This window comes from Salipiger bermudensis HTCC2601 (genome assembly GCF_000153725.1).
In the GTDB taxonomy this organism is placed as follows: domain Bacteria; phylum Pseudomonadota; class Alphaproteobacteria; order Rhodobacterales; family Rhodobacteraceae; genus Salipiger; species Salipiger bermudensis.
Window position 1 is genome coordinate 7,501 of the sequence record NZ_DS022279.1, and the last position, 56,847, is coordinate 64,347.

General features: G+C 68.3%; 46 protein-coding genes and 2 pseudogenes (2 of these 48 cut by a window edge). 17 read left to right on the top strand and 31 right to left on the bottom strand.

What is annotated here, in order from left to right:
- The 3 genes and pseudogenes from R2601_RS24005 to R2601_RS24010 all read left to right on the top strand — a co-directional run.
- Positions 1 to 983, top strand: partial view of a tyrosine-type recombinase/integrase gene (locus R2601_RS24005; RefSeq protein WP_007803294.1) — the 3' portion only. Its footprint begins 373 nt before the window's first position; 983 of the gene's 1,356 nt are visible here — the last part of the coding sequence; its start codon lies off the left edge, out of view; its stop codon occupies positions 981 to 983.
- Positions 980 to 1,213, top strand: a pseudogene (locus R2601_RS27515) (site-specific integrase); the annotation flags it as partial. The gene R2601_RS24005 and the pseudogene R2601_RS27515, both read left to right, overlap by 4 nt.
- Positions 1,214 to 1,416: 203 nt before the next feature.
- On the top strand, positions 1,417 to 1,983 hold the full coding sequence (locus R2601_RS24010) for a tyrosine-type recombinase/integrase (RefSeq protein ID WP_375360184.1): 567 nt from the start codon (positions 1,417 to 1,419) through the stop codon (positions 1,981 to 1,983).
- A 593-nt stretch (positions 1,984 to 2,576) separates the two neighbouring features.
- Here the strand turns inward: R2601_RS24010 and R2601_RS24015 are convergent.
- From R2601_RS24015 to R2601_RS24070, 12 genes and pseudogenes are all read right to left on the bottom strand, one after another.
- A complete protein-coding gene (locus R2601_RS24015; RefSeq protein WP_007803602.1) occupies positions 2,577 to 3,590 on the bottom strand; it encodes a phosphatase PAP2 family protein in 1,014 nt (337 codons plus the stop codon).
- 666 nt (positions 3,591 to 4,256) lie between these two features.
- Positions 4,257 to 5,858: a GMC family oxidoreductase gene (locus R2601_RS24020; RefSeq protein WP_007803604.1), complete on the bottom strand. Its 1,602-nt coding sequence runs from the start codon at positions 5,856 to 5,858 to the stop codon at positions 4,257 to 4,259.
- Positions 5,855 to 6,700: a shikimate dehydrogenase family protein gene (locus R2601_RS24025; protein ID WP_007803606.1), complete on the bottom strand. Its 846-nt coding sequence runs from the start codon at positions 6,698 to 6,700 to the stop codon at positions 5,855 to 5,857. The genes R2601_RS24020 and R2601_RS24025 overlap by 4 nt, the downstream gene beginning before the upstream one ends.
- Positions 6,697 to 7,086 (bottom strand): annotated as a pseudogene (locus R2601_RS24030) (aldehyde dehydrogenase family protein); the annotation flags it as partial. The pseudogene R2601_RS24030 and the gene R2601_RS24025, both read right to left, overlap by 4 nt.
- Before the next feature lie 115 nt (positions 7,087 to 7,201).
- The gene (gene fabG / locus R2601_RS24035; protein WP_040546053.1) at positions 7,202 to 7,999 is read right to left on the bottom strand and encodes a 3-oxoacyl-ACP reductase FabG; all 798 of its coding nucleotides are present in this window, start codon (positions 7,997 to 7,999) and stop codon (positions 7,202 to 7,204) included.
- Between the two features lie 2 nt (positions 8,000 to 8,001).
- Positions 8,002 to 8,706, bottom strand: coding sequence for an ABC transporter ATP-binding protein (locus tag R2601_RS24040; RefSeq protein ID WP_007803609.1), 705 nt, complete (start codon positions 8,704 to 8,706; stop codon positions 8,002 to 8,004).
- Positions 8,699 to 10,498, bottom strand: a complete 1,800-nt coding sequence (locus tag R2601_RS24045; RefSeq protein WP_007803610.1) for a branched-chain amino acid ABC transporter ATP-binding protein/permease — start codon at positions 10,496 to 10,498, stop codon at positions 8,699 to 8,701. The genes R2601_RS24040 and R2601_RS24045 overlap by 8 nt, the downstream gene beginning before the upstream one ends.
- Complete coding sequence (locus R2601_RS24050; RefSeq protein WP_007803611.1) at positions 10,495 to 11,382, bottom strand: branched-chain amino acid ABC transporter permease; 888 nt, start codon at positions 11,380 to 11,382, stop codon at positions 10,495 to 10,497. The genes R2601_RS24045 and R2601_RS24050 overlap by 4 nt, the downstream gene beginning before the upstream one ends.
- A gap of 68 nt (positions 11,383 to 11,450) precedes the next feature.
- The gene (locus R2601_RS24055; protein ID WP_007803613.1) at positions 11,451 to 12,647 is read right to left on the bottom strand and encodes an ABC transporter substrate-binding protein; all 1,197 of its coding nucleotides are present in this window, start codon (positions 12,645 to 12,647) and stop codon (positions 11,451 to 11,453) included.
- Between the two features lie 45 nt (positions 12,648 to 12,692).
- Positions 12,693 to 14,423, bottom strand: coding sequence for an acetolactate synthase catalytic subunit (locus R2601_RS24060; RefSeq protein WP_007803614.1), 1,731 nt, complete (start codon positions 14,421 to 14,423; stop codon positions 12,693 to 12,695).
- Between the two features lie 3 nt (positions 14,424 to 14,426).
- Positions 14,427 to 15,428, bottom strand: a complete 1,002-nt coding sequence (locus tag R2601_RS24065; protein ID WP_007803615.1) for an NAD(P)H-quinone oxidoreductase — start codon at positions 15,426 to 15,428, stop codon at positions 14,427 to 14,429.
- Positions 15,425 to 16,480: a zinc-dependent alcohol dehydrogenase gene (locus R2601_RS24070; RefSeq protein ID WP_007803616.1), complete on the bottom strand. Its 1,056-nt coding sequence runs from the start codon at positions 16,478 to 16,480 to the stop codon at positions 15,425 to 15,427. The genes R2601_RS24065 and R2601_RS24070 overlap by 4 nt, the downstream gene beginning before the upstream one ends.
- A 151-nt stretch (positions 16,481 to 16,631) precedes the next feature.
- On the opposite strand from R2601_RS24070, the gene R2601_RS24075 reads away from it, so the two are divergent.
- The 5 genes from R2601_RS24075 (at position 16,632) to R2601_RS24095 (ending at position 21,843) form a co-directional block, all read left to right on the top strand.
- Positions 16,632 to 17,312: a GntR family transcriptional regulator gene (locus tag R2601_RS24075; RefSeq protein ID WP_007803617.1), complete on the top strand. Its 681-nt coding sequence runs from the start codon at positions 16,632 to 16,634 to the stop codon at positions 17,310 to 17,312.
- A gap of 267 nt (positions 17,313 to 17,579) precedes the next feature.
- Positions 17,580 to 18,893 (top strand): sn-glycerol-3-phosphate ABC transporter substrate-binding protein UgpB, encoded by a 1,314-nt coding sequence (gene ugpB, locus R2601_RS24080; RefSeq protein ID WP_007803618.1) that lies wholly within the window; start codon positions 17,580 to 17,582, stop codon positions 18,891 to 18,893.
- A gap of 156 nt (positions 18,894 to 19,049) precedes the next feature.
- Positions 19,050 to 19,931: a sn-glycerol-3-phosphate ABC transporter permease UgpA gene (gene ugpA / locus R2601_RS24085; RefSeq protein WP_007803619.1), complete on the top strand. Its 882-nt coding sequence runs from the start codon at positions 19,050 to 19,052 to the stop codon at positions 19,929 to 19,931.
- 20 nt (positions 19,932 to 19,951) lie between these two features.
- The gene (ugpE, locus tag R2601_RS24090; RefSeq protein ID WP_007803622.1) at positions 19,952 to 20,788 is read left to right on the top strand and encodes a sn-glycerol-3-phosphate ABC transporter permease UgpE; all 837 of its coding nucleotides are present in this window, start codon (positions 19,952 to 19,954) and stop codon (positions 20,786 to 20,788) included.
- A gap of 2 nt (positions 20,789 to 20,790) precedes the next feature.
- Positions 20,791 to 21,843, top strand: a complete 1,053-nt coding sequence (locus R2601_RS24095) for an ABC transporter ATP-binding protein (RefSeq protein ID WP_007803625.1) — start codon at positions 20,791 to 20,793, stop codon at positions 21,841 to 21,843.
- A 42-nt stretch (positions 21,844 to 21,885) separates the two neighbouring features.
- Here R2601_RS24095 and R2601_RS24100 read toward each other — a convergent pair whose 3' ends face one another.
- Positions 21,886 to 22,830: a GlxA family transcriptional regulator gene (locus R2601_RS24100; protein ID WP_007803627.1), complete on the bottom strand. Its 945-nt coding sequence runs from the start codon at positions 22,828 to 22,830 to the stop codon at positions 21,886 to 21,888.
- A 120-nt stretch (positions 22,831 to 22,950) separates the two neighbouring features.
- Here R2601_RS24100 and R2601_RS24105 point away from each other — a divergent pair, with 120 nt between their 5' ends.
- Genes R2601_RS24105 through R2601_RS24120 form a run of 4 tightly spaced genes read left to right on the top strand, consistent with a single transcriptional unit; the run spans position 22,951 to position 27,990 of the window.
- A complete protein-coding gene (locus R2601_RS24105) occupies positions 22,951 to 24,201 on the top strand; it encodes a sarcosine oxidase subunit beta family protein (RefSeq protein ID WP_007803628.1) in 1,251 nt (416 codons plus the stop codon).
- A gap of 15 nt (positions 24,202 to 24,216) precedes the next feature.
- On the top strand, positions 24,217 to 24,498 hold the full coding sequence (locus R2601_RS24110) for a sarcosine oxidase subunit delta (RefSeq protein WP_007803629.1): 282 nt from the start codon (positions 24,217 to 24,219) through the stop codon (positions 24,496 to 24,498).
- Positions 24,495 to 27,437, top strand: a complete 2,943-nt coding sequence (locus R2601_RS24115; RefSeq protein WP_007803630.1) for a sarcosine oxidase subunit alpha family protein — start codon at positions 24,495 to 24,497, stop codon at positions 27,435 to 27,437. Before R2601_RS24110 ends, R2601_RS24115 begins: the two co-directional genes overlap by 4 nt.
- Positions 27,430 to 27,990, top strand: coding sequence for a sarcosine oxidase subunit gamma (locus R2601_RS24120; RefSeq protein ID WP_007803632.1), 561 nt, complete (start codon positions 27,430 to 27,432; stop codon positions 27,988 to 27,990). Before R2601_RS24115 ends, R2601_RS24120 begins: the two co-directional genes overlap by 8 nt.
- Positions 27,991 to 28,185: 195 nt before the next feature.
- Here R2601_RS24120 and R2601_RS24125 read toward each other — a convergent pair whose 3' ends face one another.
- The 11 genes from R2601_RS24125 to R2601_RS24175 all read right to left on the bottom strand — a co-directional run bounded on the left by R2601_RS24125 (position 28,186) and on the right by R2601_RS24175 (position 40,728).
- Positions 28,186 to 30,192, bottom strand: coding sequence for a HEAT repeat domain-containing protein (locus tag R2601_RS24125; protein ID WP_007803633.1), 2,007 nt, complete (start codon positions 30,190 to 30,192; stop codon positions 28,186 to 28,188).
- Between the two features lie 99 nt (positions 30,193 to 30,291).
- Positions 30,292 to 31,560 (bottom strand): BatD family protein, encoded by a 1,269-nt coding sequence (locus R2601_RS24130; protein WP_007803634.1) that lies wholly within the window; start codon positions 31,558 to 31,560, stop codon positions 30,292 to 30,294.
- Positions 31,557 to 33,134, bottom strand: coding sequence for a VWA domain-containing protein (locus R2601_RS24135; RefSeq protein ID WP_007803636.1), 1,578 nt, complete (start codon positions 33,132 to 33,134; stop codon positions 31,557 to 31,559). The genes R2601_RS24130 and R2601_RS24135 overlap by 4 nt, the downstream gene beginning before the upstream one ends.
- Positions 33,131 to 34,138, bottom strand: a complete 1,008-nt coding sequence (locus R2601_RS24140; protein WP_007803638.1) for a VWA domain-containing protein — start codon at positions 34,136 to 34,138, stop codon at positions 33,131 to 33,133. Before R2601_RS24140 ends, R2601_RS24135 begins: the two co-directional genes overlap by 4 nt.
- Positions 34,135 to 34,635, bottom strand: coding sequence for a DUF4381 domain-containing protein (locus R2601_RS24145; protein ID WP_007803640.1), 501 nt, complete (start codon positions 34,633 to 34,635; stop codon positions 34,135 to 34,137). The genes R2601_RS24140 and R2601_RS24145 overlap by 4 nt, the downstream gene beginning before the upstream one ends.
- Positions 34,632 to 35,609 carry a DUF58 domain-containing protein gene (locus tag R2601_RS24150; RefSeq protein ID WP_007803641.1) on the bottom strand — a complete coding sequence of 326 codons (978 nt, stop codon included), beginning with the start codon at positions 35,607 to 35,609 and terminating at the stop codon, positions 34,632 to 34,634. Before R2601_RS24150 ends, R2601_RS24145 begins: the two co-directional genes overlap by 4 nt.
- A gap of 10 nt (positions 35,610 to 35,619) precedes the next feature.
- On the bottom strand, positions 35,620 to 36,624 hold the full coding sequence (locus tag R2601_RS24155) for an AAA family ATPase (RefSeq protein ID WP_007803642.1): 1,005 nt from the start codon (positions 36,622 to 36,624) through the stop codon (positions 35,620 to 35,622).
- Between the two features lie 22 nt (positions 36,625 to 36,646).
- Positions 36,647 to 37,618 (bottom strand): HAD family hydrolase, encoded by a 972-nt coding sequence (locus tag R2601_RS24160; protein WP_007803643.1) that lies wholly within the window; start codon positions 37,616 to 37,618, stop codon positions 36,647 to 36,649.
- Positions 37,619 to 37,716: 98 nt separating this feature from the next.
- On the bottom strand, positions 37,717 to 39,339 hold the full coding sequence (locus R2601_RS24165) for an arylsulfatase (protein WP_040546055.1): 1,623 nt from the start codon (positions 39,337 to 39,339) through the stop codon (positions 37,717 to 37,719).
- A 141-nt stretch (positions 39,340 to 39,480) separates the two neighbouring features.
- Entirely contained in the window at positions 39,481 to 39,891 is a 411-nt protein-coding gene (locus R2601_RS24170) for a response regulator (RefSeq protein ID WP_007803645.1), read from the bottom strand.
- Positions 39,892 to 40,044: 153 nt separating this feature from the next.
- Positions 40,045 to 40,728 (bottom strand): helix-turn-helix domain-containing protein, encoded by a 684-nt coding sequence (locus R2601_RS24175; protein WP_007803647.1) that lies wholly within the window; start codon positions 40,726 to 40,728, stop codon positions 40,045 to 40,047.
- 576 nt (positions 40,729 to 41,304) lie between these two features.
- Between R2601_RS24175 and R2601_RS24180 the strand changes: the two genes are divergently transcribed.
- Positions 41,305 to 42,609 carry an AAA family ATPase gene (locus R2601_RS24180; protein ID WP_007803648.1) on the top strand — a complete coding sequence of 435 codons (1,305 nt, stop codon included), beginning with the start codon at positions 41,305 to 41,307 and terminating at the stop codon, positions 42,607 to 42,609.
- Positions 42,606 to 43,703, top strand: a complete 1,098-nt coding sequence (locus tag R2601_RS24185) for a ParB/RepB/Spo0J family partition protein (RefSeq protein ID WP_007803651.1) — start codon at positions 42,606 to 42,608, stop codon at positions 43,701 to 43,703. Before R2601_RS24180 ends, R2601_RS24185 begins: the two co-directional genes overlap by 4 nt.
- 517 nt (positions 43,704 to 44,220) lie before the next feature.
- Here R2601_RS24185 and R2601_RS24190 read toward each other — a convergent pair.
- The 5 genes from R2601_RS24190 to R2601_RS24210 are packed head-to-tail and all read right to left on the bottom strand — an operon-like array spanning position 44,221 to position 50,784.
- Complete coding sequence (locus R2601_RS24190) at positions 44,221 to 45,525, bottom strand: sigma-54-dependent transcriptional regulator (RefSeq protein WP_007803653.1); 1,305 nt, start codon at positions 45,523 to 45,525, stop codon at positions 44,221 to 44,223.
- Entirely contained in the window at positions 45,522 to 47,315 is a 1,794-nt protein-coding gene (locus tag R2601_RS24195; protein ID WP_007803654.1) for a sensor histidine kinase, read from the bottom strand. The genes R2601_RS24190 and R2601_RS24195 overlap by 4 nt, the downstream gene beginning before the upstream one ends.
- The gene (locus tag R2601_RS24200) at positions 47,315 to 47,686 is read right to left on the bottom strand and encodes a DUF1850 domain-containing protein (RefSeq protein WP_040546080.1); all 372 of its coding nucleotides are present in this window, start codon (positions 47,684 to 47,686) and stop codon (positions 47,315 to 47,317) included. Before R2601_RS24200 ends, R2601_RS24195 begins: the two co-directional genes overlap by 1 nt.
- On the bottom strand, positions 47,683 to 49,779 hold the full coding sequence (locus R2601_RS24205) for a TRAP transporter permease (RefSeq protein ID WP_007803658.1): 2,097 nt from the start codon (positions 49,777 to 49,779) through the stop codon (positions 47,683 to 47,685). The genes R2601_RS24200 and R2601_RS24205 overlap by 4 nt, the downstream gene beginning before the upstream one ends.
- A gap of 57 nt (positions 49,780 to 49,836) precedes the next feature.
- Complete coding sequence (locus R2601_RS24210) at positions 49,837 to 50,784, bottom strand: TAXI family TRAP transporter solute-binding subunit (RefSeq protein ID WP_007803660.1); 948 nt, start codon at positions 50,782 to 50,784, stop codon at positions 49,837 to 49,839.
- A gap of 283 nt (positions 50,785 to 51,067) precedes the next feature.
- On the opposite strand from R2601_RS24210, the gene R2601_RS24215 reads away from it, so the two are divergent.
- The 3 genes from R2601_RS24215 to R2601_RS24225 are packed head-to-tail and all read left to right on the top strand — an operon-like array spanning position 51,068 to position 54,230.
- Positions 51,068 to 52,207: a phosphotransferase gene (locus tag R2601_RS24215; protein WP_083794028.1), complete on the top strand. Its 1,140-nt coding sequence runs from the start codon at positions 51,068 to 51,070 to the stop codon at positions 52,205 to 52,207.
- Entirely contained in the window at positions 52,200 to 53,483 is a 1,284-nt protein-coding gene (locus tag R2601_RS24220) for an aspartate aminotransferase family protein (RefSeq protein ID WP_007803664.1), read from the top strand. Before R2601_RS24215 ends, R2601_RS24220 begins: the two co-directional genes overlap by 8 nt.
- Positions 53,484 to 53,522: 39 nt before the next feature.
- The gene (locus tag R2601_RS24225) at positions 53,523 to 54,230 is read left to right on the top strand and encodes a GntR family transcriptional regulator (RefSeq protein WP_007803666.1); all 708 of its coding nucleotides are present in this window, start codon (positions 53,523 to 53,525) and stop codon (positions 54,228 to 54,230) included.
- Positions 54,231 to 54,233: 3 nt separating this feature from the next.
- Here the strand turns inward: R2601_RS24225 and R2601_RS24230 are convergent, their stop codons facing one another.
- Positions 54,234 to 56,015 carry an SLC13 family permease gene (locus R2601_RS24230; protein ID WP_007803668.1) on the bottom strand — a complete coding sequence of 594 codons (1,782 nt, stop codon included), beginning with the start codon at positions 56,013 to 56,015 and terminating at the stop codon, positions 54,234 to 54,236.
- Positions 56,016 to 56,197: 182 nt separating this feature from the next.
- A protein-coding gene (locus R2601_RS24235; protein WP_007803670.1) for a transketolase family protein crosses the window boundary here: on the bottom strand, positions 56,198 to 56,847 show its 3' portion. It continues 385 nt past the right edge of the window; 650 of the gene's 1,035 nt are visible here — the last part of the coding sequence; its start codon lies off the right edge, out of view; the stop codon is at positions 56,198 to 56,200.

A 56,847-nucleotide genomic window follows, 5' to 3' on the forward strand; every position in this document is an offset into this window, starting at 1 on the left:
AGCCTGCGCCCTACGGCAGCGTTCTGGGCGACTTCATGCGTGACCATGTCGCGCTGATGCGAAACCGGGGATACCAGTATGAGACGCAGGCTCACTGGTTGCTGCGGTTTGACCGGTTCCTGCAGGCTCATCCGGAACTGGCGGACGAGCCGCTCGAGACGATGCTGTCCCATTGGGCAGCGGCCAAGTCCACCCGCAATCACGCGGCGGAATGCCAGAAGCTGGGGCGCATCCTGACCAAGGCGCGGCACCGGCTCGATCCGAACATTCCGCCGAAACGCTTCAACCCGCGACCGGAACGAGAGGTGGCTCGGGAGCACCGGCAACCGCATATCTTCAGCCCGGCTGACATCCGGCACATGCTCGAAGTTGCCCGTTCCTATCCGTCGCCGCATGCCCCGCTGCGGCCGTGGACCCTCTACACCATGATCCTGCTTGCCTATTGCGCCGGGCTTCGACGTAGTGAGATTGCGCGGCTCGATCTGGGCGACGTCGACCTTCAATCCGGCACGATCACGGTCCGGGAAACGAAGTTCTACAAGACCAGGATCCTGCCTCAGTCGGACAGCGTCATGACCGAACTACGTGCCTATCTCGATGCGAGGCGGCGCGCAGGTGCTCCACAAGACAAGCAATCGGGGTTGTTTTGGCAGGGCCACTTCAAGGGCCACCATACTCCGGAGACGGTCACCACGATGATCACCAACGTCATGCGCCGCGCCGGATTCAAGCCACCCTCCGGACGGACGGGGCCACGTGTGCATGACCTGCGGCATTCGATGGTCGTGAACCGGATCCTTCAATGGTACCGGATCGGCATCAACCCGCAGGACCGCCTGCACTTCCTCTCGACCTATCTGGGTCACCGGGACATCAACTCGACGCTGGTCTACATCACCGTCACGCAGGATCTTCTGCAGGAAGCCAGCGAGCGGTTCCGCGCCGTCGGCGCCCCCTGTCTCAACGGGGAGGCGCTGTCATGAAAGCCACAAATCCCTTCCCCGAACTGTTGCGGGCCTTCTTCCAGGAATGGCTGGCGGAACAGCGTAGCGCCTCGATCCATACCATCAAGTCCTATCGGGACACCTGGCGGATGTTGCTCCGGTTCGTCGCGGAGCGAAACGGCGGCGGTGTCGCACGGATCACGCTGGCCGACGTCTCCGCCAGCGAGGTGCGCGCGTTCCTTACCCATGCCGAGCATGGTCGCAAGGGCACGATCGGCACGCGCAATTGTCGGCTTGCCGCGATCCGCAGCTTCTTCAGCTTCGTGGCGGACAAGGACCCTGAATATATCGCCCAATGCGCCGAGGTCCTCACGATCCCGCTCAAGCGAAACCTACCGCCGCGCCCTGCTACCTTGAGCCAGGGGAGGTCGAGGCCATTCTCGCGCAGCCCGACCGGTCGACCATTGAAGGGATGCGAGACCATGTGCTGCTGTCGCTGCTCTATAATAGCGGTGCGCGCATCCAGGAGGCGCTCGATCTGTGTCCCGGCGCGATCCGTTTTGAAGCACCGTATTATGTGCGTCTTTACGGCAAGGGGCGAAAGGAACGCATCTGCCCGCTCTGGCCGGAAACCGTGGCTTTGATGAAGAAGCTGCTGGAGCGGCAGCCACGCGCGCCGGATGAGCGCATCTTCGTCAATCGCTACGGCGAGCCACTGGGAGCTTCGGGCGTGCGGTTCAAGCTGGCGGCCTACGTCGCGGCCGCGGCGAAAACGACGCCCTCGCTGCGTTTGAAACATGTGACGCCGCACAGCTTCCGGCACGCGACGGCCGTCCACCTCGTCGCGGCGGGCGTCGACATCACCGTCATCCGCAGCTGGCTGGGGCATGTCAGCCTCGACACGACCAACCACTACGCTCAGGCCAATCTCGAAACCAAGCGAAAGGCGCTCGAACAGGTCGGCGTTCCGGCAGAAGGAAATCGACCCGCGCGATGGAAACGTGACGCGGACCTGCTCGCCTGGCTCGATACCCTCTGACCCCAACCGAAGGAGAAATAATGTGAAGGACGCAGCCCCGATATCCCCGAAAAATAGCGATGGTGCCGCGTTCCTTCGCATTATCGCGTCCTCGCGATTAGCGATCTTATGCGCAGCTGCGCATAATGTCCGGAAGCCGTACAAACAGTGAAGCTGACACTCTATCATCGAGCCGAAACCCTAAGAGCGCGATATACAGACGTTTGATCCATCGAATGAACCAAGGTCGCCCACATATCTCTTCAGATATTAGCGATGTCAAACAGCGTGAGAGACAAAACCAGACCAGTGCGCCCTAACTTCCGGCGCGCCGCCCGTCATACCTCTCGAAGTTCTCGTTCCCGGCGTCACATGAGCGCCGCCGAGGTGGGCTATTTAGATCCGGGTCGTCGGAGGCGCAAGAGGTTTTTTGCGAGTTTGCCGATTTTTTTCATCTTGGCCCGCCGTGAGGTCCTGCCGACGGGCCAGCCCGCTGCTGGCGTGGCGGGCATCGGCCGCGGGAGGCGCGTCTGATGGGCGTCAAGGTTCCGGGTCCTGATCTTGGGCAAGACCGTTTGCAGAGCCGTGCCGGGCTGGATGCCCGGTCACGTGTCTCACCTGTTCGCCCTGTAGAGATCGCCCGAAACCCGTCCGCGAAACGCGGGAAGAAGACCGGCCGGCTCGAACCGTCTGCGCAGGAAGGCCCACAGCAGCGCCATGACGCCGACGGACACATACCCATCCGCTGCGTAGTGATAGCCGCTCCAGATCGACAGAAGAAGGATCGCACCGCAGAGGAGCGCCGCAGGGACCGCGAGCAGGGCCGAACGCTCGCCACAATAGAGCGCCACGACCGTCGCGACCGAGACATGCACCGAGGCAAACGCGGAGATCCCGGTCCCAAAGCTCTCGCGGCCTGCCGAGGACATCTGCCAGAGATACTCCTGCAGCGCGCCCAGCGTCGTGCTTTCCACGCCGGCAAATCGATGTGTCAACGTCATCAGCCCGAAGCGGCTGCTGTCATAGAAACGATCGAAGAAGACCGGCCCGACCGACATGCCACCCAGGGCGAGCACATTGCCGATGACGACCCAGCTCGCGCAGTAGAGCAGGAAATAGCGCTTTATCCGCGCCTCGTCGTCGTCGCAGGCGACGAGGATCACCGGAAACAGGAAGGCGGCGATCAGCCAGGGTCCGTGGTAAAGTGGCGCAAGGCCCAGCATGGTTTCCGGACCTACGACCCTGTTGATCACGGCCCAGGGGTCTGAATTGGCGTGCAGCCAGGCATCGAACGCCGCCAGGTACGGATCGGCGTAGTAAGGGACGATCGCGGGCATGGTGGTCTTGAACAACGTGAATCCCAGATGCAGGGCGAGGATGGCCGCGACCACCAGCGCGACATTTCCGATCGCGCGGCGAACATCCTTGCCCCGCCGCAACTCCGCCCAGACGGCCCAGACCGGCACCAGCACCACGCTGACCGCGACATACCACAGCGTGGCAACCGGCCCCGATGTCGTTGTGCTCAACATGTCAGCCAGGACCTCGTCGCGAAACACCACCGCGATGACGAAGGAGAACAGCGCATAGCCGAGCCCGAAAGCAAAAAACGCCAGTGAAGCAACCATGTTTTCGATCCTTGGGCGAAGCCCGGAAAAGGGTCAGCAGGCAACCGGGTGACCTCTGAACGTCGTAAGGCGCTTGGGCGGCAGCCCTGCGGGCGGACACGGACGGCACGGCCACGGGCGCTGCACCGGCTCAGGCCTTGAGGCAAACGTCACGCTTGCCCTTTCGGTTGCCCTCCCCGCGACAAGGACAAGGTCGCGACGAGGTCGCTGGCCGAGGAGAGCACGCTGGCCCGCGCGTAGAATCATAACGTCACCCTGCCCCGATCCGGAAACACTTTTGGCCAAGCCGACCCTTCGCCAGTCGCAGAACGCCCCCCGATGCCATTCGAGATAGAGCTGCGTGTCACCGGGTCACGGGACGCCCCCGTGGTCGGCGACACCGCGCCGACAGGTCCGAGGGCCGCGGTGAGGCAGACCCTGCCCGCGCGCGCGTGAGTTTCCCGGCCCGGATTACCCCTTCTCCCGGCGCCACTGTTTTCCACGCACTGTCGGAAAGGGGCGACCGGCGTGCGGGCGGCCGCCGCGCCCGTCAGCTCACGCAGCCCCCCTGCGCGCGCCATCATCGCGGGCGGTTCCGATCTAGAAACAAATGGTTAGGTGATGGTGCGAGCCTGCCATGGGCGCGGCACGGACGATCTGCCAGTGCTGACAGTGCCCAGCGTCACGTCACTGTCCTGACCCGAGGATGAAATCCGCACCGCGCTCCGCCAGCATGAAGACCGCGGCCTGGGAATTGCCCGAGACCTGTGTCGGCATCACCGAGGCGTCGATCACGCGCAGCCCTTCGACGCCGCGCAGACGCAACTGCGGATCGACCACCGCCCCGGCATCGCGTCCCATCCGGCAGGTGCCCGCAGCGTGGTAGATCGTCTGGCCGTTCTGCCGTGCAAAGGCCAGCCAGTCCTCGCGCGAGGTGCAGCCCGGGCCCGGCGACATCTCGTGATCGCGCCAGTCTCCCATCGGCGCAGCCTCGATGATCCGGCGCCCCTCGATCATGCCGTCGATCATCACCCGCCGATCCTCGTCGGTGGCAAGGAAGTTCGGCCGGATCTCGGGCTGGTCCTCGATGCTGGGAGAGCCGGCATGGATCGAGCCCCGGCTTTCCGGGCGCAGCTGCGTCACCCCGAGCGTCATTCCCGGCGCGCGCTCGAGCTTGCGCTCGGCGGCATTGGCGTAGCTGGCGTGCATGAAGAAGAACTGCACATCCGGCCCTGCCAGCCCCTCGCGGGTGCGGATGAACCCGTGCGCAAGGCCGGTCCCGTAAGTCAGGATGCCGCGCCGGAACAGCAGGTAGCGCAGAACTTCGCGGACAAGCTTCGGGCCGCGACTGAGCTGGTTGAGGGTTTCGGGGTGGCGCACCCGCCAGTTCATCCTCGTGCAGAAATGGTCCGAGTAATTCTCGCCGACCTGTGGCGCCGCCACCCGTGTCTCGATCCCCAGCCGCGAGAGCCGCTCAGGGTCGCCGATGCCCGAAAGCTCGAGCAGATGCGGGCTCTGTACCGCGCCGGCGCTAAGGATCACTTCGCGACGCGCCTTGAGGGCGCTCTCGCCACCGGCGCCCTGCACCCGGACACCGTTGGCACGGCCATCCTCGATCTCGATCTTCGTCACCCGCTGCCCGGTGCGGATTTCGAGGTTCGGGCGGTTGCGCGCCGGGGCGAGATAGGCGGCATAGGCGCTGACCCTCCGGCCGTCCCTCTGGTTCACCTGATACCAGCCCACCCCGTCCTGCCGGCGGCCGTTGTAATCCGGGTTGCGGACATGCCCCGCAGTCTCTGCGGCGGCAAGAAACGCTTCACCGATGGCCGGCCGCTCCTGCACCTCGCAGAGGTCGAGCGGCCCGTCGCGTCCACGGGCGCCGTCTGGATCGGGACCGGCATAGCGCTCGAGACGCCGAAACACCGGCTCGACCGCATCCCAGCCCCAGCCGGTGCAGCCGGACTGCGCCCAGCCGTCGTAATCCTGCGGCTGGCCGCGGACGTAGATCATGCCATTGATCAGGGTGGAGCCGCCAAGCCCCTTGCCGCGCGGTATGGCGATCTCGCGATTCCCGGTGGCGGGTTCCGGGGTCGACTGGAACCGCCAGTTGAACCTGGGGTTGGTGAGCAGCTTGTAGAAGCCTGCCGGGATCGGGATCCACGGGCTGAGCGGGCGCGGCCCGGCCTCGATCAGCAGCACGCGGTTGCGCGGATCCTCCGACAGCCGGTTCGCCAGCACGCAGCCGGCGGTGCCGCCGCCGATGATGATGAAGTCGAACGCCTCGCTCATTGGGCCGACCCGGCCGCGGCGGTGCCGGTCAGCGCCTCGCCCGGAATCGCACCCATGTGCCGGGCCATCAGCTCGATCTGGCAGTGCAGCATCGGCAGGCCGGGATGGCAGCGCGCCCCGCGCGCGGCGGCCTCGGCCAAGAGAGGTGTCACCTCGGGCTCCATGATCGCCTCGGCGACGATCTGGCCCGCGTGCAGCCCCTCGGGCGAGAGCGGCAGCGGATCGCCCGCGCGCAGCCCGAGCGAGGTGGCGTTGGCGACGATGTCGTAGCTGGCAAGATCGGCGACCACGCTGCACCCCTCGGCGCGGCAGGCCGGGTAGGCCTCCGAGACCCGCTCCGCGAGGTCCTCGGCCTTCGAGGCCGTGCGATTGAGGATCGTCAGCTCCGCGACGCCCGCCTCTGCCAGTGCAAAGGCGATGGCCGAGGCCGCGCCCCCTGCCCCGGCGAGCAGGACCCGAGTGCCGCCCGGATCGATCCCGGCCTGACGCACCCCCTCGACAAACCCGATCCCGTCGAGCATCGCGCCGATCAGGCGCCCGTCATCCTCCCGGCGCACGCAGTTCACCGCGCCGATGCGGGCGGCGTCGCCCTCGATGGCGTCGCACAGCCCCAGCATCGCGGCCTTGTGCGGCATCGTCGCAATGAAGCCGCCGAAGTTGCGCATCGCTCTCAGCCCGTCGAGCGCCTGCGGCAGCTGATCGGGCGTCACATGCATCGGCACAAGCACGCCGTCGACACCGTGGCGGGCAAAGACCTCGGCCATGACCTGCGGGGTTTTCACATGGGCGATCGGGTCGGCGAGGATGCCGAAAACGCGGGTATGTCCGGTGATCTGGGTCATGGCAGCATGTAGGATGTCTTGACGGTGGTATAGAACTCGCGGGCATAGGCGCCCTGCTCGCGCGCGCCGTAGCTCGAGCCTTTGCGCCCTCCGAACGGCACGTGGTAATCGACCCCGGCTGTCGGCCGGTTGACCATTACCATGCCTGCCTCGGCGTTGGCGCGGAAATGCGACGCGTGCTTCAGCGAAGTGGTGCAGATGCCCGCAGACAGGCCGAACTCGGTGTCGTTGGCGGCGCTCAAAGCCTCCTCGTCGTCGCGCACGCGGATGACGCAGGCCACGGGGCCGAAGATCTCTTCGCGCGCGATTGTCATGTCGTTTCCGGCCTCGGCGAACAGCGCCGGCTCGAGGTAGAACCCCGGCTGCGCCAGTTCGAGCCGCCGTCCGCAGGCAAAGGCCCCGACGATGTCACCGGTGTCGGACGGGTTGATGTTCTCGCGGCTCTCGGACGCGCCGGCCGGCGCGCCGCAGATAACGTTCATGAAGGTCATGCCGGTCCTTTCAGGTCATGGAAAGGCCACCGGCGACGTCGATCGTCTGGCCGGTGACAAAGCTCGATTCCGAGGAAGTCAGCCAGAGCGCCGTGTCGGCCACCTCAGCGGGCTCGCCAAGTCGGCCGAGCGGCGTGCGGCGCACCTCGGCCTCGTTCAGTTCGGCCGCCACCCCCGCCACCATCGGCGTCGCGATCCGCCCCGGTGCCAGCGCGTTCACGCGGATGCCGTGCGGGCCAAGCTCGCCCGCGAGGTGCTTGGTGAAGCCGATGATCGCCGATTTCGTCGCGGCGTAGTGGCAGGCGACGATGGGAAAGTAGGTCTTGCCCGCCACCGAGGAGGTGTTGACGATCCACCCCCGCCCGGCCTCGACCATGGCGGGCGTCAGCGCCCGGATGCAGTTGAACGAGCCGGTCAGGTTCACGTCCACCACGCGGGCCCATTCGTCGGGGTCCATCTCCCAGACCTTGTGGGCCACGCCCGCGTGCTTGGGCGAGATCCCGGCATTGTTGATCAGCGTGTCGAAGGCGCCGCCCATCTCTGCCTCGGCCTGCGCGATGGCCCGCGTTAGGCTGACGTAATCGCTCACGTCGCCGGTCATCGCGACGCTGGCCCCGGGCAGGCCGGAAACGGCCGCCGCGACCTCGCCCGCGTCGATGTCGAGCACGCCCACGGTGGCGCCGCGCCGGGCGAAGGCCTCGGCCATGGCGAGCCCGATGCCCTTGGCCGCCCCGGTGACCAGCACCCGCCGCCCGGCATGGCTGTCCCGCGTCTCGTGTTGCGCGAGGGTCGTCTCTCGTACAGTCATCGTCATATTCCCAGATAGGCTTGCCGGACGTGGTCGTTCTGCAGCAGCGCATCGGCGTCGTCGCTCAGCACCATGCGCCCGTTCTCGAGCACATAGCCCCGGTCCGCGGCCTTGAGCGTGTGGAACACGTTCTGCTCGACGATCAGCACCGTGGTGCCGGTCGCCGCCACCTGCGCGATGACCTCGAAGACCTGAGACACGATGATCGGCGCCAGCCCCAGCGAGGGCTCGTCGAACATCAGGATCTTGGGACGCGCCATCATGCCCCGCGCGATCGCCACCATCTGCTGCTCGCCGCCCGACAGCGAAGAGGCGTGCTGGTCGAGCCGCTCACGCAGACGCGGGAACAGCTCGAGCACCTCGTGCAGCGTGTCGTCCTGGTAGTCGCGCGCGTGGCGGCAATAGGCCCCCATCAACAGGTTGTCGCGCACCGTCATGTCCGGGAAGAGCTGCCGGCCCTCGGGGATCAGGGTGATGCCCCGATCCACCGTGTCATGCGCCTCGAGCTTGGTGATGTCCTTGCCCTCGAAGGTAATCGCGCCGGTGCGCGGCTTCACCAGCCCCGAGATGGTGCGCAGAAGCGTGGTCTTGCCGGCACCGTTGGCGCCCACGATGGTGACCACCTCGCCCGGCTCCACGTGCAGCGAGATATCCTGCAGGATCACCGTCGAGCCGTAGCCCGCATCGACGTTCTTGACCTCAAGCATGGGTGAACTCCTTCCCGAGATAGGCCTCGATCACGTGCTCGTCGCGCACCACCTCCTGGGGGTCGCCCTGGGCGATGATCTGGCCCGAGTTGATGACGATGACCCGGTCCGACAGCGACATCACCGCCTGCATCACGTGCTCGATGGCGATGATGCTGACGCCGGTGTCGCGGATCGAGAGCATCAGGTCGACGGCGCGGCGCACGTCGGTCTGGTTGATGCCCGCCATGACCTCGTCGAGCAGCAGGATGCGCGGCTCCATCGCCATGACGCGCGCCACCTCGAGCCGTTTCAGCCCGCCGATGGTCAGGCTCGCGGCTTCGGCGTTGAGATACGGACCAAGGCCCATCCGGTGCGCCGTCTCGCGCGCCGCCTCGCGGGCGTCGCCCACGTGCGGGTGGCGGTGGAAGGCGCCGACCATGATGTTCTCTTCCACGGTCATCGCCGCGAAGGGCTGCACGATCTGGAAGGTCCGCCCGACCCCGAGCGTGGCGAAATCCGCCGGCGTCGCAGGCTCCTGCCACTCGCCCGAGGGCGACAGCACCGACACCCGGCCCTCATCGGGCTTGAGGAAGCCCGAGAGCATGTTGAACACCGTGGTCTTGCCGGCCCCGTTCGGCCCGATCACCCCGAGGATCTCGCCCTCGCGCAGGGTGAAGCCCACGTCATTGGTCACGTGCAGGCCGCCGAAGTGCTTTTGCAGCCCCTCGACGCGCATCACCTCGCGGCCCGCCTCGTGCGGCACCGCCGAGCGCGGCGCGGCGGCGACCGGCGCGGCCTGCTCGCCCTCGGTCTTCTCCGAGCCGGAGGTGAAGCGATGCACCACGCCCATGATGCCGTTGGGCAGAAACAGCACCACCAGCATCAGCACCACGCCGTAGACGAAGCCGTGCAGGCCGATGGCCTCGGAGCCAAGCGCGCCACGCGCGAACTCGGTGATCGGCACCAGCAGGACCGCGCCCAACAGCGGCCCCCAGACGGTGCCGATGCCGCCGATCAGCGCGAACATGGCGATCTGGATCGAGAACTGCAGCGAGAACATCGACTCCGGCTCGATGAAGGTCAGGTACATGGCGTGGAACGTGCCCACCATGGCCGACAGCGCCGCCGAGATGCTCACCGCCATCAGCCGCACCTTGACGGTGCCGACCCCCGCCGCCTTGGCCGCGCTCTCGCGCTCGCGGGTGGCCACGAGATAGAAGCCAAGCCGGTGCGAGCGGATCGCCCAGGCCACGGCGAGGCAGACCAGCAGCATGCCGAAGGCGATCAGCAGCGCCGGCAGGCGCTCGCGGAAGACCATCCACTCCCAGCCGATATTGAGCTGGATCATCAGGCCCGTGGCGCCGCCGGTCAGCTCGCGGAAATGCAGCGCGAGCACGCGGAACACCTCGAGAAAGGCGATGGTGGCAAGGGCAAAGAACGGCCCGTGCAGGCGGAAGCAGGGCCATGACACCACGATGGCGGCGACCACAGCAACGGCGGCGCCTGCGAACATGCCGAACCACGGCGAGATGCCGAGATTGACGAGGATCACCCCGGCGTAGCCGCCGATGCCGTAGAAGATCGCGTGACCGAGCGACAACTGCCCGGCATAGCCGCCGACGATGTTCCACGCGGTCGACAGCGCCGCGAAGAGGCAGATGGTGATGAAGATGTGGTAGACGAACTCGTCGCCCACCGCGACGGGCACCGCGATCAGTCCGGCAAGCAGCACGGCCACCGCGATCAGGCCCAGTTTCTGGGCGGAGAGGCCTCCGCCGGAGGCTTGGGTCATGGAGGTCGTGTCGGTCATGGCGATACGTGGCTCAGGTTCATGCGGGTCCCGAACAGGCCCGACGGTTTCAGGATGAGGATCAGCAGGAAGATCGTGAACACCACCGCCTCGCGCAGGTCGGAGCCGATGTAGAAGCCCGACAGCGCATCCACGAGGCCGATCACCAGCGCGCCGAAGAAGGCGCCCGGGATCGAGCCCAGCCCGCCCAGCACCACGCAGACGAAGGCGATCAGCACGAAATAGGTGCCGATGGTCGGCGAGGTCGGGTAGAGCGGGGCGATCAGCGACGATCCGAGACCCACGCAGGCGGCGCCCAGACCAAAGGTCAGGATGTAGATGAACTTGTCGTTGATCCCCATGAGACGGGCGGCGGCGCGGTTCTGCGCCGTGGCGCGGATGGCGCGACCGGTGCGGGTCTTCTTCATGAAGAGCTGCAGTCCGATGACCAGCAGGATCGCCGCGCCGAACACCCAGAGCTGCCCGGTCAGGATGCGCACCTCGCCCAGCATCACCTGAGAGCGCACCCCATGCGCCGGGGTATTGGCGATGTCGGCGCCAAAGACCAGCAACGCGAGGTTCATCAGCGCCGTCGACAGACCCACCGTGGCAAAGATCTGCACGTGCTCGTCGCGCGCCGACATCAGCGGCTGGATCAGCAGGCGCTGGGTCAGCGCCCCCAGCACGAAGAGCGCCGGGGCCACCGCCGCGGCGGTCAGGTAGGGATGCACGTCCATGCCCGTGCTCAGCAGGAAGGTCAGGTACATCCCGACCATGAGGAACTCGCCGTGGGCGAAGTTGATCACCTTGACGATGCCGAAGATCAGGGTGAGCCCAACCGCCACGATGGCGAAGAGCCCGCCGAGCATCAGCCCGTTGGCGACAATCTGAAGAAAGGTGTCCATGTCTCGCGCGTCTCCGGAGGAAGGTCACGCCGGGCCACGACGCTCATGCGCGGCCCGGCCCGGTGGCGTCAGTCGCCGATCTGGAACTCGGCCACCGCGGCATCACGCGGATAGACGGTGACGAGCTTGCCGCCCTGCCACTGCATACCCATCATCATCGCGCGGTCGTTCTGGTTCTGGTCGCCGAAGTGCACGCCGTAGCCTGCCGCGGTCTCGCCCGCCGGGATGTCGATGGCCTTCACCGCCGCGACGATCTGGTCGGGCTCGAAGCCCTCGCCGGCGCCAATGCCCTCGAGCACCGCCATTGCGCCCACGTAGTTGTTCAGCGAATGACCCGAGCGCGGCTCCTCGCCGTACTTGTTCTGGTAGGCGACGAGGAAATCCTCGAGCCCCGGCGTGAACTCGGTGTTCACGGCATACTGGGTGAAATCGACATCCAGCACGCCCTCCATCAGCGCGCCCACGGCCTCTTCGGTCGCGGTCAGCGAGTAGCCGCCGCCACCACCGATGATGGCGTCGGGCTCGAACCCGGCCTCGGCCGACTGGTTCAGGAACAGCACGGAGTCGTTCTGGTACGAGGTCTGCAGCACGATGTTCACGCTGCGATCCTTGAGGTCGAGCACCAGCGAGGACATGTCCACGGTCGAGCTCGGGTAGCCCTGCACGGTGACGATGTTGAGCCCCTTCTCGGCACCGTACTCCTCCTGGTGGCCCGCCACCGAGGTGCCATAGGCGCTGTCCTCGTGGATCACGCCGATCACCAGATCCGAGGCTTCGACACCGAGCCCCGGCGCGATCTCGTCGAGGATCATGTCGATGGTCATGATGCCCATGGTCTCGGCGGTCGGGTTGGTGCGGAAGAGGTATTGCAGATCGCGGCCCGTGACCTCGTCGGCCACCGCGCCAAGCTCGAAATACGGGATCCCCGAAAGCTCGGCGACCTGGCTCGCCGCGATCGAGCGGGACGAGGAATAGGTGCCAAGGATCGCCTTCACATCTTCGCGGCTGATCAGGCGGCGGGCCTCGCCGATGGCCTGGTTGTTGTCGACCGCGTCGCCCCGCACCAGCTCGATCTGCTCGCCCTGGATGCCGCCTGCGGCGTTGATCTCATCGACCGCCAGCTCGACGCCCCGAAAGCTCTCTTCGCCAAGCAGGGCAAGGCCCCCCGAGAACGGGTAGAGCGCGCCGAATTTCACTTCGGCCTGCGCCGCGCCGGCGACCAGTGCCGAAACCGCGGTCGCGGTGAGCAATGTCTTCAGTGTCATAAGTCTTCCTCCCTGATGTCGGGCCCTCCAGCCCGGTTCAGACACTCAGTAGTCGAGCGCCTCCTTGCCTTGAAAAACGGTGATTGGCGGGTGCGCCTTCTCGTCGGTGACCACGTCGATCACGGTGACCTCCGCCTTGCCGAGCGCCTCCTCCAGCGCCGGCAGGAACTGCTCGGGCGTCTCCACCCGGATGCCTTCGCAGCCCACGGCACGCGCGATCGCGGCGTGATCCACGGCGGTGAAATGCACCACATCGGTGTAATCGCCGAAGAGGCTGAGCTCGGCATGTTTCTGGTAGCCGAGGATCTGGTTGTTGAGCACGATGACCACCACCGGCAGCTTCATCCGCCGCGCGGTCTCGAGCTCGCCCCAGACGTGACCGAAGCCGCCGTCGCCGGTCAGGCACACCACCGGCGCCTCGGGCCGCGCCGCCTTGGCGCCGAGCGCGAAGGGCAGCCCCCAGCCCAGCCCCGCCAGACCGCGCGGGGTCAGAAAGCGCTGGCCGGCACGGCGCGCGGTGAGCCCGTTGGCGATCCAGATCGAGGAATAGCTCGCATCGGCCACGGTCACCGCGTCCTCTGGCAGCACCGTGTCGAGATCGCGCATCAGGCGCTCGGGCCGGATCGGCGCCGCGTCCCAGTCGATCAGGCCCTCGATCTCGCGCTCATGCGCGGCGCGGCCCTCCCCGATGCGTGTCTCGAGGGCCGGGCGGCGGGTGTGGATCGCCGAGAGGTCCTGCGCCTCGAGCGCCTCGCAGAGCTGGCTCAGCACCAGCCGCGCGTCGCCCTTGAGCCGCAGCGCCTCGTAGTTGCGCCCGATCTCGCCACCGTCGATGTCGATATGGATGTAGCGCGCGCCCTCGGGATAGAGCGACCAGCTGTCGGTGCCGTTCTGGTTGGTGCGATTGCCGATCAGCAGCACCACGTCCGCTTCCGCGATCAGCTCGCGCTGATGCGCGGCGCGCGCGCCCGGAGCCATGAAATAGCCCACCACGCCCACAGACAGCGGGTGCGTCTCGGCCACCGCGCCCTTGCCCATCACCGTGGTCGCCACGGGCAGACCCAGTTCCTGCAGGCGCCCAAGTGCGTCGATCGCCTGCGACCCATGCACCCCACCGCCGGCAACCACCACCGGGCGTTCGGCCCCGGCAAGCAGTTTTGCCGCCTCGCTCACGCGGTCCGGGTCGGCCCCCATCCGGTCGAGCGGCCAATGGCCCAGATCCGCCTGCCGGCGCGGCGCGTCGGGCGTCAGCTCCGGGCGCTCGTCGAGCACGTCGAGCGGCACCAGCAGCACCGCCGGGCCCGGACGCCCGGAGGCGGCGGCGGTGAAGGCCATGTCGATATAGTCGTCGATGCGCTCCACATCCGCGACCCGGCGCACCCATTTCGAGACCCCGCCGAACAGCGCGACATGGTCCATCTCCTGGAAGGCGTTCTTGTCGGTGAACTTGCGGTGCACGTCCTGCACGATCGCGACGACCGGCACCGAAGCCTTGAGCGCCTCCGCCAGCCCCGGCACCAGCAGCGTTGCCGCCGGGCCGTTCTGCGCCGTCACCACAGGCACCCGGCCCGACACCCGCGCATAGGCATCGGCCATCGCGGCGCCACCGTTCTCGGTACGATAACCCACCTGACGGATGCCGTAATGCGGCGCGGCAAGGATCAGCGCCGAGGGCAGCGACTGCCCGAAGATCTCGGTCACGCCGTGCCGCGCGAGGGCAGCGGCCATGACATGGGCGCCAGTGGTGTTGGCAGTGGGATGGTCCATGACGGTCATGGCTCAGGCCTCCGGTTTCATGAGAAGAACGATCTTTCCGACATGCGCGCTGCTATCCATGCGGGCATGGGCCTTGGCGACATCGGCGAGGGGAAAGGTGGAATCGACCGGCGGGCGAACCGCACCACTGGCCAGAAGCGGCACCACGTGCTCGGTCAGCGCACGGGCAAGGCGCGCCTTCATCTCGACCGGCCGGGCGCGCAGCGTCGAGGCGGTGATGGTGCCGCGCTTCATCAGGAGCGGCAGCAGGTCGAGCTCGGCCTTGCTGCCTTGCTGAAAGGCGATCTGGGCAATCCGCCCGTCCGCGGCGAGCAGCTCGATATTGCGCTGCATGTAGGACCCGCCCACCATGTCGAGGATCACGTCGGGCCCCCGGCCATCGGTCAGTGCCCGCCCCTCGGCAACGAAATCCTGCGTCCGGTAGTTGATGGCGTGATCGGCGCCGAGCGCCCGCGCGGCGGCGCATTTCTCGTCGCTGCCGGCGGTCACGATGACGGTGGAGCCGAGCGCCTTGGCCAGCAGGATCGCCGTGGTGCCGATGCCCGAGGTGCCGCCGTGGATCAGCAGCGTCTCGCCGGGTTGCAGCGCCGCGCGCTCGAAGACGTTGGACCAGACCGTGAAGAAGGTCTCGGGCACGGCGCCGGCCTCGGCCATGCTCATGCCCTCGGGCACCGGGATGGCGATCGGCGCGTCGAGCAGCGCCCAGTCGGCATAGGCACCGGAATGCACCAGCCCCATCACTCGGTCGCCGATGGCAAAGCCCTCGACGCCTTCGCCGAGTGCCGCAACGGCGCCGGCAAGCTCGAGCCCGAAGACATCCGTCGCCCCCGGCGGCGGCGGGTAGTTGCCCTGCCGCTGCATCACGTCGGGCCGGTTGATGCCAGCGGCGTGGACCTCGATCAGAAGCTGGCCGGGGCCGGGCTCGGGGCGCGGGATCTCGGTCACCCGCAGCACCTCCGGGCCCCCTGCCCCATCCGCGATCACGGCGCGCGTCGTTTCGGTCATGTCGTCTGTCCTCCCAAGGGTTCCGGGTGCAGCAGCACCTTCATTGCCGCGCCGTCCCGGGCGAGGGCGAAGGCCTCTTCGCCCCGGCTGAGCGGAAGGGTGTGGGTGATGAGATGCGCCAGCGCGTCACCGCGCCGCTCGAGCAGCGAGATCGCCTCGGCAAAGGCGGCGGGCGTGGTGTCGTGGGCACCGCGCAGCTGCTTTTTCTCCCGCACCAAGCGCGACAGGTCGAGGTCGCAGGGCGCCGCATGGATCCCGGCCGCCACGAAGATCCCTTCCGGGCGCAGCGCCTGAAGCCCCTGCCCGACCGAGGCCGCGACACCGGTGGCCTCGATCACCCGGTCGCAGCGACCGCCGAAACTGGTCTGAAGCGCGGCATCGAGCGGCCTTTCGGCCAGGTCCACCACGGCCTCGATGCCCATCTCCCGCGCGATCCGCAGCCGCGCCGCATCACGCAGCCCCGCCAGAAGCACCTTGGCGCCACGCTCCTGAGCCACGAAGGCACAGGCCAGCCCGATCGGCCCCGGTCCGAGCACGAGCACGCGATCCCCTGCCGCGACCTCGGCCACGTTGACCGCGTTCACCGCGATGGACAGTGGCTCAGCCAGCGCCGCGCGCTCGAAGCCGATGGCGGCGGGCAACCGATGCAGCACGCTTTCGGGCACCCGCACACGCTCGGCAAAGCCGCCGTCTCGGTGTAACCCGACGATCTGCCGCGCCTCGCAGGCCGAGGGGCGCCCTTGCCGGCAGCCCTCGCACCGGCCGCAGGTCAGCGTCGGCGAACACACCACACGGTCTCCGGTCACGACCCGGCTCACGCCCTCTCCGGTCGCGGTGACGGTGCCGGCGAACTCGTGGCCGAGGGTCAGCGGAAGCAGTGGCTCCATGAAGCCGTAGCTGGGATCCCAGGCGACCGCGTGAAGGTCGCTGCCGCAGATCCCCGCGGCCTGCACCGCCACCTCGACCTCGCCCCGGCCCGGACCCGGGCCGCAAAAGCTGGTCGAGACGAGGCTCACACCTGTCCCGGCACGTGTCTTGCGCAACGCAAGCATCGATTATGAACTCCTCCAGATGTCCCGTATTCTCCCGATACGGGTGGCCGGAAACTAGGTCTGGCCAATGAGTCGGTTATATTTTATTTGTTATAACAGTAAAGCCGAAAAATCTAATCGGCTTGGGGACGGCGCAGGTGGAGGGCAGAATATGTCAGACTTATCAAAGGATTGGGCAAAACCGATCGAACGCGAGAACCTCAGCGACCGCGCCTACACGACGATTCGAAACGCGCTCATGCGTGGTCAGCTCGCGCCCGGTGAACGGCTTCGACTGCGCCCCTTGTCGCAGCGGTTCGGGATCTCGCTCACACCGATGCGCGAGGCGCTCCTGCGGCTGGTCTTCGAACGTGTCATGGCCTTTGACGAGCGTGGCACCGTCTACGTTCCGTCGCTGAGCCTCGAGCAGCTGCTCGAGATCCGCAGCATCCGCATGGATCTCGAAGGCAAGACGGCAGCCGCCGCCGCCAAGCGCATCACGCCTGCGGAGCTGCAGGATCTGGAGGACATTCAGTCCGGCATTTCCGATTGCCACGCGCGCAAGTCCTATGCCGATGCAGTTCACCTCAACACCGAGTTCCACCTGGCGCTCTGCCGCGCCGGACGCCTGCCGATCACCTACGATCTGGTCGAGAACCTGTGGGTTCGCTGCGGCCCGATCCTGTCGCACCTCTATGATGCGGGCGTGCCCTCGGACTGGCAGCCGCATCCGCATGAACGCATCATCGAGGCGCTGAAGACAGGCGACGCCGACGCCGCCGAGGCGGGCATCCGATTCGACATCGAGATGGGGGGACAAGGGCTGTTGGAGCATGTCTCCAAGAACGACTGAACGCTCCCGCCCGATGTTGTTTGCCGCGAAGTCCACGGTCCGAGACGTTACGACGACCCGTGATGCACCGGCGCCTTTCGCGTGGCCGAACCCCCACCGCAGGCCGGGTCCGCACAACCTGCGACTTAGCCTCACGCGAAAGAACTCGCTTGCCATATCGTTTTTCAAGAATAGGGTATGGTCGGTCGGAGGAGTTGCTCGGAGGAAAGCAACCCTCTGATCTGGAGGAGAAAAGAGCGCCCGAACGGGGGCTCTAGGGAGGAAAGCATGAAAAAATCCGCTCTCGGCATCCTTGCCGCGGGAACTGCTCTGCTGACGCCGCTCGCGGCCAGCGCGCAGACCGAAATCCAGTTCTGGCACGCCTTCACCGGACGGCTCGGAGAGCTCGTCGCGGCGCAGGTCGAGGACTTCAACGCCAGCCAGGACACCTACACCGTCACCGCCACCCACAAGGGCAACTACTCCGAGACGCTGAACGCCGGCATTGCGGCCTTCCGCGCCGGCGAGCAGCCGCATGTGCTGATGGTCTTCGAGGTCGGCACCGCCACCATGATGGCCGCCGGGGGCGCCGTGCGCCCGGTCTATCAGGTGATGGAGGACAGCGGCGCCGCCTTCGATCCCGACGCCTATATCGGCGCGGTGAAGGGCTATTACACCACCACCGACGGCCAGATGCTGTCGCTGCCCTTCAACTCGTCCACCCCGGTGCTCTGGGTCAACCGCGACCGGCTCGAGGGGGCGGGCATCGATCCCGATGTCGATCTGACCACCTGGAACCAGGTCGAAGAGGTCCTCGACCAGCTCGCCGAGGCCGGCGAGGAGTGCCCGCTGGTCACCGCATGGCAGAGCTGGATCCATCTCGAGAACCTGTCGGCCTACCACGACGTGCCCTTCGCCTCGCAGGAGAACGGCTTTGCCGGCACCGACACCGAGCTGATGCTCAACGGCGAGGTGCAGGTCGCGCATATCTCGAAGATGGGTGAATGGGCCGACGAGGGCAAATTCATCTACACCGGCCGTCGCAACGAGGGCGGCGCCAACTTCCGCTCCGGCGAGTGCGCGCTCTTCACCGAGAGCTCGGCAGGCTATGCCGGGATCAAGGCCGAGGCCGAGTTCGATTTCGACGTCCGTCCCCTGCCCTACTGGGAGGGCGCCGGCAACGCACCGCAGAACACCATCATCGGCGGCGCGTCGCTCTGGGTCATGGAAGGCCACGAGGCCGAGGACTACGCCGGCGTGGGCGAGTTCCTGAGCTATCTCTCCTCGACCCCGGTGCAGGCCCAGTGGCATCAGGACACCGGCTATCTCCCGATCACCGCCGCCGCCGGCGAGGCGACGCGCGAGGCGGGCTTCTACGACGAGAACCCCGGCACCGACGTGGCGGTGACACAGATGACCCGGAACGAGCCGACGGCCAACTCCAAGGGCATCCGTCTCGGCTCCTTCGACCAGATCCGCGGCATCATCGACGAGGAGCTCGAGGGCGTCTGGGCCGGCGACAAGAGCGCACAGGAGGCGCTCGACAGCGCCAAGGAGCGCGGCGACCAGCTGCTGCGCCGCTTCGAGCGCGCGGCGAACTGATCCCGCAACGGCGATGCGCGCCCCGAGCGGCGCGCATCTTCACCTGACCGGGCGAGAGGCGCTGACGGCAGCAAAGCCGCCGGCCCCGGAGGCGCCGGGCGCCCGCACCATGCGCCTCGTGCAGCGCGCGCCGGAGGGTTCACGGCGAAGGACGAGATGGAAAAGAGAGTCACATTCAAGGGCTGGGTCCTGCCGCTTCTGCTGATCGCACCGCAGGCGATCATCTCGGCGGTGTTCTTCTTCTACCCCGCCGGGCAGGCGGTCTGGCAGTCGCTGTTCATCCCCGATCCGTTCGGCCTGTCGAAGCAATTCGTCGGGCTGGAAAACTTCCAGTACCTGCTGAGCGATCCCTATTACCGCGCCTCCTTCGTCACCACGGCGATTTTTTCGGGCCTCGTGACGCTGTGCTCGATGGTGCCGGCGCTGTTTCTCGCGGTGCTGGCGGACCGGCTGATCAAGGGCGCGGGCACCTACCGCACCCTGCTGATCTGGCCCTATGCGGTCGCCCCCGCCGTCGCGGGCGTGCTCTGGCTCTTCATGTTCAACACCCGCGTCGGCGTGGTGTCGTGGTATCTCGGCCAGCTTGGCTACGACTGGAACCACGTGCTCAACGACGGCGAGGCGATGGGGCTGGTGGTGATCGCCTCGTCCTGGGGCCGGATCAGTTACAACTTCCTGTTCTTCTTCGCCGCGCTTCAGGCGGTGCCGAAATCCATCATCGAGGCGGCCGCCATCGACGGCGCGCATTTCTGGCGCCGCTTCTTCACCATCGTGCTGCCGCTGCTTTCGCCCACCACCTTCTTCCTGCTCGTGGTTAACGTGGTCTACTCGTTCTTCGAGACCTTCGGCGTGATCCACACCATCACCGGGGGTGGCCCGCAGCAGGCGACCACGATCCTGGTCTACAAGGTCTTCTCCGACGGCTTCGTCGGGCAGGACCTCGGCTCGTCCTCGGCACAGTCGGTGATCCTGCTGCTGGTGGTGGGCGCGCTCACCGTGCTGCAATTCAAGGTCCTCGAGAAACGGGTGCATTACTGATGGCGCGCGAAGTGCACGGCATGGTCGAGAAGCGCGGCGCGGGGCTCTGGCTGACCCACCTGATCATGATCGCCGGGGTGCTGGTGATCTTCTTCCCGATCTGGCTCGCCTTCGTCGCCTCGACGGTGACCCAGGCCGAGATCATCCGCCCGCCGATGCCGGTCTGGCCCGGCGACCAGTTCCTGACCAACTACCGCAACGCGCTGGTCTCGGGGGTGAACGTGCCGGTGGCCACCATGCTGCTCAACAGCCTGATCATGGCGGTGGGCATCGCGGTCGGCAAGATCGTCATCTCGCTGCTCTCTGCCTTTGCCATCGTCTATTTCCGCTTCCCGGCCCGCACCCTGTTCTTCTGGCTGATCTTCATCACCCTGATGCTGCCGGTCGAGGTGCGCATCGTGCCGACCTACGAGGTGGTGGCGGGCTTCGGCATGCTGAACTCCTATTCCGGCCTGATCCTGCCGCTGATCGCCTCGGCCACGGCGACCTTCTTGTTCCGGCAGTTCTTCCTCACCATCCCGGACGAGCTGGCCGAGGCCGCCCGCGTCGACGGTGCCGGTCCGATGCGGTTCTTCTGGGACATCGTGGTGCCGATGAGCCGGACCAACGTCGCGGCGCTGTTCGTGATCCTATTCATCTACGGCTGGAACCAGTATCTCTGGCCGCTGCTGATCACCACCGACCCGGAGATGAACACCATCGTCATGGGCATCAAGCAGATGTTCCCCAGCGGCGACGATTTCGCCCACTGGCCCACCATCATGGCGACCTCGATCCTGGCGATGATCCCGCCGGTGATCGTGGTGGTCTCGATGCAGAAGCTCTTCGTCCGCGGCCTTGTAGATAGCGAGAAATAAGCATGGCGACCGTCACCCTCCAGAACGTAAAGAAGAGCTTCGGCGCCACCGACGTGATCCACGGCATCGACGTCGAGATCGCCGACGGCGAGTTCATCGTCATCGTCGGCCCCTCGGGCTGCGGCAAGTCCACCCTGCTGCGCATGGTGGCCGGGCTCGAGACCGTCACCGCCGGCGATATCCTGATCGGCGGCGAGCGCGCCAACGACAAGGAACCGATGGCGCGCGACATCGCCATGGTGTTCCAGAACTACGCGCTCTACCCGCATATGAGCGTCGCTCAGAACATGGGCTACGGGCTCAAGATCGCCGGCCTCAGGAAAGACGCGATCCGCCGGAAGGTCGAGGAGGCGGCGAAGCTGCTGCAGCTCGAGGCGCTGCTCGAGCGCAAGCCGAAGCAGCTCTCGGGCGGCCAGCGCCAGCGCGTCGCCATGGGCCGCGCCATCGTCCGCGAACCGGCGGTGTTCCTGTTCGACGAGCCGCTGTCGAACCTCGACGCCAAACTGCGGGTGCAGATGCGGCTCGAGATCAAGGAACTGCAGGCCAAGCTCGGGGTCACGGCGCTTTACGTCACCCATGATCAGGTCGAGGCGATGACCATGGCCGACCGGATGATCGTGATGAATGCCGGCGTGGCCGAGCAGGTCGGCACGCCGCTGGAGGTCTACGAACGCCCGCGGACCCTGTTCGCGGCGCAGTTCATCGGCAGCCCGGCGATGAACATTCTCGACGCCGAGATCCGCAACGGGCGGGTGATGATCGGCGACACGGCGCTCTGCGAGAGCGCGGCGCGCGAGGGCCCGGTGAAGCTCGGGCTGCGGCCCGAGCACGTACAGCCCGACGCCGGCGGCCCGCTCTCGCTCGCGCTCCAGCTCTCGGAGCCGCTCGGCGCCAACACCTTGCTGCATGGCAGGCTGGTCGAGGCCGGACAGGCGCCGTTCACCGCCAGCCTGCCCGGCGTGCATGGCACCTCGCCGGGACAGGAGGCGCTGCGCTTCACCGTCGATCCCTCCGAGATCCACCTCTTCGATCCCGACACGCAGCTGCGGCTCTGAGCCCCGCACCCTTCGCGTCCCCACCCAGAGGGTGCGGCTGCGCTAAGCCGTGCCAGCCTCGCGTCGCGCCGCCGCCGGTGGCTTGCCGAAACGCTGCGCGAAGCAGCGGCTGAAATGCGGCACCGTGGAGAACCCCGACAGCTGGGCGATCTCGTCCATCGGCAGCGCCGAGTGGCGCAGGAACTCGTGCGCCTTGTCGAGCCGCAGGTTGCGGTAGAACGCCATCGTCGACAGGCCGAAGCGCTGGACGAAATGCCGCTGCAATTGACGCGCGCTGCACCCCGACAGGGCCGCCAGCTGCGCGGCGCTCAGCGGGTCGGCGATATGGGTGGTCATCAGCCGCACCGCCAGCTCGAGCGCTGGGACGCTCAGGTTGTAACGCCGCGCCGGATCAAGGTGCTGCGGCTCGCCGGCGGGCCGCATCCGGCTGTGAATGAACCAGTTGCTGACCTCGGCGGCGAAATCCGCGCCCTCGCGCGCCGCCACCATCGCGCACATCATGTCGAACGAGGCGACGCCCCCGGCGCAGGAATAGCGGTCGCGGTCGATGACGTAGAGCGCCCGTTCTATGAGCAAGCCGGGCTGTTGCTCCTGCAATTGCTCGAGATGCAGCCAGTGCAGGGTGAAGCGCCGCCCCTCCATCAGCCCGGCCCGCGCCAGCACGGCGGCACCTCCCGAGATCCCGCCCAGCATCACCCCGCGCCGGTCGAGCCGGCGCAACGCGCTGGCAACCTTGGGATCGTCCTCGGCGATCGGGTCGCCACCTGCGACCACGAAAAGCAGGTCGAGATCCGGCTGCGCCTCGCTCAGCGCCGTGCAGTGGAACCCGCCGCCCGAAGAGGAGGCCACGAAGCCCGGCGCGGCGGCGTGATAGTCCAACCGGTAGAGCGCCTTTCCCGCCAAGTGATTGGCTGCCCGCAACGGCTCGATGGCCGAAGACAGCGACATCAGCGCGAAGCCCGGCACGAGGAAGAACCCGATATTCATGATGCGCCGCCACTCTGCCCCGGATCAGACTGATTTCGGCAAGGATATGTCCGATATGGGAAAATTACCAGCGCGCCTGCGCCCGTAGCATCGGGCAACAGACATCGAATGAGGCAAACCGTGCGATTCTCCGGCCTGCGAGTCATCAAGGAAGCCCTCACCGGCCACAGGGGCTGGAAGCCGCTCTGGCGCAACCCCGAGCCGAAGCCCGAGTACGATTTCATCATCGTCGGAGGCGGCGGGCACGGGCTCGCCACCGCCTATTACCTCGCCAGCACCTTCGGGCAGGCCCGCATCGCGGTGCTCGAGAAGGGCTGGCTGGGCTCGGGCAATATCGGGCGCAACACCACGATCATCCGCTCGAACTACCTGCTGCCCGGCAACGAGCCGTTCTACGAATTCTCGATGAAGCTCTGGGAGGGGCTGGAGCAGGAATTCAACTTCAACGCCATGGTCAGCCAGCGCGGCATCCTCAACCTGTGCCACAGTGACGGCCAGCGCGATGCCTTCCGACGCCGCGGCAACGCCATGCTGCTGGCGGGCGCCGATGCGGAACTGCTCGACCAAGATGGCGTGCGGGCGATGTACCCGTTCCTCAATTTCGACAACGCCCGCTTCCCGATCAAAGGCGGCCTGCTGCAGCGCCGCGCCGGCACCGCGCGCCATGACGGCGTCGCGTGGGGCTATGCCCGCGGCGCCGACCTCAGGGGCGTCGACCTGATCCAGAACTGCGAGGTCACCGGCTTCCGCATCGAGGGCGGCGCAATCCGCGGCGTCGAAACCACGCGCGGCTATATCGGCGCGAAGAAGGTCGGCGTCGCCGTGGCCGGCTCGTCCGGTCGGGTGATGCAGAAGGCCGGAATGCGCCTGCCGATCGAGAGCCACGTCCTGCAGGCCTTCGTCTCGGAGGGGCTCAAGCCCTGCATCGACGGCGTCATCACCTTCGGCGCGGGCCATTTCTACGTCAGCCAGTCCGACAAGGGCGGGCTGGTCTTCGGCGGCGATATCGACGGCTACAACTCCTACGCCCAACGCGGCAACCTGCCGGTGGTCGAGGACGTGATCGAGGGCGGCATGGCCTTGATGCCGATGATCGGCCGGGCGCGCCTGCTGCGCAGCTGGGGCGGCATCATGGACATGTCGATGGACGGCTCGCCGATCATCGACGCGACCGATGTGGACGGGCTCTATCTCAACGCCGGCTGGTGCTACGGCGGCTTCAAGGCCACGCCGGCGAGCGGCTACGCCTTCGCGCATCTGCTGGCCACCGGCCGCCCGCACGACACCGCCACCGCCTTCCGGCTCGACCGCTTCCGGCGCGGCGCGCTGATCGACGAAAAGGGCGTTGGCGCCCAACCCAACCTGCACTGAGCACCGAGGCGCGACATGCTGATCCCGCACCCCCTTCTTGGCCCCCGCGACGCGCAGGAGTTCACCTATCTCGGCGATGCCGCGCTGCTCGACCGGCCCGATGGCATGGCCGAAGGCGCCGAGGCGGCGTTTTTTGACTACACCTACCTGCGCGACAACCCCGCCGGGCTGCACCGCGAACTCTGGTTCCACGAGCAGGGCGACCGCTCGTGGCTGGTGGTCACCCGCGACACCGTCACCCACGAGATCGTCTCGGCCGAGCTCGCCTCGGACATCAAGCGGAGGGGCGGCGCATGACCCGGCTCACAGGCGGCCTGATCGACCGCAGCAAGACGCTCTCCTTCACCTTCGACGGCAAGACCTGTCACGGCCATCCCGGCGATACGCTCGCCTCGGCGCTCATGGCCAACGGCGTGCGGCTGGTCGGGCGCAGCTTCAAGTATCACCGCCCGCGCGGCATCTTCAGCGCCGGCTCCGAGGAACCCAACGCGCTCGTCACCCTGCGCAGCGGCGCGCGGGCCGAGCCCAACACCCGCGCCACCTGCGTGGAGCTCTACGACGGGCTCGAGGCCAGCAGCCAGAACCGCTGGCCGTCGCTCGGCTTTGACGCGCTGGCGGTCAACGACGCGCTGTCGCCGTTCTTCGCCGCCGGGTTCTACTACAAGACCTTCATGCAGCCCGCGGCCTTCTGGGAGAAGATCTACGAGCCGATGATCCGCCGCGCCGCAGGGCTGGGCCGGCTTGCCTCCGAGCCCGACCCCGACGCCTATGACCACGGCTTCCTGCATTGCGACCTGCTGGTGATCGGCGGCGGCGCAGCAGGGCTTGCGGCGGCGCTCACCGCCGGCCGCGCCGGGGCCAGCGTGATCCTCGCCGACGAGGATTTCCGCCTCGGCGGGCGGCTGCTCTCGGAGCGCCACGCGCTCGACGACGCCCCCGCGTCCGATTGGGTGGCCGAGGCCGAGGCCGAGCTCGAGAGCCTGCCCAGCGTGCGCATCCTGCGTCGGACCACGATCTTCGGCGCCTATGACCACGGCATCTTCGGCGCTGTCGAGCGGGTGGGCGACCACCTTCCGGTGCCGCAGACCGTGCGCCAGACGCTCTGGCGCATCACCGCGAAACGCAGCCTGCTCGCCGCCGGCGCCACAGAACGCCACATCCCCTTCGCCGGCAACGACCGCCCCGGCATCCTGCTTGGCGGCGCGCTGCGCGCCTATGCCAACCGTTGGGCGGTGACGCCGCAGGCCAAGCCCTCGGACCGCGTGGCGATCTTCACCAGCACCGATGACGGCCACCGCACCGCGTGCGACCTGCTGGCCCACGGCGTGCCGGTGCTCGCCGTCATCGACCCACGCCAGGACGCCGCGCGGCTTGGCGAATACCAGCTCTATTCCGGGGCACAGGTCACCGGCACGCAGGGGCGTCTGGGGCTGTCGTCGATCCAGGTCAGCCAGAACGGCCGCTCCGAGTGGCTCGAATGCGCCGTGCTCGGCGTCTCGGGCGGCTGGAACCCCAACCTGCACCTCGCCTCGCATCACCGCGGCCGTCCGCAATGGAGCGACGACCATCTCGCCTTCCTGCCCCCCGCCGAGATGCCCCCGGGCATGGGCGTCGCAGGCGCGGCGGCAGGCCACGGCAGCACCCATGCCACGCTCAGCTCGGGCGCGTCGACCGCGCAGGCGCTGCTCTCGGATCTGGGCCTGAGCGCCGCGCTGCCCGCCCTGCCCCGCGCCGAGGATACGCAGATGGCGCAAGGTGCGTTCTGGCACGTGCCGGGCAAGGGCCGCGCGTGGGTCGATTTCCAGAACGACGTGACCGTCAAGGACATCGCGCTGGCGCACAAGGAGAACATGCGCCCGGTCGAGCATCTCAAGCGCTGGACCACGCTCGGCATGGCCACCGATCAGGGCAAGACCGCCAACGTCACCGCGCTGGCCGTCATGGCCGAGCTTACCGGCAAGTCGATCCCGCAGACCGGCACCACGATCTTCCGCCCGCCCTACACGCCCGTCGCGCTCAGCGTGCTGGGCGGCGGCGACACCGGCAGCCATTTCCGCCCGCGCCGTCTCACGCCCACGCATCCCTTCGCGGAACAGCGAGGTGCGGAATTCGTCGAGGTTGGGCAATGGATGCGGGCGCAGTACTTCCCGCGAGACGGCGAGACCCACTGGCGCGAGAGCGTCGACCGCGAGGTGCTCGCGGTGCGCAGCGGCGTCGGGCTCTGCGACGTGACCACGCTCGGCAAGATCGACGTGCAGGGCGCCGATGCGGGCGCATTCCTGCACCGGATCTATGCCAACATGATGGGCACGCTGAAGGTCGGCAAGGTGCGCTACGGCCTGATGCTGCGCGAGGACGGCCTGCTCTACGATGACGGCACCTGTGCCCGGCTGGCCGAGGATCACTACGTGGTCACCACCACCACCGCCAATGCGGGCCTCGTCTATCGCCAGATGGAGTTCGCCCGGCAAGGGCTCTGGCCCGATCTCGACGTGCAGCTCATTTCGACCACCGACGCCTGGGCGCAGATCGCCGTGGCTGGGCCGAAATCGCGCGCGCTGCTGTCGCGCATCGTCGATGACACGGATCTGTCGAACGAAGCCTTCCCCTTCATGGCCTGCGCCGAGCTGACGATCTGCGGCGGGCTCAGGGCGCGGCTGTTCCGGATCTCGTTCAGCGGTGAGCTAGCCTACGAGATCGCGGTGCCGGCGCGCTACGGCAACGCACTGATGGCGCGGCTGATGGAGGCCGGCGCCGACCTTGGCGTCACCCCCTACGGCACCGAAGCGCTGGCGGTGCTGCGCATCGAGAAGGGCCACGCGGCGGGTGCCGAGCTCAACGGCCAGACCACCGCCGCGATGCTTGGCCTCGGCAAGATGGTGTCGAAGAAGAAGGACAGCATCGGCGCGGTGATGTCGCGCCGCGCGGCCCACGAGGCCGACACGCGCCGCCTCGTGGGGCTGATGCCGCTCGACCCGCAAGAGAAGATCCCCGCCGGCGCGCATCTCTTCCGCCCCGGCGACGCGCGCGACACCGCCAGCGATCAGGGCTGGGTCACCTCGGCCTGCTACTCGCCACATCTGCAAAGCCATATCGCGCTCGGCTACCTCGAAGAGGCAGAGGCGCGCATGGGCGAAGAGATCGTCGTCGCCAACCCGCTCGAGGGCGGGGAGTGCCTGGCCAGGATCGTCTCGCCGCATTTCATCGACCCGGAAGGAGAGCGTCTCCGTGCCTGATCTTGCCCCGCTGACGGCGCTTGGCGCCACCGAGCCGCGCCGCGCCACCCACGGCGCCCTCACCCTGGTCGAACGCCCCGACATCGCGCTGGCCTCGCTGGCGCTGCGCCGTGGCAGCCCCGCGCCGCAGCCCTTCGGGCTGGCGCTGCCGGAGGCCGGGTGCCTCACCGGCACGGACGGCTTCGACGTCTTCTGGACCGGCCCCGGCCAGTGGATGATCGCCGCTCCGGGCCGCGCCGACGAGGATTTCGCCGCGCGCCTCGCGCCCGTGGCCCCCGGCTGCTCGGTCACCGAGCAGACCGACGCATGGGTGGTCGTCGAGATCAACTCGGGGCGCGGGAGCGCGCCGCTGCTGGCGCTCGCCGAGAAATTGGTGAACCTGCCGCCCGCGTCGCTTGCCCCCGGCCGCGCCACCCGCACCGGCCTGCATCACATGAGCGTCTTCATCCTGCGCCCAGCCGAGGACCGGCTGGCGGTGATGGGCATGCGCTCTGCGGGGGCAAGCCTTTGGCACGCGCTCGACGATACCGCGAAACGGCGCGCCGCCGTGTAGGCAGCCCGCCCCACATCGCCGAAGACCCTGCGCCACCGGCAGGCCGGACGAGGTGTCGAACCGTACAGACGCATAGAACCCGGTCCTCATTCAGCAGGCCGAGGATTGCAGGTCCGTCGTCCCGCGTCTGTCTGGCACGGGCGAAACCTTGCACCTTCCCAACAACACCCGGCGCGCCCGAGCTCAGCTGCTCCCTCAGTCACCCGAGGGAGGAGGCAGCAGGTCCAGCGCCTCGCCGGTCAGTTCGCGGCGCATGATCTGAAGCGTCATGTCGCCCGGGTTGTGCTCCAGCGCCTGCTCAAGCAGCCTGCGGGCGCCACCTTCGTCGTCCGTCGCCGCCGCGATGCGAACCTGCATGACCCAGGCATCGACAAGCTGCGGATCAAGCCGCGTCACTTCCGCGAAGGCGCCCGAGGCGGCGGGCATGTTGCGCATCACGAGCGCCATGCCCCCCATCTGCAGATGCGTCTCGGGATAGTCGAGACGGCTGCCCATCGACGCCTGCCATTCCGCGAAGGCATTGCGCAGCGCCCGCTCGTAGCGCCCGGGCATGCTGGCAATCTGCGCGTCCAGCATGGATTGCGCTGCGGCCATGCGAACCGAGCGCACGGGATCCGACAGCGACTGCATAATTCGCGGCGCCCGCTCCATCGCAGGTGCAACGCGCTGCAGCTTCACCGCCGCGCTGCGCACCAGCGGATCGGGGTCGTGCAAGAGCTGTTCCAGCTCTGCCGCATCGGACGGATCACCGGCCTGCTCGAGCAGATAGATCGCCGTGGCGCGCACGATGCCCGCCATGTCGTCATCCAGCGACAGACCGCGCAGCTCCGGCGCGGCGCGCACCGGATCGCGCCGCCCGTGGGCGAGCACCTCGCCGTAATGCGGGCCGCGATGACGGCTGTCGGGAAACCACTCTTCAAGGGTTTCGGCGGCCCACTCCGGGCTCTGATCCTCGTGGCAGGTCGTGCAGGCATCCGGCGCGCCGGTCTCGGCGGCAAGGTCCGGGCGCGGGATCCGGAAGGAATGGTCGGCGCGCCAGTCATTGCCCATGTAGACGCGCTCGGTCATGTGGCAGGTCTTGCAGAGGGCCCCGGCCGAGCCCTCCGGGTGATGGGTGTGCTCGGGCCCGTCGAACACCTGCAACGGCAGCGAGGGAAACTCGGGATTGCCCGCCGGGCTGTGGCACTGGGTGCAGACCGCGTTGCCCTCGGCGATGAGCTCGGCCTCGTGCGGCAGGTGGCAGTTCGAGCAGCTCACTCCTTCCGCGTACATCTTCGACTGCAGGAACGAGCCGTAGACATAGACCTCGTCAAGGATCTGCCCGTCCGCCTCGTAGGACCCTTCCCGCAGCAGCGAAAGATTGTAGGTGTCGTGATAGGGCGTTCCGGGCACCGGGTTGCCCTCGAGAAACGGCTCGCGGCGGGAATGGCAGCTGGCGCATTGCTCGATCGCCTGCGCGGGCTGCGACATGTCCACGGTAAAACCGTAAGCCGCGGGCGGCGCCTCCTGGGTCGTCTCGAAGCGCTCGGCCCAGTCCAGATGCGCGCTGCCGGGGCCGTGGCAGGCCTCGCACCCGACCCCGATCTCGACCTGCGTCGAGTCGAAACGACGGGTCTGTGCGTCGTAGTTCGCCTCGAAACCGGTCGCGTGGCAGGCGGCGCAGCGGCTGTTCCAGGTCTTGTAGGGCCCGGTCCAGTGCAGCCCGTCATCCGGAGCATAGTTCTGCTCGGGATAGAGATGAAACCAGTCGCCTGTCTCGGTGTCCCAGACCACATCGAAGCTCTGCAGCCGGCCGGGCTCTGTCTCCAGAACGTATTGCTGCAGCGGCTCGACGCCGATCACGGAATGCACCTCGTACTCCGTGGTCACCTGGTCGCGCTCGGTGACGCTGACGAGCGCCTTGCCCTCGGGCGAGAGGGAAAAGCGCGCATGCATGTCCCCGAGACGGAACTCGGTGCCATCGAAATTCGCCCTGATGTTGTCAGCGGTGGCATCTGTCCAGGCAAGGGCATGGTGGGAGTCTTCCCAGGCCTCCCCGGCCTCGGTGTGGCACGCGATGCAGCGTTCGGAACCGAGGTAGTCCTGCGCGACGGCAGGCGCCGCGATGAGGAAGAGCAGAACAGCAGCGAGGCTGTGCAGGGCGCGGCGGAGGAACTCGGACCGGCCGCTGGCCCCTCTGGGCTTGCAATGAAGGGCTGTCATGTCTTGAGACGAAGTCCCGAGGCCCCGGGGGCGCGGACGAATGGTCTTTGGCAAAATGTCATTCCAGTAGTATGTTCAACTTGCAGCACAAAAGAAAGGCTATGACGCGCCTCTGGGATTGAGAGGCGGAAGCGTGTCGTACGCGCCAACGCGCCGCCCTTTGGGGCGTGCCTCGTTGAGCGCACCCTGCAAGGCGGTCCAGGCTTCGCCGTCTGTCGTTGTCGGGCCACCCCCGTAGCGCTGAGCACCAAGCGCCAGCAGCGCCGCCTCGACCCTGGCGGAGCGGCGAGGATCGGGGCCGTCGACCCGACCCGCCCAGAGATCGAGCGCCGGGCGCAGCGCCGCGTGGTCCCGCCGCGCGATCACCTGGCGCAGCATCCGCCAGGCATGGTCTTCCGAGGCCAGCACTTGCGCGCGCCGCCGTGCCCTGTGCCGCGCCAGCGCCGGCAGCAGGCGCCGCACAACGAGTATCACGAGCGTCAGCCCCAGCACCACCGCCGCCGCCAGCAGCGCGACCCGGCGCGGATCGAGCGGTTCCGCCCGGCCCGGCGCAGGACCGTCGATCTGGAGCTCCAGCCCCGGCACGGTGGCGGTTTTCACCGCGCCCTCGTCGGTGTCGTACCAGTCGAGGCTGACCGGCGGCAGCGCACCGCCGCCGCCCGCCTCGGCAAGGTAGGTCACGCTCTCAACGCGGCTGCCGCTGGGCACGCCCCTGTCGTCCTGCTCGGAGAGCTTCGGCGCATCGGGGTACGCCGCGACACCAGCCAGGTCGACCATGTCCAGAAGCGGGGGCAGGAACATCGGCGAGGCCCCCTCGACCCGCGCGGTGACCTGCCGCTTCAGGCTGTCGCCGGGCACCATCGCGGCGGGATCGCCCTCGATCTCCTGCTCGAGGCTCAGATCGGCGGCGGCGATGAAGGGATCGAGCCCCTCCGCCCCTTCGGGCACGACACCGGCAAACGAGATCGCCTCGGTGGTCAGGGTGGTCTGCCGAACGTCACTGGCCTCGAGATCCTGCCAGGTCACCACGACCTCCTGCGGCGGCAGCGTCATCGGCCCCGGCACCATGGGCGAGATGCGGTAATGGCGCGACACGCCGGACCATGTCTCGCCGTCGATCCGCTCCGAGACCGGGCTGGTCGAGCGCGACGGCAGGCGCACCAGGAGGTTCGGCGTCTCGAGGCTCGGCCAGACCGGCGGCTCGGGCATGAAGGTCGGGACAAGCACGGTCAGGCGCAGGCTGAGCGGCTGACCCGGCACCGCCTCGGTCTCGGGGAAATCGACCGTGAGCCGCGGCTCTGCGGCGGTGTCCTGCGCCGCCGCCGGCAGCGCCCACGTCACAAGCAGGACCAGCAGCAGCCGGATCATTCGCCCTCCTCCGCGGGCGCGGCATCCGCATCTTCCGCGGGCGCATCCTCCGCAGGCGCCTCGGGGGGCGGCGCCGCGGCCTCGAGGGCAAAGCGCATGCGCAGGAAATCCCCGGTGCTGGTGTCGACGGTGGTCATCCACTGGTCCGCCGTCAGCAGCCCCTCGCCTCCCGCATCGCCCTGCGGCCGCAGGGTCTCTTCGCCCTGCCCGCTTTCGTTGTCATAGACCTCTTCATCGGCCCCGATGCCGCGATCCTCGCCGGTATCCGAACCTGCCTGTTCGGCCTCGACATAGGCCACGATGCGTTTCGCGGTCTCGAGGTTTTCGGCGGCGCCGGGATAGTCCGGATCGCGGGCCAGCGCCGTCTCGAAGGCGCGCACCCCGTCGCGGTAGTGCCTTCCCTTGATCTGCGCCATGCCCTGGATCGACGCCGCCTGCGCGGTCTCGACCCGGTCCAGCACCAGCACGGCATCGTCATACTGTCCGTCGCGGTAGAGGGCATAGCCGCGCCACAGCGGGTCGACGAAGAGATCGGCCGCTCGCTCGTAATCCTTGCGGTCAAAGGCGATGCGGCCCTGCTGGTCGGGCGTCAGGAACCAGTCGGCGATGCCATCGGCGCGCGCGCCCTGCGGCATCAGCAGCGCCAGCGTGGCGAGCGCCGCCCACCGCATCGTCCAGCCACGGCGGAACCACAGCAGCAGGATCAGCGCGGCAGGCCAGGCCAGCCAGTGGGCGCGATCCTCCCAGGGCTGCGCGACATCGTCGAGCTGCGCGCGGCGATAGGCGGCGTTGAGCAGCCCGTCGATCCTGCGGATGTCGGAATCGTCGGGCGTCACCGCGACCACCGGCGCCGAGAGCGAGTCGAGCCCGCGGTCGCGGCTGCCTTCGGGGCGCGTGGCCAGCACCGCCAGCGGCGCCGCGCTGGCGTCGAGCGCCGCCACGTCCGCCGGATCGACGCTGTCGGTGACGAAGAGCACGCCGCCCGGAGCGTCCTCATCGGCGAGCATCGCCTGGGCCAGCGCCAGCGCCTCACCGGCAACCGCGCCCTCGCGCGGCATCACCTCGGGGCTCAGCCCCTCGAGATAGGGCACCATGACCTGTGGATCCTCGGTCATCGGCAGCACCACGTGGGCACTGCCTGCATAGGCCACCAGCGCCGTGCGCGCGCCGGCGCGCAGCTCGAGGAAATCGCGGATCTTCTGCTTGCCGCGCTCAAGCCGCGAGGGCGGCAGATCGGTCTGTTCCATGCCTGGCGTCACCGCAAGCACGATGACCGCAGGCGCCGATTGCGCCGCAAAGGGATCGACCTGCCGCGACCATGTCGGACCGGCCGCACCGAGCGCCGCGAAGATCAGGATCGCGGCGGTGCTGTCGATCGGGGTCAGCCGCCGGCGCTGCGCGCGCCCCACGGTCAGTGCCTCGCGCAGATGCGGGGCGATGCCCTCGGCCTGCATCCCGTCGCGCCGCAGCGGCCGGCGCACCCACCACCAGAGCGCAAGCGTCGCCGGCACCATCAAAAGCCAGAGCGGGCGCAGGAAGTGGAACGCCTCGAGGAACAGCGCGAAATCGGTCATGCGGGCTCCTCCGACAGGCGCGCGGCGCGGTGCCGCCGCCGGCTGCGCAGCTGCAGATACAGGACCGTGAGCCCGCCCAGCAGCGCCGCCAGCCCCATCGGGATCCAGGCCAGCGGCTGGCGCGGTCGGAACGACAGCGTCTCGGTTTCGCGCGGCGCCAGTTCGTCGATACGGTCATAGACCGCTTCCAGAGAGGCCGCGTCCTCGGCAAAGAAATACTGCCCGCCGGTGCGCTGCGCGACCTCCTTCAGGGTGGTCAGGTCGACGCGGTTCTCGCCGGTCGCATCCGGGTCTCCGACGCCGATGGTGTAGATCTCGACGCCCCGGTCGGCGGCGATCTCGGCGGCGTTGACCGGGCTCATGCGGCTGGCGGTGTCCGAACCATCCGACAGCAGGATCAGCAGCCGCTGGTCGATCTCGCTGGTCTCGAAGGTACGGATCGAAAGCCCGATGGCATCGCCAAGCGCCGTGTGCGGCCCCGCCATACCAACCTCGGTGCGGTCGAGCAGCGCGATGATGGTCTCGAGATCGTCGGTCAGCGGCGCCTGCAGATAGGCGGAGGTGCCGAAAACGATCAGCGCCATGCGGTCGCCCTCGCGGCCAGAGACGAAGGCGCGCACCACCTCGCGCACCCCGGACAGCCGCTGGATACGCTCTCCCTCCGGCGTGGCGAAATCGCGCGCGTCCATCGAACCCGAGATGTCGATCGCCATCACCACGTCACGGGCGGCGTTCTCGATGGTGATCGGTGCGCCCACGCGCTCGGGCCGCGCCAGCGCTAGGACCAGCAGCCCCCAGCACAGCACGGCCGAAATCCCCGAGAGCTTCGGACGCGACAGCACCAGCGCCCCGGCGCGTGGCGCGGCCCCCGCGGCGGCGGCGGTGCGGCGGAAGAACGGAAAGCGCAGCGCGCTTTCGCGCTCGCGATGCGGCGGCGCGAGACGCCAGACCAGCAGCGGAAGCGGGAGCAGCAGCAGCAGCCAGGGCGCGGCGAGCGAGATCATGCGGTGCCCTCCCCCGCCGCGCCGGGGCGATGGGTCCTGATCCAATGCGCTGCCGCCTGGCGCAGCTCGGCGGAGGGCGCCGCATCTGGGCTGCGGTAAGGGGCGCGCCGCAGCTCCTCGCCCGCGGCATCGGGAAAGTCGCCCTTGCCGCTTCGCGACAGAAAGGCGGTCCAGTCGCGGCCGGTGAGCGAGGCCACCTCGGCGCGCGGATAGGCCGCCAGCGCTGCCCGGCGCAGGATCGCCGCGAGCTCGGCGGCGGTTGCCGCCTGCGCCAGTGCCGCGAGCGCCGTGCGGCGATAGGCGTTGGCGATCCGGTGCCGATGCCAGCGCCAGAGCCCGGCCACCAGCAGCGCCAGCAGCAGCGCCGCAAGAGCCGCCCAGCCCCATGTCTGCGGCACCATCGGCACCGGCAGAGGCTGCGGCGGCTCGATCAGCTGGCCGATCAGCGAGACCAGACTTTCGGGCGCCTCGCCCTGCGGGATCTCATCCTCGTTCATCGCGGTCCGAGCCCCAGCAGGCGCCGCATCTGCGGCAGCGTCTCCTCGCCCGCCGAGAGCGGCAGGATCGGCATCCCGAAGCGGCGTTGCCAGTCGAACACCTCGGCCAGCCGTCCCGTCGACATCTCGACAAGCGCCCGGCGCGTGGCCGAGGCACTGGTGTCGATCTCGGCCTGCAGTTCCCCATCGGTGACGACAAGGCGCATCCCGGCGGGCAGCTCTCCGGCGCTGGGGTCGGTGACCGGCACGAGGATCAGGTCGTTGTGCCGCGCCAGCGCCGAGACAATGCGGTCGGTCTCGGCGTCGAGGCCGTCGAAATCGCTCAGCACGATGATCAGGTGGTTGCGGCTGGCGATGCGGGCCACCGCGCGAAGCACCTGCGTAAGCCCGATGGGCGCCGTGTTCGGCGCCTCTGCATGAAGCAGCCCGTTGGCCTCCGACAGCGCGGTGAGAAAGCGGTTGAGCGCGCCGCGGCTGCGCTGCGGTCGGATCTCGGCAATCACTTCGTCGCCGAACACGATGCCCCCCACCCTGTCGCCCTGATCGAGGATGCGGAACGCCGCCATCGCGGCGGCCTCGGCGGCGGTGACCGATTTCATCGCGCGGCGGGTGCCGAAGAACATCGACATGCGCTGGTCGACGACGATCAGCGCCGGGCGGTCGCGCTCTTCCGTCATCACCCGGACGTGGGGGCGCCCGGTGCGGGCGGTGACCTTCCAGTCGATGCTGCGGATGTCATCGCCGGGCAGGTAGTCGCGCAGTTCCTCGAAGTTCAGCCCGCGCCCGCGCAGGCGCGAGGCATGCCGTCCGTTGAGCACCGATTGCGCCGGCTGGCGCGGCAGAAAGCTGAGGCCGCGCGCCGGACCCTCAAGGCTGCGCAGATAGGCCAGATCGGTGTGGATGCGCGGATCTGCCGAGACCTGCGGGGCCTTCGGCAGGGTGCCGGTGCGGATGCGGGCGGCGCGGTCCTTCATCGATCCTCCCTCAGGGCAGCGCCACCTGCCGCACGATCTCGGCCACCACCGCATCGGGGCTGATGCCCTCGCCCTGCGCCTCGTAGCTGAGACCCAGACGGTGGCGCAGCACGTCGGCCACCACGGCGCGGATGTCCTCGGGATCGACGTAATCGCGGCCCGCAAGCCAGGCATGGGTGCGGCCGCACTTGTCGAGCGCCAGCGAGGCGCGCGGGCTGGCCCCGACCTCGATCCAGCGCTTGAGGTCGTCGCCGAAGGCCGAGGGCACGCGGGTGGCGTTGACCAGATCGGCAATGTAGCGCTCCATCTCTGGCGCGACCTTCAGCGCGGCGATCTCGCGGCGGGCGGCAAACACCGCGTCCTGCGGGATCGGCGCCGGCGGCTCGGTTGCGTGTGCACCCGCCCCGGCCTGCGCCGCGGCTTCCTCGGCGCGCACCAGCCGGATCACCTCGACCTCGTCCTCGACAGGTGGATAGGTGATGTTCACATGCATCAGGAAGCGGTCCATCTGCGCCTCGGGCAGCGGATAGGTGCCCTCCTGCTCGATGGGGTTCTGGGTCGCCATCACCATGAAGAGCGGCTCCATCCGGTGGGTGGTGCCCGCCACCGTCACCTGCCGCTCCTCCATCGCCTCGAGCAGCGCCGCCTGCACCTTGGCGGGCGCGCGGTTGATCTCGTCGGCGAGCACGAGATTGGCAAAGATCGGCCCGGCCTCGAAGCGGAACTCGCCGCCGCCCTCGCCCTGGTAGTAGACCTCGGTGCCGGTGACATCCGAGGGCAGCAGGTCGGGGGTGAACTGGATGCGCGAGAAATCGCATTCGAGGTTGCGCGCAAGCGCCTTGATCGCCCGGGTCTTGGCAAGGCCCGGCAGGCCCTCAACCAGCAGGTTGCCATTGGCGAGCAGGCCGATCAGAAGCCGCTCGATCACCTCGCGCTGACCGATGATCGCCTCGCCCATGCGGTCCCGCAGCGCCTCGATCTGCGCCCGCGTGCCGCGTTCGGTCATGCCTTCCATACCGTCTCTACCTTTCCGAGCGTCAGTCCGACGGGAACACCTTACCCCAATCCTGGGCCATGTCGACGATGGTCCAGCCGCGCTCCGGCCCCTCGTCGAGCCCGCGGTTCAGCTGGCCCACATGGCTGTCGCGGTCATAGGCGAACTCGCGCTCGGCATCGGTGTGATGCACCAGCATCCCGAAGCGCGCACCCTCGCCGCTCGTGGTGTATTCAAGCATGGCGAAATCGCCGTCGGAATTGCCGGCGGAGAAGATCGGGCGCTGGCCGATATGGCGGATGATGCCCACCGGCTTGCCCTCCTTGTCGTCGACGAAGCTGATGCCGCCTTCCTTGCTAAGCTGCGGCACGCCGTCGACCACCTCGTAGCTGGTGTTGCCCTCGGTGCCGACCACCTGCCACGGCGGGATGCCATAGGCCTCGTCGGCATAGGCGCGGATGAAGTCGATGCCGCCGCCCGAGACGATGTAGGTGGTGAAGCCCTCGTCGCGCAGGTAGCCCAGCAACTCGAGCATCGGCTGGTAGACCATCTCGGCATAGGGCAGCCCGGTCGCGGGATGGGTCGCGGTGGTCAGCCAGTCATAGGCATCGGCCTGGAAGGCGTCGACGGTCGTGTTCGCATGCGAGACGTTGATGACCTCGAGAAGCCCCTCGACCCCGCCGGCCATGACGGTGTCCATGTCGCCCTCGGCGGCGGCGGTGAGGATGTCCGAACTCAGGATCGAGGGATCCTCGGCGGCCTTTTCCTTCAGCACGTCGATGGCGTAGAGCGCCTGGAAATAGGCCGGCTGCTCGCTCCAGAGGCAGCCATCGTTGTCGAAGGTCGCGATGCGGTCCTGCACCGGCACGAAACTGTCTGAGTCCGGGTCGGTCACGGTCTCGACGAACTCGATGATGCTGGCCTTCGTGTCGGTGTCGTTCCACGACGGCAGCGGATCGGCATGGGCAGTGGCGGCGATCAGCGCCAGACAGCTGGAGGCGGCAAGCAAACGCATGGCAAAAGACCTTTCGAAGACAATCCAGGTGGTCGATGTCGGGCCGGCCCGGCGCATGTCACGCCGGGCTGGCCGCCTTTGTCGTCACGCTCTGGCGATCACGGCGCGCCGGCCGGTTCCGAGAGCGTCTCCATCACCTTCTCGAGGCTGAAGGACGCGGCTTCCTGACGCGGCGGGTACTCCTCGAAGCTCTCGAGGAAGTTGGCCACGTATTGCTGAGCCGGCACGTACATGTAGGCGTGGTCGAGCATCCAGTCGTAGAAGGTGTTCGACGTCCGGTAGGCACGCTCGTAGGGATCGCGGCGCAGGTTGAAGATCAGCGGCGTGCGCAGCTCGGTCAGCGGCTCGATCCAGGCGCGGAACGTTGCCCAGGCCTTCTGCTCGAGGAAGGTGATCTTCCAGTCTGCATAGCGCAGCGCCATCAGGTCGCCGTCATCGGAGAAATAGAAGATCTCGTTGCGCGGGCTCTCCTCGGTTTCGCCGGTCAGCATCGGGAGGATGTTGTAGCCATCGAGATGGACCCGGTAGTCGCGGCCTTCGCCGACTTCGGCCACGGTGATGCCTTCGAGCAGGTCTTCCTTGACGGTTTCGTTGCCGGCAGCGGCGAGGAAGGTCGGCAGCCAGTCCATGTGGTGGACGATCTCGTTGCTGACAGTGTCCTCGGGGATCTGGCCCGGCCAGCGGACCATTGCGGGCACGCGCCACGCGCCTTCCCAGTTGGTGTTCTTCTCACCCCAGAACGGCGTCATGGCGGCATCCGGCCAGGTGTTCATGTGCGGGCCGTTGTCGGTCGAGTAGAACACGATGGTGTTGTCGGCGATGCCCAGCTCGTCGATCTTGTCGAGGAAGACGCCGATATCGGCATCGTGCTCGATCATGCCGGCGGTGTATTCGTCGACCTGCTTGCCGGCGGCTTCGTTGGCCAGTTCGCGGTTCTCGTCGCTGACATGGGTGCGGAAGTGCATGCGCGTGCCGCTCCACCACACGAACCAGGGCGTGCCCTGCTCGTTGGCGCGTTCGATGAAGTCGATCGCGGCGGCGCTGGTCTCGTCATCGACGGTTTCCATGCGCTGTTGCGTCAGCGGGCCGGTATCCTCGATCTCGCCATCGGCGTAGGAGTGGATCACGCCGCGGGGCCCATAGGCTTCGCGGAAGGTCTGGCCGTCGCCGACCATCATGTCGCCCGGGTAATCCTCGTTCTCGGGCTCTTCCTCGGCGTTGAGGTGGTAGAGGTTGCCGAAGAACTCGTCGAAGCCGTGGTTGGTCGGCAGGTGCTCGTCGCGGTCACCGAGGTGGTTCTTGCCGAACTGGCCGGTGGCGTAGCCCTCGGCCTTGAGCAGACCCGCGATGGTCGGATCCTCTTCCTGCATGCCTTCCTGCGCGCCCGGCAGGCCCACCTTCGAGAGGCCTGTCCGGAACACCGACTGACCCATGATGAAGGACGACCGGCCGGCGGTGCAGGATTGTTCACCGTAGTAGTCGGTGAACATCATGCCCTCATCCGCGATCCGGTCGATGTTGGGGGTCTCGTAGCCCATCATCCCGCGCGTATAGGCCGAAATGTTGGACTGACCGACATCGTCGCCCCAGATCACCAGGATGTTGGGCTTCTGGGCACCGCCCTCCTGATCCTGCTGGTCCTGCGCGAAGGCCGGCAGGCCCGGAACCGCAAGCGTCACGGCCGCTACAATCGTTGCTCTTAGTCGAAAATTCGGTGACATGAATGTCTCCCTGTCAGGGTCGTTGGTCGGATGCGGCGCACAGCCAGAGACCCCTTGAACTGGAATGGGGTGATCTCCTGATCTCACATCTCTCCTCAAGATTGATCGCGTAAATGGCGAGTGGATAGATGGACCAAGTACCTACATACGCTCCGGAGCGGCCGTCCCGGCCCCGAGGGCCAGCTCGAGATCGGCTCGAGAAATCGGCTTGGTGACATACAGCTCGGCGCCGGCAGCCAGGCAGGCGTCCCGGGCGCCACCGATATCGCGGCCCGTCATCACGATGATGCGCAAATCCGGGAAATGCTGCCTAAGCACTGAGATCAGCTCCGCACCGCTCAATCCGGGCAGGTGAAGATCGAGCAGGAGTGCGGCCGAACCCGCGGAGACCGGGCTCCGGAGCAGTTCCTCGCCTGTCCCGAACGTCGCGACATCAAACCCCAATGACCGGACCGCGCGTGCCAGCGCGCGGCTCACGCTCATGTCGTCTTCGACAACGAGGACTTTTCCAAGGGACACGGTCATGAAGCCAGTCTGCGCGATCGGCAGCAACCGTCATAGTTGTCCTGAGTACCTACATCGGGAGACGTCGATCTGACCGGATGCAAATGTGGCGGAGGGAGCAGTCGAAGCTCTGCGATCCCGGTCCGGAAGCGTGCGTCGCCCGAGCCGCAGCATCCAGACCAGCCGGCTGTCGCAACCCGCTCAAGTCTCGATCACCACCTCGTCGACGCTGGCATCGACTGACTGGCAGGCGCTGAGCAGATGCCCTGAGAGATGGGTCGCCACGTAGGTCGCATGAAACCGCGAGGGCGCCCGGAGGTGCAGCCGCCCCCCTGCCCTGCGTCCGCGTTCCAGCGCCGCGATCCACGACCCGTAAAGCCCGGCATCCTCGGCGTGCAGCAACGCCTTGGCCAGCGTCCACTCGCTGCCATCGCTGAGGTCCGGCGCCTCGACCCGGCCCTTCACCGGCAGCGGCACCACCTTCTCGGGCATCGTCTCATCGCCCGACAGTCGATGCTCGAGATCCGGCCCCACATCGGCCCAGCGGTCGCGGCTGTCCTCAAGGATGCGCTCGATGCCGAGGGCGTATTCGCTGACCCTGCCCCGCGCCCCCTGACGCTTGACCACCAGCCAGCCCATCGCCCGCAGCTTCGCCATCTCGCGCTTGACCGTCCGCTCGTCCACCTGCCAGAGCCGCGCGATCTCGCGCTGGCCCACCGCCAGCTCGTCGCGCGCCCAGTTGTAGCGCGCGGTCACCAGCGTGATCAGTCGCAGAACAAGCCGCTGCCGTCCCTTCTCCTGGGCGAGGCCGAACGCTCCCATCACGGTGAGCAAATCGTACTTGAAGGCCGCAGCGTTGCGCCCGACCGTTTTCTTGGCAAGCATCTCCTGCCCTCGTGTCTCGCCCTGTGCTACGGGCCTGCCTCGTCCGGGCTCGTGTTGTGGCCCGTGAAGGTAAAGTCGCTGTTATTCGTCGGCCGTCTTTCCGGCCAACTCAGCGTTCTTTCCTGATCTTCACCCATTTGCGTCCGGAGATCCGATTCTGTCAAGGCTCGCCGCAATTGCGGTCGGTCCCCTCTCCCTTTTTCGATAGAAAAAATCGGTATTCTGGTATTGGGTGACAGGCAGCGTGTCCCCTATTGGAGCGAAAATGTCCCCCAATATGTGGCCTCGGCGATCCCCGTGTCCCCCAATATTTTTGCCCTGAGCGCAGGCACTTGGCGAATCGCTGGACTTGGCCGATCGGCGGCTGCAGGTGAGCGTTCATTGGGGTTTGGCAGAACCGCCACTATTCCGATTTCCACGATAATAGATTTTGTCAAAAGCCGCAAACCAGCGTAAATACCGAAGCAGAGCAGATTTACGTTCCCTCGCTTTCGGTCTCTTGTCCCCATGGGGACAGTCCCCGGGCGCAGCTGTCCCCGCGGGGACAGAAAAGAGGGACCCCAGACAGGAGAGACCATGTTCACCCATGACGACCTCGCGCAGATGCAGGCGCAATCCCTCAAGATGCAGAGCTGGATCCGGCAGCAGACCTTCTCGCCCGAGCTCGAGAAGCGGCTCAGACGGTTTTCAAGCTGGGAGGTGGCCGAGCTGATCCTGCAGGTCAACCAGTCGACCCTGCGGGGCCGCCTCGCCGCCGACCCCTCCCTGCCCCAGGGCCTCGTCGAAGAGGACGGCCGCCAGCGCTGGTACGCGCTGGAAGAGATCAACGAGATCCGCCGCAAGCTCAAGGTCAACCGCAAGAGCCTGATGCCGCCGCGCCCGGCAAACAAGCGCGCCTTCCGCGTGGCGATCTCGAACTTCAAGGGCGGCGCCGGCAAGTCGACCGTGGCGCTGCACTTCGCCCATGCGGCGGCGCTCGATGGCTATCGCGTGCTCTGCGTCGACTTCGACCCGCAGGCGACGCTGTCGCACTCCATGGGGCTCAGCGACGTCACCGAGGAGTTCACCGTCTGGGGCATCATGGCCCGCGACCTGATCCGCGAGACCGATCGCATGAACGCGGCGATGCACGGCGCCGAGAGCGGCTCCGCCCTGCCCCAGCGCAAGCTGCCCGAGGCGATCACCGGCATGGGGCTGCGCGACCTGCGGGTGACCGACTTCATCAAGCCCACCAGCTGGCCCACCATCGACGTCATCCCCTCCTGTGCCAACGCCGCCTTCGTCGAGTTCGCCTCGGCGCAGTACCGTCACCTCAATCCCGAATGGTCGTTCTTCGCCGCGGTGTCGCGCTATCTCGATGCCCTGCCCCCGGATGCCTACGACCTCGTCATCTTCGACTGCCCCCCGGCGATCGGCTACCAGAGCATGAACGCCGTCTTCGCCGCCGACATGCTCTATATCCCCTCCGGTCCCGGCTACTGGGAATATGACAGCACCACCTCCTTCATCGGCCAGCTCTCCGAAGCGCTCGCCGATCTCAGCGGCTTCGAGGGGGTTGTCCCCGCGGGGACACTGCAATTGCCCAAGGTCTTTCAGGACGTGCGCTTCCTGCTCACCCGCTACGAGCCGGGCAACGAATTGCACCGCGCGATGCGTTCAGCCTTCCAGAAGGTCTGGGAGGACAGAGTGACCGACAACGCCATCGAGATGACCCGCGCGGTCGAACAGTCGGGTCGCTTCCTGAGCTCGATCTACGAGATCGACTATCGCGAGATGACCCGCGAGACATGGCGACGGGCGCGCACCTCTTTCGATCGCGCCTACGAGGAATTCCGCGGCCATGTGCTGACCGCGTGGGACCAGCTGGAGGATGAGGCATGAGCAAGCGACGCGGTTTCGACATCGACTTTCCCGGCAATGCCGACGGGGTCTACACCGGCGCCAAACGCAAGGAAACGCCCGAGCCCGCCGCGCGCCCCGAGGGGCGCCGCGGCCCGATGGCGGCGGCGATCTCCGAGAACGCCGACGCGCTGCGCCAGCGCGCCGAGGCCGAGCGCGCCATCCGGGAAGAGAACGACCGGCTGGCGCATGAACACGTGCGGCTCAAGCGCGCCGGGCTGATCACCGACCTGATCCCGCTCGACGCCATCCGCATCGAGAAGCTGACGCGCGACCGCGGCCCCGGACCCGACCCGGATATCGGCGAGCTGAAAGACTCTATTCGGGCGATTGGTCTCTCGAACCCGATCCAGGTCGAACCCTCCGGCGACGGCTACGAGCTGGTGCAGGGCTTCCGCCGCCTGCGCGCCTATCGCGAGCTTTACGCCGAGACCGGCGATGAGGCGTTTGCGAAGATCCCCGCCGGGTTGATTGCCACTGGGGCCGAGCTCGAGCAGCTCTATCGCCGCATGGTCGACGAGAACCTCGTGCGCCGCGACATCTCCTTCGCCGAGATGGCGGTGCTGGCGCTGCGTTATGCCGAGGATCCCGGCACATCGGCGGAGGATCTGGGCTCGGCGATCGACGTGCTGTTCGCGTCGGCGGGGCGGCAGAAGCGCAGCTACATCCGGCATTTTGGATCGCTGATCGAACAGGTGGGCGACGCGCTGCAGCACCCGCAGGCGATCTCGCGCAATCTTGGGCTCGACCTGAACAAGCGGCTGGCTTCGGAGGACGGCTTCGAAGGGCGTCTGCGCGAGGCGATGGACGGGCAGGGCGAGGTCTCGCCCGACTACGAGGTGGCGGTGCTTCAGGACCTGCTGAAGTCGGCTCCAAAAGCGCCGAAGCCCCGCGCCGGCACGACGCGCAATGCCGCCGCCAAGACCACGCTGCGTTGCACTGTCCCCGCGGGGACAGTCCGATGCGCGGCGCGCGACGGCAAGGTCGAGCTGCAGATGGAGCGCGACTTTTCCAGCATCGACCGGCACCGGCTCGAGGCCGCTGTCGCGGCGTTCATGTCGGCGCTCGACGACTAGGTTGGGCTGACTGCGAGCCTGTTGCAGGGCGGCGTCACGGGGAACCGGGCGCCGCCCTTTGTCTTTGCCGGGCCGGGATTGAGGTCGGTGTCGTGGCGGTCGTCTGGGTGCTGTCCCCGCGGGGACAGCGCCGAGCAACGGGCATCATCATGGGATGACCCCTCCTCACGCGCGATCTGTCCCCGCGGGGACAAGAGCCTAAATCACGTCTCCGGCAGACCCTCCCGGCAGGACCAAATGCTCTCAAACAGGCATGCCCGGACCGCTGTCCCCGCGGGGACATGTGACCGTAGGCGCGGCCTGGCGTCGTCAGGCTGGCTGTCGAAACGGCGCCGAAAAGAGGATGTCCCCGTGGGGACACGCACTCAGGAGCCGAGGCCGAGGTCTCGGAGTCCTCCGCGTGACGCCGCCGGGCGCGCTGCCACGACGCCCCGAAGGATCACCTATACATTCAATATAAAGAATATTAATGTACCCCAAACCACTGCGGCCCGGCAGGGCAGGGGGGGGGCGCAGCTCAGACGCGGATGCCGTAGCGGCTGACCTTGTCGTTGAGTGTGCGCCGCGCCATGCCGAGCGCCTTGGCGGCGCGTTCGGTGTTGCCGCGGCAGCGCTCGAGCGCGAGGCGGATCTCGCGCGCCTCAAAGGCAGCCACCCGCGCGGCAAGGCTCTCGGGCTCGGCGCTGGGGGCGGCGGACCCCTCGGGCAGGTCGAGCCCAAGCGCGAAGCGCTCTGCCAGCGCCTTCAGTTCGCGGACATTGCCCGGCCAGGCCCGGCGCTGCAGCCGCTGGCGCAGCGTGTAGTCGACCTTGGGCGTCTCGCGCCCGTAGCGCGCCGCGGCGAGCGCGGCGTAATGGCTGAACAGCAGCGCGATGTCGTCGCCGAGAACGCGCAGCGGTTCGACCGCGATCTCTGCGCCGGCGAGACGGTAGAACAGGTCGGCCCGGAAACTGCCATCGAGCGTCAGCGGCCTGAGGTCGGTCTTCGAAGTGGCGATGATCCGCAGGTCGAGCGGGCGAAGCCGGTTCTCGCCCAGCCGTTCGACGCTGCGTTCCTGCAAGGCGCGCAAGAGCTTGGGCTGGATCGCGGCGGGCATGGCCTCGACCTCGTCGAGCATCAATGTGCCGCCCGAGGCCGCCTCGAGCTTGCCGGGCTTGTCCTGCGCGCCGGGAAAGGCGCCGGCGACATGGCCGAAGATCTCGATCTCGAACAGGCTCTCGGGCAGGGCGGCGCAGTTGACCGCCACGAAGGGGCCACCGGCACGCGGGCCGGCGGCGTGCAGGGCGCGGGCGACAAGCTCCTTGCCGGTGCCGGTCTCGCCGGTCACCACCACGTCGAGATCGGTGGGGCCGATGGCGTTGATGCGGGCGCGCAGCGTGGCCATCGCGGCAGACTGGCCCAGCAGACCGCCCTCGTCGCGGCGGGTGATGCGCTCCTGCAGGCGGCCGATCTCGGCGCGGGCGGCACGGTTGCGCAGGCCCCGCTCGATCACCGTCAGCAGGTGCATCCCGTCATAGGGCTTCTCGAGAAAATCCTCGGCACCGGCGCGCATCGCCTGCACCGCCTGCGCCAGATCGCCATGCCCCGAGATCAGCACGACGGGGCAGTCGGGGTCGCGGTCGCGGGCGGCTTCGAGCAGTTGCTGGCCGTCGATGCCGGGCATCCTGAGATCGGTCAGGATCAGGTCGGGGCGGCTGGTCGCAGCAAGGGCGGCGGCACCGTCGGGGAAGGCCTCGGCGCGGTGGCCGGCGGCCTCGATCAGGTCGCAGAGCGCCACGCGATGGTCGCGGTCGTCTTCCACGACGTGGATCAGCGGGCTCATTCGGCGGCCTCCTGCGTGTCGTCCCGTGCCAGCAGCGGCAGGATCACCGCCACCTCGGTGCCCGCGCCGGGGGCCGAGCGGATGTCGAGCCGTCCGCCGAATTGCTGAACCACCTCGAAGCAGATCGCAAGCCCGAGGCCGAGCCCCTCGCCGCCGACCTTGGTGGAGAAGAACGGCTCGGCGATGCGCGGCAGCACGTCGGGCGCGATGCCGGGACCGTTGTCGCCGACCCGCAGGGTGACCTCCTGCGCGGTGCACTGGATCGAGAGTGTGACCTCGCCCTCTCCGGGCACCACCGCCTCGATGGCGTTGTGCAGCAGGTTGACCAGAACCTGTTCGAGCCGGGCGTGGCCGGCCTCGACCCGCGGCGCGCTGTCCGCGGGCGCAAAGCGCAGCGCGACCCCCGCCGCGTCGGCGCGGGGCTGCGCCAGCGCCAAGGCCGAGCGCGCCACGTCGGTCACCTCGACCGGCGAGAGTGGCGCCACCTCGCGGCGGGAAAAGTTCTTCAGATGCTTGGTCATGCGTTGCATCCGGCGGATCAGACCGCGCGCCGAATGCAACCGCGCGGCGGTCTGCTCAGGGGCCCGCGACAGGCCGAACTCGGCGGCGGTGAGCGTCGCCTCCATGGCGGCAAGGGGCTGGCTGACCTCGTGCACGATGGCGGCGGACATGCGCCCGAGCGCGGCCATCTTCTCGGACTGCACCAGCGTCGCCTGCATGGCGCGCAGATCCGCCTCGACCTGCCGCCGGGCCTCGATCTCGCGCGCCAGCTCGGCGGTGCGCTGGCGCACCTTGCGCTCCATCACCTCGGTCTGGCGCAGCCGCAGCGCGATCAGTCGCCGCCGGTGCCGCCGCATGTCGGCGAGCCCGAGACCCAGCAACCCGGCCAGCAGTGCCAGCGCGGCGGTGGCAAGGCCGGCGGCGCGGGCGGGCCAGACCGGCGTGGCGGCAAGCAGGCGCCAGCCGTTTTCGAACGGCGTGCCGCGCAGGGTCGTGGCGCGGCCCTTGCCGTTGAGCGACAGCTCGGAGCCTTTGGGCAGCAGCGGTGTGGCGCCGGGCAGGTCGGTGCGGGCGTAGAGCCGCGAGTCCGCGAGCCGGGCGAGGGTGGGCGCGGGCAGGGCGGTGAGCGGGCGGTAGCGCCAGCCATCCACCGAGGTCAGGAACACCACCTCGTCGCGGTCGGTGACGGCGATGTGCTGGCCGGTCTCGGCCCAGGCCCGTTCGAGCGGGCGCAGGTCGATCTTGACGACGACGACGCCCTGCACGTCGCGGTCGGGGTCGTCGATGCGGGTGGCGATGAAGTAGCCGGGCTCGCCGGTGGTCACGCCGACGGCATAGACCGCGCCGGTGCCGGTGTCGCGCGCCTCGGTGAAATAGGGGCGGAAGCTGTAATCGTGGCCCACGAAACTGCCGGGCGCGGCCCAGTTCGAGGAGGCGAGGGTGAGGCCGGCCTCGCTCAGCAGGTAGAGCTGGCCCGAGCCGGTCTGGCTGGCGATCTTCTGCAGGTAGCGGTTGGCCGCATCGATGGCGGCGGCATCGTCCGGCGTGGCGAGGGCGGCCCGGATGCGGGCATCCTCGCCGGCCACGCGGGGCAGGGCGCGGAAGCGGTCGATCTCGGTCTGCAGGGCGCGGTGGCTGACCAGCAGGCCCTGCTCGAGCCCCTGCCGCAACTCGGCCAGCACCAGCTGCCAGGCCAGCGCACCGCAGAGCAGCGCCCCGAGCGTCACCAGCACCAGCCGCAGGCGCCAGACCGAGCGCAGCCGCGGCAGCAGGGAGGCGCGGCGCGGCATCAGCCGGCGTCGGGGCAGGGGGAGAGGCGCACCGGCAGCCCGGCGCTGGCGCCGAGCCGGGTGCACTCGGCGCCGCACAGGGTCCAGGCCGAGGGGGTCTTGCCCGAGGCGGCGAGGACGAGTGCGGGCACCGGCGGCAGATCCGGGGCCCAGACCCACCAGTCGTTCTCGAAGCGCCCGCCGGGGCCGGGCTCCATGCCGGCGCCCGAGCCCTTCACCGCGGCCTGGGTCAGGTGCAGGCGGTTGTCTTGGGTGACCTCCCATGTCTCGCGCCAGTCCTGACGCTCGACCGAGTGGGTCCATTGCAGGGTGAAGCTGCCGCTATCGGCGAGGGCGAGCATCAGCGCCCCCGCCAGAATGCAGCCGCTCACGCCGACACCGTCGTCCGGCCCCGCCACATCAGCACCGCGAAGACCGCGGTGAGCGCGAAGCCGATCTCGTCGGTGATCGGCAGTGCCGCGACGAGGGTGAAGGCGGCGGCGACGGCGATCACGCGCTCCCACATGGCCAGCGGGCGGCCCAGCCAGCCGATCACGCAGGCGCCCCAAAGGGCGAGCGCGATCAATGCCTTGAGCACGATGTAGGCGACCGCGGGCCAGTAGCCGACCGCGCCCGCCAGCGCGCCGCCATCCTGCAGCATCAGCGCCGGGGTGTAGACCGCCATGAACGGCACCACGAAGCCCGCGGCGGCCACCTTGATCGCCTCGAAGCTGATCTTCAGGCCGCTTTCCTTTGCGATCGGCGCGGCGGCGAAGCAGGCCAGAGCGACCGGCGGCGTCAGGTCCGCGAGGATGCCGAAATAGAACACGAACATGTGGCTGACGATCAGCGGCACGCCGAGGTCGAGCAGCGCGGGCCCGGCGATCGACGAGGTGATGATGTAGTTGGGGATGGTCGGAATGCCCATGCCGAGGATGATACAGGTAATCATCGTCAGCACCAAGGACAGGAACAGGCTGTCCTGCCCGACCGAGACGATGAACTGGCCAAAGGTGTTGGCCGCGCCGGTGAGGGTCATCACGCCAATGATCACGCCCACGAGCGCGCAGGCGATGCCCACGGGCAGGGCAGTCTTGGCGCCGTCGGCAAGGCTGTCGCGGCAGATCGCCAGTGTCTCGCGCCCGCCGCGGAAGGCGGCGCAGGTGACGATGAGCACGCCCAGCACCAGAAGCAGCGCGTGGATGCCGAACTTGAAGAAGGCCGAGGCGCAGAGCCCGAGCACGATCCAGAAGATCACCCGCACCGCGGTCGAGGGCATCCCCATGGCGATGGCGGTGCCGAGGATCAGCATCCCGGTCAGCGCCAGCCCGATGGTCCCGGCAAACAGCGGGGTGTAGCCCGAGAACAGCAGCCAGACCAGCACCGCAAGCGGCAGGATCAGGTACCAGCCCTCGCGCAGGGCCTTGCGCGCCGAGGGCATCTCTTCGGCGGACAGGCCGCGCAGGCCGCGCTTTCCGGCCTCGAGATGGACCATCCAGAAGGCGCCGGCGAAGTAGAGGATGGCGGGCACCAGCGCCGCCTTGACCACTTCGATATATTGCACGCCGAGGGTCTCGGCCATGATGAAGGCCACCGCGCCCATCACCGGCGGCATGATCTGCCCGCCCATCGAGGAGGTCGCCTCGACGCCGCCGGCAAAGGCCGGGCGGTAGCCGAAGCGCTTCATCAGCGGGATGGTGAACTGGCCGGTGGTGACGACGTTGGCGACGCCCGAGCCCGAGATCGTGCCCATCAGCCCCGAGGACAGCACCGAGACCTTGGCGGCGCCGCCGGTGCGGTGGCCGACGAGGCCGAGCGAGACATCGGTGAACAGGCGGATCATCCCGGCCTTCTCGAGGAAGCTGCCGAACAGGATGAAGAGGAAGATGTAGGTCGCCGACACATAGGTCGGGATGCCGTAGATGCCCTCGGTGCCATAGGCGATCTGCTCGACCACCTGCTCGAAGGCGTAGCCGCGGTGATCGAAGGGCGGCGGCAGGTGCTGGCCGAAGAGCGCGTAGGCGAGGAAGAGCCCGCAGATGATCGGCAGGGCAGGGCCCATCAGCATCCACGCGGCGACGAAGACCGTGACCACGGCGACGCAGCCGAACACGAGGTCGGGCAGGTTGGGGTCGCCCGCGCGGAACAGCAGCGGCGTGTACTCGATCCACTGGTAGGCGGCGACGGCGACGCCGGCGGCGGCGAACAACCAGCACAGCGCCCGTAGCGGCGTGCCGAAGCCGCGCCCGAGCGCCAGCAGCGGGTAGCCGAGCGCCAGCAGGAAGCCCACATGCACCGCGCGCATCACCTGGCTGGGCAGGTCGATGACATGGGCTGCGATGGCGATCTGGTAGAGCGAGAAGACCACCGCCAGCCAGAAAAGGAAGCGCCCGGTCAGGCTCGGCGGAAAGCTCGAAGCCAGCGGGTCATGCAGTTCGGCCAGTTCCTCGGCCCGGCCGGTCTCGGCCGCGTGTTGTCCGGTCATGTGATCCTCCCGTCATGCCGTCAGCCCGGCCAAGGCCGGGCCGACGTTTGGGGCTGCTCAGAGCAGGCCCTGTTCCTTGTAGAACCGCTCGGCGCCCGGGTGCAGTGGGATCGGCGCGTTCTTGATGGCGTTCTCGAGGTCGATGTCGCCCGCCGCGGCATGCGCCGCCTTGAGCTGGTCGAGGTTCTCGAACAGCAGCTTGGTCATCTGGTAGGCGAGCTCGTCCGAGACGTCGGAGCTGGTCACGAGCACGTTGGTGATCGCCAGCGTGGGCACGTCCGCGTCCTGGCCCGGGTAGGTGCCGGCGGGGATGACGCCGGCGGCGTAGGGCGCGCCGAGCGTTTCCGCCACCTCGGCGGGGATCGACACGTAGGTCACATCCTGGGTCGAGGACAGGTCCTTGAGCGCCGCCGAGCCGAGGCCCGAGCTCTGCAGCGTGGCGTCGAGCTGGCGGTTCTTCATCAGCTCGACCGATTCCGCGAAGGGCAGGTACTCGACCTTGCCGAGATCGTCGTAGCTCATGTCGAGCGCGCCGAGGATCTTGCGGGCGTTGACCTCGGTGCCGGACTTGGCGGCCCCGACCGAGACCGACTTGCCGGCAAGCTCGGTCGCGGTGGTCACGCCGGCCTCGGCGGAGGCGGCGATCTGGATGAAGTTGGGATAGATGGCGGCGATGGCGCGGAGCTTGTCGAGCGGCTTCGAGAAGCCGACCTCCTCGTTGCCCTCGTAGGCGTCCTTGACCGAGTCGCCGAGCGCGAAGCCGATCTCGCCACGGCCCTGCTGCAGCAGGTTCAGGTTCTCGACCGAGGCCTTGGTCGACTGCACCTGCGTGCGGGCATCGGGGATGTTCTTGGCGTAGATGTCGGCCATGGCAACGCCGAGCGGGTAGTAGACGCCCGAAGTGCCGCCGGTGAGCACGTTGATGAACTCCGCGGCCGAGGCGGCGGGGGCGGAAAGGGCGAGGCTGCCGGCGATCAGTGCGCCGAGCCCGAAGGTCTTGATCATGGTGGTCCTCCCAGACTCTCGATCCGCGACACCGGCCCGTCAGGCCCTGTCGCGAGGTGTGGGAACCATGTTCAGGCGGCCGGTTCCGGGCAAGCTGCGACGGGGGCGGGGCCGATGTTTCGTCGCAGGATCCCGCCCCGCCCCTGGCAGATTTCTGCCCCGGCTCAGACAGGCTTGATCCTCGGGCGCTTCGGCGCCTGCGCCGTGCGCTCGGCGGTTGGGAGCGCCCTTGCTATTTCTATTTTATAAAATATAAGTCGAGCTGCCCAAACCGGTGAAGATCATGACATCCAGCGCTCCCATCGCCCTTACCAAGGCCACTCCCGACGCCGATTCCCGGCCCGGTTGGCCCGCCTTCAAGGATCCGTTGCTCTCCGAGGCCGCGGGCGGTTTCCTCGCGCCGCGCCCCGACTTCGGTGTCGAGCGGCTGGCAGAGGTGTTGCGGGAGGGGTGGGGCCTCTCGGGCAGGCTCACCGATCTCGGCGGCGAACGGGACTGCAACACCGGCGTGGCGCTGGAGGACGGCCGACGGCTGGTGCTTAAGATTTTCAGCCCCGACGACAGCGACCGGGTCCGCCAGTTCCAGCATCAGGTGATGGTGCATCTCGAGGGGCGGGGCCTCGGGCTGACGCCGAAGATCTACAGGACCCGCGACGGCGCCCTCGAGACGGTGGTCACGGACGGGGAGGGGGCGCGGTTCCACGCGGTGCTGATCGACCTGATGCCGGGACAGCCGCCGCAGCCCGATGGCAGCGCCGCGCAGCAGCGCATGATCGGGCGCGGCATCGCCGAGCTGCACGGCGCGCTGCGGGACCTCGACTGCCCCGCCGCCAACCGGGTGCTGCTCTGGGACCAGATGAACGCGCCGCGCCTGCGCGAGGCGGCGGAGATGGTCGAGGACCGCGCCCTGCGCCGCCGCATCCTCGGCGGCATGGACCATGTCGAGCAGCGGTTGCCGGCGCTCGCGGCGCTGCCGGCGCAGCTGATCCACAACGATCTGAGCCAGAGCAACATGCTGGTGCGCGACGACGACCCGCTGGCGCTTAGCGGCATCTTCGATTTCGGCGACATGGTGATCGCGCCGCGGATCAACGACATCGCCATCGCCGCCACCTATTTCACCCTGCCGGACCGCCCGCTCGCGCCGCAGCTGGCCCGCATTGTGGCGGGCTACGAGGAGGTCATCGCGCTTGGCGATGACGAGCTTGCCGCGCTGCCCGACGCGATGCTGGCGCGGATGCTGCTGCGCATGGTCATCCCGCTCTGGCGCAGTGCGCTGTTCCCCGCCAACCGCGCCTACCTGCTGCGCCATTTCGATACCGGGCGCGCGCTGGCCGAACACGTGCTGCCGCCCGAGGGCGGGCCGGGCCGGGCGCCCTTCGCCTTCAACAGATCCCATCTGGACACGCTTTGCCATGACTGACCAATCCTCCCACGCCACGCTGATGGCGCGCCGCAGCCGCACTCTCGGGCCGGCCTACCGGCATTTCTACGACGCCCCGCTGCATCCGGTGCGCGGGCAGGGGGTGCGGCTTTACGATGCCGAGGGGCGGGCCTATCTCGATGCCTACAACAACGTGCCCTCGGTCGGGCATTGCCACCCGCGCGTGGTCGAGGCGCTGGCCGCGCAGGCGGCCGAGCTCAACACCCACACGCGCTACATCCATCCCAAGATCGTCGAGTATGGCGAGCGGCTGACGGCGCTGTTCGATCCCGCGCTGTCGCAGGTCATGTTCACCTGCACCGGCAGCGAGGCCAACGATCTGGCGCTGCGGGTGGTGCGCGCGGTCACCGGCGGCACCGGCATCATCGTGACCTCGAACGCCTATCACGGGGTGACCGCCGATCTGGCCGAACTGTCGCCCTCGCTGGGCGCGGCCAACCCGCTCGGCGCGCATGTGCGCACCGTGGCCCCGCCTTCGGGCGTGGATGGCGGCGCCAGCTTCGCCGCCGAGGTCCGCACGGCCATCGCCTCGCTGCAGGCGGCGGGGCTGCGCCCGGCGGCGCTTTTGTTCGACACGGTGTTTGCCAGCGACGGGGTCTATCTTGATCCGCCGGGCTGCGTCGCGGGCGCGGTCGCCGCGATCCGCGAGGCCGGTGGCCTGTTCATTGCCGACGAGGTGCAGGCGGGGTTGGCGCGGGTGGGCTCGCATATGTGGGCCTATGAGCGCCACGGCGTGGTGCCCGACATCGTGACGCTGGGCAAGCCGCTGGGGGCGGGGCACCCGTTGGCCGCGATGGTGATCCGGCCCGATCTGCTCGCCGAGTTCGGCGCCAAGACCCGCTATTTCAACACCTTCGGCGGCAACCCGGTGTCGGCGGCGGTGGGGCTCGCGGTGCTCGACGTGATCCGCGACGAGGGGCTTCAGGAGAACGCTGACAGCGTCGGCCGGGCGCTGCAGGACGGGCTCGCCACGCTGGCGCAGCGCCATCCCGAGGTCGTCGCGGAGGTGCGCGGCACCGGGCTCTACGCAGCGGTTGAGCTGCGCGGCGCGCCCGGGACCGCCGGGCAGGGGATCAGCTGGCTGCTCAACGACATGCGGCGGCGCGGCGTTCTTCTGGGCAGCTGCGGCTCGCACGGGCAGGCGCTGAAAATCCGCCCGCCGCTGCCGTTCGGCGAGGACGACCTCGCGGAGCTGCTCACGGCGCTGGATGAGGGCTTGTCGCAGGACGGGCTTTGTCACATCCTCGGTGCTTGATCCGAGACGGCGCGCCGCCGCGGGCGTGAGAGGAGAGCCATGCCAGACCCTGCCAAGCCGAGCGTGTCGCGCACCGGCAACCTCAAGCCCATCGCTTCGGGGAGCCTGTCGGCGCGGGCCTACGAGGCGATGCGGCGGGGGCTGATCGAGGGCGAGTTCGCGCCGGGGCAGCGGCTCGTGCTGCAGGATCTGGCCAACCATTTCGGCACCTCGATCACCCCGGCGCGCGAGGCGGCGATGCGGCTGGCCAGCGAGGGCGGGCTCGAACTGCGCTCGGGCCGGTTTTTGTTCGTGCCCGAGATGGACCGCGACCGCTATCTCGAGGTGCGCGCCATGCGGATCGAGCTCGAGGGGCTGGCGGCCCGGGTCGCCGCCACGCGCTGCACGCCCGAAGAGCTCCAGCCGCTGCGCGAGATCCAGCGCGCCTATGTCGCCTCGGATGCGCCCGAACAGGCCGAGACGGCAACGCGCCTGAACCGGCAGTTCCATGCCGGGGTCTACCGGCTTTCGGGGATGGCGCTGCTGATCAGCCATATCGAGCAGCTCTGGGTCGCCATGGGCCCGATGCTGACGGTGTTCTTTGCACCCGACGGCCAGCGCTATTTCGGCGCCGAGGTGCATGACGCGATCCTCGATGCGCTCGAGGCCGGCGACGGGGCAGAGGCGGAGCGGCAGATCCAGACCGACATCGTCAACGGCACGGCGCGGTTCCTCGCCTATTTCGACCGGCAGGAGGCGGCGCGCTGAGCCTTAGCCGTAGAGCCACAGGATGCCGCCGCAGGCGGTGACCGCAGCCACGAGGTTCATCGCCAGCCCGATCTTGAGAAAATCCGAGAACCGGTAGTTGCCCGCGCCGTAGACCAGCGTGTTGGTCTGGTAGCCGATGGGCGTGGCAAAGCTTGCCGAGGCACCGAACATCACCGCCATGGTCAGGGCGCGCGGGTCGAGCCCGGTGCTTTCCGCCAGCCCGATGGCGATGGGGGTGAAGACCACGGCGACGGCGTTGTTGGTGACGGTCTCGGTCAGCAGCGAGGCCAGAAGGTAGATCGCCAGCAGCGCGAAATAGGGCGGCAGCCCTGCGATGGGGGGCGACAGCCAGCTGACCAGCAGGTCGACCGCGCCGGTGTTCTGCAGCCCGAGCCCGACCACCAGCATGGCGAAGATCAGCACCAGGATCGCCCCGTCGACCGCGCCCCAGGCCTCGTCGGCGTCGATGCAGCGCAGCACGAGGATCGCCGCCACCGCGAGGATCGACAGTGTCGCGATGTCGAGCACACCCAGCGCAGCCAGCCCGACCACACCGGCCAGCGCCGCCAGCACCAGCGGCGCGCGGCCGCGGCGGAAGGCGCGCCCGGTGGGGCGGCTGACCGAAACCAGCTGGGCCTCGTCCTCGAGGCTTTCGAAGGCGTTGGCCGGGCCTTCGAGCAGGAGTTTGTCCGCCGGGCGCAGCCGCACGCTGCCGAGATCGGGACCGGGGATGTGCTCGTGCCGGTGCGCGCCCAGCACCCGCACGCCGAAGCGCCGGCCCAGCGACATGCTGCGCAGGGTGCGCCCGAGGCTGGGTTTGCGCGGCGAGACGATGACCTCGACGGTGACCATCTCGACATCAGGCTGCTCGCCGCGGCGCAGGCCGATCTTCAGAGCCGGATCGTCGTGCAGGGTGAGCAGCTCCGAGGTGGGGGCGCGGAAGATGATGGTGTCGCCGGTCTCGAGAACCTGCTCGGCCAGAGGGCCGGGCAGGGCGTGGCCCTTGCGGCGCAGGCCGGTGACCCTGACGCTGCCGCGGTTGAACGGCGCCACGTCGGCCAGCGCCTTGCCGGCGTGGCTGTCATCGGCCAGCACCGCTTCCGACAGGAAGGTGGTCTCGCCCAGCATCTGGTCGGGGTTGCTGGCCTCGCGGTCGGGCAGCAGCCAACGCCCGAGGATCGCCAGCGTCACGCCGCCGGCCAGCGCCACGAGGATGCCCACAGGTGTGATCTCGAAGATGCGGAACGGCTCGAGCCCCTGACCGCGGGCAACGCCGTCGACCAGCAGGTTGGTCGAGGTGCCGATCAGCGTGCAGGTGCCGCCGAGGATCGCGACATAGCTCAGCGGGATCAGCAGCCGTGTGGCGGACTTCCCGAGCGCGGAGGCGAGCCGGATCACCACCGGGATCAGCACCAGCACCACCGGTGTATTGTTGACGAAGCCCGAGGCCACGAGGGTGACCCCGAGGATCACCGACAAAGCCAGCGCCGGGCGCTCCTGCGCCTGCGCGATCACCATGTTCGAGACCGCCTCGAGCACCCCGGTACGCACCAATGCGCCGGAGAGCACGAACATCGCGCCGATGGTCAGCGGCGCGGGGTTGGAAAACACCGACAGCAGCTCGTTCGGGCCGACATAGCCCATCGCCACGAACAGCGCCGCGAGCCCGGCGGCGGGCACTTCCGGCGGGTAGAGCTCGAGCATGAAGAGCGCGAACAGCGCCACGATCATGGCCAGCGAGATGAGCGCGTCGTAACGCTCTATGAGGTCGATGAAATCTGTCATGCGTGTTCCGCCTGCCCGTCTGACACAACGTCGACCTGTTCAGAAGGTTGCGCAAGAGGGCATGGCGGGATGGTCGCGTCGGCGGGCGGGCCCGCCGCGAGGCGGTGGCCCTCGGGCGGTTGATCCCCGCCGAGCCGGGGCTCAGCCGCCACCCCCGGCCGCTGAGCCCGCTTCGGCCGGGCTCAGAGCCAGCCGCGGATGCGCTCGGCCACGCGCTCGACCGACAGCCCGTACATGTCGTGCAGGGTCGGTAGGGCGCCGGCCTCGAGGAAGGCGTCGGGCAGGCCAATCATCCGGAAGCCCGGGGTGACGCCCGCCTGCAGCAGCGTCGCCGCCACCGCTTCGCCCAGCCCGCCGTTGACGCTGTGGTTCTCGGCGGTGACCACCAGCCGTCCGCCGCGTCCGGCCTCGGCGAGGATGGTCTCGGTGTCGAGCGGCTTGATCGTGGGCGTGTGCAGCACCGCCACGTCGATGCCGTCTTTCGCCAGGACCTCGGCGGCGTCGAGGGCGCGCATGGTCATGATGCCCGACGAGATCACCAGCACGTCGCGCCCCTCGCGGATCATCTGGGCGCGGCCCAGCTCGAACCGGTAGTCGGGCTTGTGGCGGGTCAGCACGCTCGGCACCTTGCCGCGCAGCAGGCGGGCGTAGACCGGCCCCGGATGGGCGATCATCGCCGGCACCATGCCGGCCACGTCGCAGGCATCGCAGGGGTCGATCAGCACCATGTCGGGCAGGCCCCGGAAGATCGCCAGATCCTCGGTGGCCTGATGGCTCGGGCCGTAGCCGGTGGTGAGGCCGGGCAGGGCGCAGGCGATCTTGACCGGCAGGT

What these genes read in the sequence shown, in the direction of transcription:
- R2601_RS24010 (WP_375360184.1), top strand. Translation starts at nt 1,417, where the DNA reads ATGCGAGACCATGTGCTGCTGTCGCTGCTCTATAATAGCGGTGCGCGC.
- R2601_RS24015 (WP_007803602.1), bottom strand. Translation starts at nt 3,590, where the DNA reads ATGGTTGCTTCACTGGCGTTTTTTGCTTTCGGGCTCGGCTATGCGCTG.
- R2601_RS24020 (WP_007803604.1), bottom strand. Translation starts at nt 5,858, where the DNA reads ATGAGCGAGGCGTTCGACTTCATCATCATCGGCGGCGGCACCGCCGGC.
- R2601_RS24025 (WP_007803606.1), bottom strand. Translation starts at nt 6,700, where the DNA reads ATGACCCAGATCACCGGACATACCCGCGTTTTCGGCATCCTCGCCGAC.
- fabG (WP_040546053.1), bottom strand. Translation starts at nt 7,999, where the DNA reads ATGACTGTACGAGAGACGACCCTCGCGCAACACGAGACGCGGGACAGC.
- R2601_RS24040 (WP_007803609.1), bottom strand. Translation starts at nt 8,706, where the DNA reads ATGCTTGAGGTCAAGAACGTCGATGCGGGCTACGGCTCGACGGTGATC.
- R2601_RS24045 (WP_007803610.1), bottom strand. Translation starts at nt 10,498, where the DNA reads ATGACCGACACGACCTCCATGACCCAAGCCTCCGGCGGAGGCCTCTCC.
- R2601_RS24050 (WP_007803611.1), bottom strand. Translation starts at nt 11,382, where the DNA reads ATGGACACCTTTCTTCAGATTGTCGCCAACGGGCTGATGCTCGGCGGG.
- R2601_RS24055 (WP_007803613.1), bottom strand. Translation starts at nt 12,647, where the DNA reads ATGACACTGAAGACATTGCTCACCGCGACCGCGGTTTCGGCACTGGTC.
- R2601_RS24060 (WP_007803614.1), bottom strand. Translation starts at nt 14,423, where the DNA reads ATGACCGTCATGGACCATCCCACTGCCAACACCACTGGCGCCCATGTC.
- R2601_RS24065 (WP_007803615.1), bottom strand. Translation starts at nt 15,428, where the DNA reads ATGACCGAAACGACGCGCGCCGTGATCGCGGATGGGGCAGGGGGCCCG.
- R2601_RS24070 (WP_007803616.1), bottom strand. Translation starts at nt 16,480, where the DNA reads ATGCTTGCGTTGCGCAAGACACGTGCCGGGACAGGTGTGAGCCTCGTC.
- R2601_RS24075 (WP_007803617.1), top strand. Translation starts at nt 16,632, where the DNA reads ATGTCAGACTTATCAAAGGATTGGGCAAAACCGATCGAACGCGAGAAC.
- ugpB (WP_007803618.1), top strand. Translation starts at nt 17,580, where the DNA reads ATGAAAAAATCCGCTCTCGGCATCCTTGCCGCGGGAACTGCTCTGCTG.
- ugpA (WP_007803619.1), top strand. Translation starts at nt 19,050, where the DNA reads ATGGAAAAGAGAGTCACATTCAAGGGCTGGGTCCTGCCGCTTCTGCTG.
- ugpE (WP_007803622.1), top strand. Translation starts at nt 19,952, where the DNA reads ATGGTCGAGAAGCGCGGCGCGGGGCTCTGGCTGACCCACCTGATCATG.
- R2601_RS24095 (WP_007803625.1), top strand. Translation starts at nt 20,791, where the DNA reads ATGGCGACCGTCACCCTCCAGAACGTAAAGAAGAGCTTCGGCGCCACC.
- R2601_RS24100 (WP_007803627.1), bottom strand. Translation starts at nt 22,830, where the DNA reads ATGAATATCGGGTTCTTCCTCGTGCCGGGCTTCGCGCTGATGTCGCTG.
- R2601_RS24110 (WP_007803629.1), top strand. Translation starts at nt 24,217, where the DNA reads ATGCTGATCCCGCACCCCCTTCTTGGCCCCCGCGACGCGCAGGAGTTC.
- R2601_RS24115 (WP_007803630.1), top strand. Translation starts at nt 24,495, where the DNA reads ATGACCCGGCTCACAGGCGGCCTGATCGACCGCAGCAAGACGCTCTCC.
- R2601_RS24125 (WP_007803633.1), bottom strand. Translation starts at nt 30,192, where the DNA reads ATGACAGCCCTTCATTGCAAGCCCAGAGGGGCCAGCGGCCGGTCCGAG.
- R2601_RS24130 (WP_007803634.1), bottom strand. Translation starts at nt 31,560, where the DNA reads ATGATCCGGCTGCTGCTGGTCCTGCTTGTGACGTGGGCGCTGCCGGCG.
- R2601_RS24135 (WP_007803636.1), bottom strand. Translation starts at nt 33,134, where the DNA reads ATGACCGATTTCGCGCTGTTCCTCGAGGCGTTCCACTTCCTGCGCCCG.
- R2601_RS24140 (WP_007803638.1), bottom strand. Translation starts at nt 34,138, where the DNA reads ATGATCTCGCTCGCCGCGCCCTGGCTGCTGCTGCTGCTCCCGCTTCCG.
- R2601_RS24145 (WP_007803640.1), bottom strand. Translation starts at nt 34,635, where the DNA reads ATGAACGAGGATGAGATCCCGCAGGGCGAGGCGCCCGAAAGTCTGGTC.
- R2601_RS24150 (WP_007803641.1), bottom strand. Translation starts at nt 35,609, where the DNA reads ATGAAGGACCGCGCCGCCCGCATCCGCACCGGCACCCTGCCGAAGGCC.
- R2601_RS24155 (WP_007803642.1), bottom strand. Translation starts at nt 36,624, where the DNA reads ATGGAAGGCATGACCGAACGCGGCACGCGGGCGCAGATCGAGGCGCTG.
- R2601_RS24160 (WP_007803643.1), bottom strand. Translation starts at nt 37,618, where the DNA reads ATGCGTTTGCTTGCCGCCTCCAGCTGTCTGGCGCTGATCGCCGCCACT.
- R2601_RS24165 (WP_040546055.1), bottom strand. Translation starts at nt 39,339, where the DNA reads ATGTCACCGAATTTTCGACTAAGAGCAACGATTGTAGCGGCCGTGACG.
- R2601_RS24175 (WP_007803647.1), bottom strand. Translation starts at nt 40,728, where the DNA reads ATGCTTGCCAAGAAAACGGTCGGGCGCAACGCTGCGGCCTTCAAGTAC.
- R2601_RS24180 (WP_007803648.1), top strand. Translation starts at nt 41,305, where the DNA reads ATGTTCACCCATGACGACCTCGCGCAGATGCAGGCGCAATCCCTCAAG.
- R2601_RS24185 (WP_007803651.1), top strand. Translation starts at nt 42,606, where the DNA reads ATGAGCAAGCGACGCGGTTTCGACATCGACTTTCCCGGCAATGCCGAC.
- R2601_RS24190 (WP_007803653.1), bottom strand. Translation starts at nt 45,525, where the DNA reads ATGAGCCCGCTGATCCACGTCGTGGAAGACGACCGCGACCATCGCGTG.
- R2601_RS24195 (WP_007803654.1), bottom strand. Translation starts at nt 47,315, where the DNA reads ATGCCGCGCCGCGCCTCCCTGCTGCCGCGGCTGCGCTCGGTCTGGCGC.
- R2601_RS24205 (WP_007803658.1), bottom strand. Translation starts at nt 49,779, where the DNA reads ATGACCGGACAACACGCGGCCGAGACCGGCCGGGCCGAGGAACTGGCC.
- R2601_RS24210 (WP_007803660.1), bottom strand. Translation starts at nt 50,784, where the DNA reads ATGATCAAGACCTTCGGGCTCGGCGCACTGATCGCCGGCAGCCTCGCC.
- R2601_RS24215 (WP_083794028.1), top strand. Translation starts at nt 51,068, where the DNA reads ATGACATCCAGCGCTCCCATCGCCCTTACCAAGGCCACTCCCGACGCC.
- R2601_RS24220 (WP_007803664.1), top strand. Translation starts at nt 52,200, where the DNA reads ATGACTGACCAATCCTCCCACGCCACGCTGATGGCGCGCCGCAGCCGC.
- R2601_RS24225 (WP_007803666.1), top strand. Translation starts at nt 53,523, where the DNA reads ATGCCAGACCCTGCCAAGCCGAGCGTGTCGCGCACCGGCAACCTCAAG.
- R2601_RS24230 (WP_007803668.1), bottom strand. Translation starts at nt 56,015, where the DNA reads ATGACAGATTTCATCGACCTCATAGAGCGTTACGACGCGCTCATCTCG.